The following is a 49,219-nucleotide window of genomic DNA, read 5'->3' as shown; positions in this document are numbered from 1 at the left end:
CCCAGTCGCGTTCATCGCCGGCGCTCCCAAGGGTGCAGACGATCAACCTACAGGCCAAAACACGACATTTTTATTTAGCGGAAACGCGACATCTGAACTTGGGACCTACACACAAACCGCCGATAATTCACGTTATGTCAAGTTGAGTCGCTAGCAAAACCGGTAGTTCTGTCAGGTTGAATGAAACTGTTTGTAAACATACTTACAATCTCTTACACAGTTTCGCATCCCGCAACGCTTATGAATGCCGCCGACCACCGTCACGGCGCGCTGTCCGATTTCCTCGCGCTCACTGACGGTCTGTCCATCGCTCGAATCGCTCAGTCGCTCCGCTGCTGCACTCGCACCGTCCGAAACTACGTCGCCGGTCGTTCGCCGATCCCGTGGCACCGTATCGAGCTTCTTCGCTTGCTCGCGTCCGAAGCCAGCGCGCCGGCCGCCGGTGCTGGCGCCGCGTCGACGGTCGAACAACCCGCCGTCATAGCGAACATCGAGCCCGACCCGGCGTCACCCGACGTTCTTCCCGACGAATTGCTCGCATGGGTCGGCGTCCACGCGTCGCATTTTCTCTCAAGCCAACGCAGCTTCACGCACTACGTGCGAGGCTGGAATATCGTCGACAAGATTCGGCGAGCCAAGCGCGAAGGCACGTTCGCGGCCGTCCTCGCTCAATGGCGCGTCCTGGCGGTCGAGCTTCCGCGCATGTGGCGCAGCGGGCCTTTATGGACGGGTGTCGGTCCGCCTGCTTACCACCGTAGAGAAAGCTAACTGTAACATTGTGTTACGCTGCTGCTTTCATTTCCACAACACAAAAAGGACAATCCATGACCTTTTCCGGGGTACGTCGCACATGCGGTGTGTTTGCTGTCGTCTGCATTTCGGCGTTCGTGACTCAATCCGCGTCAGTGGCTGCGCCGACCGCGTATCACATCAAGGACGGGACGTGGTTCGGTTGCGATACCAAGGACCGTTTCTACAAGATCATGTCTTTCGACAAAGCCGCGTTCAGGAAGGCCGCCGTCAGCGCGATCGAGGCCGGGAATTGCACCCTGTTCCGTACCGGGCAGACGGTCTATCTCGGCGATGTGCCGATCCTTGGCGGTGTGATCCAACTTCGCCGCGAAGGCGAGACAGAGGAATACTGGACGAACCGAGAAGCGATCAGCAGCAAGTAAGCCGCAGGGAAAACACACCACGAAGCCCGCACCAGCGGGCTTTTTCATTTCTGCGCGCCCGCCCGGCGCCGGTCGTTGACACAACGCGGCGACACGCAAATACTGTATATTTATACAGTGCTAGTGCCGACCGTGAACCGCGACGATGACAACGTATGGGAGTTCTTCGTCGAGCGAGCGGCGATCATGGAGTTTGACGCCGGCAAGCGGCGCCACGATGCCGAATTTCACGCCCTCGCCCGCACACGTATGTACTTTGATCCGCGCGGCGTGAACATGCCGCGTATCGGCCTATTCGCGCCATTTTGGAATACTGATTTTGGATGGAGCGACGCAGACGCAAAACCCGTTGTGTTTCCGCATGCGGCAGTGCTCGCGGGAATGGCCGTCGCGGCTTTCGACGAGGCCCGCCGCGTCGGTCGGCCGCATTCGATATTGCACGCGTGGCGGTCGCGTCTCGGGGGGTAGTTACGCGCTACGCTTGCGGAAATGCGTGCGATGCCGATCAGTCGTCGGATCGTCGCGCACTTCCAGTTCGAGCGCAGACGTGAAGCCAGCGTCGCCGGTAATCGTGTGCGTGACTTGCTTCACGAGCCACGGCGTCTCGTCGATATCCGGTTTGAACCCCGCCACGGTCACGGGCATTTCGGGAAACAGGTCGGCACGGCCGAGCGCGAGCGTGTAGGACATAGTCGCCTGACTGCGCTTCACGCGCGCTAGCTCCGCTTGTGCCGCCGCGCGTGCCTCCGTTTCGGTCGCATAGTCTTCGGGTAGCACCTTCACATTCTTGTTGTTCTCTCCGCCGACCACGACAGATTTTCGCTTGCCCTTCGTGTTCGAATGGTAGTGCGCGCGCACGGCTTGATAGCTCTCGCGCTCGGCGATGTGATACCGATGCTGATCGCCTGACGCGCGAGTCAGGTTGAGCACGGCAAGCGCCTTTCCGCTCACGGTCTTTCCCGATCCGATCGGCATGAACAGCAAATTCGAATCCTTGACCGTCATGACCGCGTCGTAACGCTTCGCCAGTCGCGTGAGAAAAGACATATCGCTCTCGTGCGTCTGGTCGATATGCGCGATCCGAATTTGTCCGATCTTCGTCTCGACCTTCGCTTTCAATGCATGGCGGCCGGCGATTGCAGCGACGATGCCCGCGATCGTCACGCCATGCCAACTTTTCTCGCGGCGCTCGTGCATCTTGTTCGTCATCGACGCTGACTTCGCACGGATCGTCAGAATGTCCGGCGCCCCGCTATGCTCGACTTCGTCGACAGTGAACGCCCCTTTGTCGATAAGCGACTCGCCAACCCACCCAATCGACAGTTTGATATCGGCGCCACGCTTCGGAATGGCGAACGTGCCTTTCGTATCGTCCAAGACGAGATCGAGCATATCGGGTTCTTCCGCTCGGGACTCCGACAGCGTCAGACTGATGAGATTCGGCGCGAACAGGCGCGAGATATCGCGCCCGTCGAGCGTGATGCGATAGTCTGCCTGCGGCTGCTTGCGCGCGGGCTGCGTCGTTGCTTCCGTCATGCGTCCCCCGACACCTTGCCAAGCACGAACTGCACGACGCTGCCGATCGAATCGCCGTTCATCGTCGAAATCTGCCGCGCTGCCTTGATTGCCTCGTCGAGTTCAAGCCCGGTTGCCGTCGACAAGCCTTTGACTGCTGCTGCGGCGGCTTGCGGCGCCATGCTGCCGATGACACCGATCGCGGCCGATTTGATCGAATTGATCGACAGGTTCTTGACGTTGTCGACGACGGTCGTCGCAACCTTCACGACCTGGCGCACGTCGTTCAACAGTTCCTTTGCCGAATTCCCTGACTCGCTGCCGTCGCCCTGTGTGGCCGCGAGCGTCTCGTCGGTCACGCGCTTCAACGTCAGGTTGAATTCGATTTTCTTGGCGATGCCGGCCGGCGTGTGATACGTCGCCGTTTCGTTTAGGCTCTCGATGATGTATGCGCCGTAGATCGTTCCCGATCCGTCGACGAGCGCATATGCATCGCCGACATCGCCCATACGGGCCAGCTCGTCGAGCGACGCGATCGCGCCGACGCCATTCTCGGCCGCAACCATACCGTTAAGCGTAATCGTGTCGTCGCCCGCGCCGGTGTACTGACTGGCGTCGCGTGTTCCAACCCGCGAGCTTGTGCGGTGCTTCCAGTTCCGTTGTCGTTGCAGTTCCTTGTACGGCGCAGTCTGCAAGCTGAAAACGAACTGATCGAGTGACAGCATCATGGCCTTCGTTCCCCTATCAATCAGACAGCCGCGCGCCGATGCGCGACTGCTTCGCGCGCTCGTGCCGTTCCAGTTCTGCGCGCACCATGCGGCCTATTTCCGCCGCGTCCATACCCGGCTGCGGATAGATGTTGATGGTGATCGGCCCCGACGCGACAGCACTATCCGCGGTCGATGACGATGCGGCCAGCGGCGGGCGCCGATCGATCGGCACGGTCGGCCGCACGAGCGCGGTGTCGGCCGCGAGTGCCGGCATCCCGAATGACGTTGTCGCAACAGTCGCGAGCGCGACGGCCGCACGCGCTACCTTCCCCTGCCCGCCTTCCATGCCGATCGCTGCGCCTTCGCTGACGAATCCGCCCAGCTCCCCGAAAACGCGGCTTGGGCTATGAATCCCGAGCTTTTCTTTGAACCACGACACGGTCGAATCCGCGACGCCCGTAATGGCGTCTTTCACCGAGCCGAGCCCGTTTTTGATGCCATTGACGAGGCCCGACATGATGTTTGCGCCGAATTCGACGAAGCGGCCGGCAGCTTCGGCCGCAACGACGACGATGTTCGCGAGCCATGCGCCGAAGCCCTTGCCTGCGTTGGTCGCGGCGTCGAGGCTTTCCTTACTGGTATCGACCGGCCCCAACAGACGTTTGATCCAGCCCCACACATTCCCGATTGCGTCCACGAGCCAATCGAACACGGGTTTCAACGGAGCGAACATGCTGCCGAGGACACCGAACACGCGACCGAAAAGCGGCGCGAGCGGCCTAAGCCCTTCCGTCAGCCCTTGCCAGAAGCCAGAGAAAAACGCCTTGATCGGCTCCCAATATCGGACGATCAGCAGCGCGGCGACCGCGATCGCGGTAATGACGAGCCCAATAGGGTTCATCAGTGCGAGTCGACCGACAAACATCAGCGTTTGCCCGAGCCCCGCGAATGCGGCTGCTACGCCGCTGATCGCGCTGGCGGCGCCGCCCTTGATGAGACTGACGCCGCCCTTTGCAGCATCGGCCGCGACGCCTGACGCGCCGCGCCGCGCGACGTACTGCCGCGCCATCGTCCAACGTGACGCGGCCGCCGCGCGCGTGGCGGCCATCTGCGCTGCTACTGCGCGCCAGAGTTGAACCGTGTACTGTCGCGCGGCGCCGATGCCATCCTTGAGCGCCGTCCCGGCGGATACGCCCCACTTTTTTACAGATTCCTTCGCTGCTTGGCACGCGGCCGGCACGCGCTGACCGACGGATTTCACATAGTCGCGAACGGTTGTCCAGGCGCCGCGCGGTGACGATGCCTGCCACGCCCTCGACAGTGCGCCGCGAATGCGCGTCGCGCCGGCTTGCGCCGAATTGCCGGCGCCCGACGCGGCGCCCGACATGCGACGGAACGCGCCGGCGCTGTTGTCGAGCACGCGCGACAGGATGCCGCCGCGCATGCCGAGCGTCGTCATGCTGAAACGCAGCACGGCCAACGGCCCCAGCACGCCGGCGAGCACGATCACGAGCGACCCGGCCACGACGAGCAGCGCACCGAATGCGGCCGCAACCGACAGGATGATTTTCGCGGCGGTCTGATGCCGCTTGATCGCGCCGAGCAGCCGCTCGAGAATTGCCCGCGTCTTGTCCAATGCCGCGTTGTACATCGGTGCGATGCTCTCGCCGATTTCGGTTCGAACGTTTCTCAACTGCGATAGGACGTCGATTTCCTTGCCATTAATTTGCTCTTTTGCAAGTCGGTGCGCATCGTCGATGCCGTAGGCGCCTTTGTTCAGGCGTTCATTTTTATGAATCTGGTCACGCTGCATGTACATGGTCGTGAACAGATTCGATGCCGTCCGGTTGGTGAAGATCGTCGAAATCATGTCTTTCACCTTGTCCGGATCAGTGATCCCCTTCGCGGCCAGCTTCGGCAGGAACACTTTTTCGAGCCATTCGAGCGGCGACGCCTTGAACAGATCGCCGCCGGTCAGCGCTCCCGGCTTGATTTCCTTGATCGTCCCGATTTTCGTATCGACAACCTTTTTCCGATCGAGCAGCCCGAGCGCGATCATCTGGTTCGCGGCCCGCTTCGTCGTCTTACCTTGGTACGCGTTACTGTAGGCCGACATAAGGCCCGTGCCGACGCCATGGCCGCCCATTTCCTGAATGAGCGGTTCCATCTGGTAATAGAACGCGTCCTGCCGCATCTGCTTCGCTGCAACGCCGCCGGTCTGGATGAAGTTGCGCCACTCGTCGCCGCCGACGCGGCCGCCGGTCGCCGACAGGACTTTTTGCACCATGTTCGCTTCGTTCTTGAACGTCGCTTCGTCTTTCGTGCCGCCGCGCAGCTCGATCACTTTCAGCATGTTCATGAACTTCTCTTCGTTCGCATGCGCGTCTTCCGCACCGAACAATGTGTCGTTCGCAAACTTCATTTTCGACAGCGTCGGCATCACCATTTGCGCGTGATGCTCGTCGGCGAAGATGGAAAGCGCGTCACGCATCAACGTCATGTTGTCGGACGTGCTGACGCCCATCGTGTTCATAGCGCGAACGTATTTTTCAGCATCCTTCGTCGCTTGATCGCCAAGCCCGAACGCCGTGATGCGCGCGCGCTCGTTCTGCATTTTCTTCGCTTCGTCGAGGGTGCCGACCAGATCGCCGAGGATATGCCCGCCGGCTGACTTCGCCGCGTAGCCGCCGACGGCCATCCCTGCCGCGACGCCCTGCATGGCCTGCATTTTCGACCGTGCTGCGCCTACGCGTCTTTCGCGGTCAGCCAGCTCGCCGAGTCTGCGCATTTGGTCGCTGATCGTCGCGTTTGTCGACGCCATGCTCGCGCGCAAATCGCGCTCGTGCTGCGATAGGTTTCTGGTGTTGATGCCGGCACCGGCAAGCTGATCGCGCAACGCCTTCACGCGTGCGGATTGCTTCTCGTGTTCGGCCGACAGCCGCGCGGCGGCTTGCTTCGCCTTGTCGAAGTCCGCGATCATCTGCCGCGACGGCGGGCCGAACGCACGCAGCGACCCAGCCAGCTCCGAGACTCGACCACGCGCCGCGCCTAGCTGCGACGCGGTCGCGGCGAGCCCCGTGCGCATCTGCCGAAACTCGCCGACGCTCTTTTGCGTCTTCCCCATTTCGGCCAGCTCGCGGCGCGTCTCTTTCAGCGAACTGGCAAGCCCCTTGTTACCGGCCAGCATATTTTTAAGGGGCTTCGTCATGTTGTCGATCATGTCGAACACGACGCGAAGTTTCAGGGCGTTGTCCATCGTTACTCGCTTCCGTTGCGAACACGCGCGCGCTCGCGCCAGTCCATCAGTTCAGTCAGCGTGAATGCGTCCATCATCGGCGGTGTCCAACCGCCGAACACGGTCGCGATATCCGCCATCGCGTCTTCTATTCGGTCTGGTAGCCCAGTTTCGATTTCACGGCCTTCGGCATCAAAAAACCAGCGAAGATACCTCCCAATTGAACGAGGTCGGCCGGGTCGATATTGGCCACATCGGCTTCCGTCAGCGTCGGTGCGCTGATGCGCGGCAGCACCTTCGAAAGCGCGACAACGTCGAGGTTCACGAGGTCGGACAGCGACACGCCGCGCAGCTCGCCCGACTTCGGCTTGCGCAGTGTGATGCGGTCGATCGTCTGGCTTCCGCGCACGAGCGGCGTGTCGAGCGTGAGCGTGTTCGGGTCATCCTGGCTTTGCGCTTCCGGCAGTACGGTTTCCGTGTTTGCGGCTTGGTTCGTTTTCATGGTGTTCCTCTCGAATGATCGATAGATGACTGCCTCGCCGGTAGCTCCGGCCGAGGCAAAAAGTTACAGCCCGATTGCCGTGCGCAGCGTCGCGAGCAGGTCGCTACCGTTGATCCGCTCGATCATGTTGACGAAGTCGATTTCGATGATTTCCTCGCCGTTGATCGACAGCTTGTAGTAGCTCGCGACCGTCGTCACCTTGAACGAGGTGTCTTCCTTCGCCTTCGCCGATCCCGGATCGATTTCGCTATGCCGGCCCTTGATAACGATCTCGATCGAATCGACACTCGCCGAGTCTTCGGCCTGATAGCCGCCGGCGAAGCGCAGCAGCACGCCGTCGTGCTGCGTGATGCCGTACTGCTGCAACACGCTCTTCATGAAGCCGCCGGCAGTCCATTCCATCTGAATGCCTTCGTTGCCGAAATCGACCTTGATCGGGCCGCCCATGCCGCCGCCCTGCCAGTCTTCCATCTTGCGCGTCAGCTTCGGTAGCGTGACTTCCGCAACCTGCCCGACGAAGTTCTCGCCGTTCTGGAACAGGTTGAATCCCTTGAGTTTTCGCGGCAATGCCATATTCGTTTACTCCTGTATGTGCGGTTTCGCGCGCCGGTTAGGCGTTGACCTTCGATGCGAAGTCGGCGAGATAGCGGTCGGTAATGCGTTGGCGCAGTGTGAGGTTTTCGAGCGGGGGAACCGGCGTGTAGTCGTAATCGATGTACGCCTGACCGGCCTTGAGCACGTCGGTCGTGTTCGGCTCCGGGTCGAACCACGACGAGCCGCCGATCAGGTAGCCGAGCGAAACCCACTGCCGAAACTTCCCGTTGATGCTCTCGATAATGTCGCGCGGCAGCGACGGATTCAGCGGCCCGTCGACGTTCACCATCTGCGCGAGCGCGATCGAATCGCCGACGACCTGCGCGGTGCGCGTGTAGTTCTCGAACGCGAACAGCGGGTCGTCTGAGCACGTGCGCGAGCCCCAGAATCGATAGCCGTTCTGATTGATCAGCGTCGTAACGTCCTGTTCGTTGAGGTAGCCGGCATCGGTCGACGGGTCTTGCAAATCCCACGACACATCCGCGCTGATGCCAGTCACGCCGTTGACGGCAACGTTGGACAGGGTCTTGTGCCAGCCGATATCGTTGTCGATCTTCGCGCGCAGACCCATCGCTACCGCGACGGCCGACAGTTCGGCGGTCGCGTTGGCGGTATCGTCCCACGCAAGGAAGTTCGGCCACAGGATCATCAGTTCGCGCGCGGCGAACTGCTTGCGGTACGCGGTCGCCTCTTCCTTCGTTTTCGCGCCAGCGGCGTACGCGTAGGCGAACCCCTTCAACGCCTTCGCGGTGGTCACGAGCGCATTCGCGACAGGCAGCGTGTCGAGGAACGGCGCGCCGAGAATCCGCGGCTTCACGCCGAGTTTCGATTGCGCCGTCAACAGCGCTTTCAGGCCCGTGTATTTGCCTTCGGCCGTCACCGTGCCGACAACGTTCGACGTGGTCGCCGCATCGTCGGCGCCTTCGGCGACGCGGACGATAATGGTCATCGGCTTGGTTTGCGCGCCGATGGCCGTCAGCACCTTACGAAGTGTGCCCTGCTTTCCGGCCTTCCCGAGCGCGGCGATAACGTTGGTGATGAGCACGGGCGTATCGAGCGGGAACGTCGCCGGGTCGGCATCCTTCGCCGTACACACGAGGCCGAGGATTGCCGTCGAAATGGAACGGATCGGCCGCGATCCCTGATTGATTTCGACGAGGGTAACGCCGTGGTGATAGCTGTCGAGCGCCATATTGCAGACTCCAATTGAAAAGGTGGAAATGACGCGATCAGGCGATCGCAGTCAGGAAATCCGGCGCCGCCGGCAGGTCAATATCAGGCCACTGTTTGGCATCGCTGATATCACGCAATGCCTGACGGTATTTGATGACGGCGGCGTACTGCGCCGCTGTCAGCGTCGTCCCTTCGCCGATCACCAACTCGTCTTGGTGTCGCGCGACAAGCCAGTCCGTCGCGGTCAGCGCCGCGTCTCGTTGCATGCGTTTCGTTTCGGCCGATTGCTCGCGCGTTGGCGGCAGAGGGGCCAGCGCGACGGCCGCGCCTTCCGCGTCGACGCACAGGCGCTTTCCGGCGCCCTGCGCATTGACGAGTGCGAGCCATTGCTCGTCCGTGATATCAATCACGACGGCGCCCGCCGGCGCGGGGCTGTCAACCGTGTCGTAGAACGCGACGATTTGGCGATTCGCGTCCATTTCAGCTTGCTTCTGTCCCATAGCACTAGCCTCAATTCAACCTTGTCAGAATCCGATTGCGATCCACGAACCGGAGATAGTCCCGTTCCAGTTATTGGCCGCCACGAACGTGGTTTTCGACTTACCGCCGACCGTCCATCGGTAAAGCGTGCCATTCGCGACGGCGTCGTCGGAAGCGCATGCGAGCGACAGGCATGCATTGGGGAACGCCACCGGAAACGCAATCATCGGGTTCGAATTTGCGGGCACGGAGACATTTCCCCACTGGATAATCAGCCCGCTCGGCAGCTTTTGGTAGCCGTTGCCGCCGAGCGATGCGTTGAACGATCCGGTGTATTTCAACTGCGCCGAACCTCCGTACACCAGCCATGTGCTGCCCGACCCCGACGACACGATGTAGATATTGTCGTTGATGCCTACCGGCAGAGACGACGTGCCGGACGTGCCGGCGAACGTGTCTGAGCCGTTCGAAGCCACGGTGAGCAGCGCGGCGCCCGTGTTGGTGATCCAAAACCCCTGCCCGGCCGGGATGGAGGCCACAGGCGGCAGGGATACGGTTCCGTCCGCCGCTCCGAAGTAATTCACCTGCTTGCCGAGGTCGGCAACGGTCAAGGCTCGAACTGGCGAAAGGTTAACAACACCCGAGAAGTTGCCCAACGCGCGCTGGACGAACTGCGTCGTCGCAAGCTTCGTCGAGTTGTCGAACTGCGATGCCGTGACGCCCCGACTCTGCGCAAACTGAATTGCCGCGCTACCGCCAGTGACATCCCATTCGGAAACGCCCCGAGAAACGAGCACGAGCGAGTCACCGACCTGCAACGTCACCGGCTGAACCTTCCCAGCGGACCAGATGAAGTCGTCGCCCTGCGTTGTGACCGTGATCGGCCCCGTTCCGAAATTCATGAACGTCAGTACGCCGCCATTCGGCATGGATGAACCCGCAGGAAGCGTAAGCACTCCGCCACCGGCCCCATACCACTGGATAGCCTGCCCGGCCTGTGCGGCCGTAAGTGTCGTGTTGGCGTTCAGCGCCGCAAATCCGGAGATATTCCCGAGCGCGCGTTGAACGAACTGCGTCGTAGCGAGCTTCGACGAGTTGTCGAACTGTACTGGCGTCTGGGCTACCGGGCTACGCGTGTAGTGGCTGATAACCGTCCAATTGGATGCATCCGACGTAAGTTCGACAGTTGCGCCGACATCGAGCAAGAACGTCGATGCCGCCGACGCTTGGTTATAGATGCTCGCGGAAGGCGTCAATATTGTCACGGCAGTGCCGTTTGAGGTCACATTTGTAATCGTGAACGAAATATTGTTCGTCGTCGGAGCGGGCAGCGTGATCGCAGACGGCCCGGTGCCGCCCGCTTCAACCCACGATCCAGAGTCGGAATTCGCGAGTGTGGCCGAGCCGTTGATGTATTTGCGAGTCTGGAAATTCCCCGACGCCTGCTGAACAAAGGCCGTCGTCGCGAGCTTATTCGAGCTGTCGAATTGTGGTGCGGTTCTCCAGTTTGCACCGGACATTACCGAGGAATACGGCAGCGATACCGAACCGCCGACCAATTCCCAATGGTCGATTCCGTTCGATTGCAGCGCCATCGTGTCGCCGCTGTTCATCACAATCTTCGAACCGGCCGCCGGGATCGTGTCCGTACCTTGCGCGGCAAACGTAACGGCTCCGACGCACATGCTATAGGCTTCGATGCGAGCACCGCCCGGTACGCCCCCGGCCGGGGGTAGCGTCAGCGTGAATGCCGCCGGGCCGCCGGTATAGATCACGGCGCCACAGACGGAACTCGGTAATGTCGCGGTCGCCGTGTACACCTCGAAGCCGGTCGCCTTCAAGCCTTGGCGTTGCACAAAGGCTGTCGTCGCGAGCTTTGTGCTGTTGTCAAACTGGGGTGCCGTCGTGAAATTCGCACCCGACAGTGCCGTCGAGTACTTCAATTGAGCACTGCCGCCAGTCGCAATCCACTGATTCGACGGAATGGCGACCAACAGCAAATTGTCGTTCGGGCTGACGACGACGTTACTATTGTTGCCGTTGCACAGAATCGTATCCGAGCCCGCGCGCGCCACCGTTACCGGCGCACTGCCGGAATTGTTGAACAGAAATGCCCCACCTGGAGGCATGGCGGAACACGCCGGCAGCGTGAAGGTAGACGCCGCGCCACCCCAGAAGTTGACCACCGTCCCGGATTGCTCTGCTTTCAGCGTCTGGCTTGACGTGTAGGCGCTGAACGCTTGGAAGTTGCCGAGTGCGCGCTGCACAAACGCTGTCGTCGCGAGCTTGTCTCCGCTGTCAAACTGCGGCTGTGTCACACTGGATTGCTTCCCGTTGAAAGCGATCGCTTCGTTCGTGAGCACCCATGTTCCGCCCATAACGTCCCATTCGGCCCCGCTACGGTTCACGAGGATGACGGCGTCATTAGGCCCGAGCGTGATTGAAGTGTTCGATGTGCCGAATCCCGCGCCGGGCGCATAGATGAATCCGCCGGCGGGTGCCTTGATCGTGAACGTCTGTCCGACCCCGCCTTGCGCGTAGAAATGGATCGCGCTGCCCGCATTGGCCCCGTTACCCGATGGCAACGTCGCGGTGCACGACGTGCCGCCAAACTGGACCGCACAACCGAACGCGCTCGCGTTGAGCACGGTGTCAACGCCATTCACGACCTGTACGTTCGCAAAGTTGCCGAGCGCGCGCTGCACGAACGAGGTCGACGCGACCTTCGTCGTGTTGTCGAACTGCGGGGCCTGCGGCGTCTGAGGCGAACCCGTGAAGGCCGGCGAATCGCTCTTTGCATATTGCGGATGCGGATTCGCCGCCGCTGCGTGCGCCTCTTGCTGATCCTTCAGGTAACGCGTGCGGTTCGCGAGCTGGCGCGGCTGTACGTTGTCTATACCATCGGGGCCGCCAACGACCGGGTCGGACGTTTCGAGCTGGTAAATCCCCTCTTCCCACTTCGAATTTTCCGCGAGATTTGCCATTACGTCGCACTCCCTCTGTTGTACTGGCCGTTGCGCTTCGCAATGCCGTTGTGTCGAATAGGCGCCGCACGGTAGTCGAGCGCGGCCAGCATCGAGCGTTGCGGTGCATAGCGCTCGAGGACGGCTTTCAGGTTTTCTGCTTGATCGCGGGTAATCGGCTGCGTCAGCTTTACGATGTATTGCGCCCACGCCGTCGGGTCGCCGTGGATGTAATCGCCGTTGCGCCGTACCGATCCGTCTCGACGACGAATTCCGCGCCCCTCGATCAACGTCACTTCGCCGAATCCGAGGCGGCGAATTACCTCGCGAATGGCCCACGGCGTGCCGCGCTTCTGGTGCAACTGGATCGCGGACTTGATCAGCGCGCGCCGGGCGTCGTCCGATTCAGCCAGCTCCCAACCGTCGACCGACACTTCGGCCGCCAGATACGGCAGGAACGATGCCGGACATTTGTCCGGGTTCCAGTAGTCGCGAATCGGTATCGGCAACGTGTCGACCGCCGCGAGCGCGTTCGCGGTACGCACTTCGAGCGTCGTCGCATTGGGCGGCAGGAGCTTAGGCATACAGTCCGCCGTATTCGATGACGACCTCGACGCAATACGACGCTTGCGTGCGGTCGATCGCGATATCGCCGACGGGTTCGATCAATTCGGTTCGCGAAAGCCCGGCGGCCTGACATACGCCTTTGATCGCCGACTCTGCGACGCCGATCCCGATTCGATGCACCTTGTCCGCGTATGCCTGCGCGTTTTTCCTTGCCTGCGCGATCAGAACATCGGCACCGACCCCTGTCCGGGTGTAGCACTTCGCGCGAATGCGATAGCGCACGATTTCGGCCGATTTCACCAGTACCGTATCGTTCAAGGGCCGTTGATCTTCCGCACTCAGCGCGGTTTGAACCGCCTGACACAGGGCATCCGATGCCGTCCCGTCGCCCTCGCTCGACAGCAACGACACGAGCACGTCGCCCGGTCGCGGCCGCGAGGTCTGCGCGTCGATGATGCGACCGTCGACCGCGCGCGCCTTCGTGACATACGCTGCCGAAGGGCCTGCGACGCTGAATCCCTGCGGCGCGAGCTGGATTCGCTCGCGCAAGCTGTCGTCGGTTTCCATGACCGCGTCGACGTTGTTCGCCGGATCGGCGGGCGTGACTACGAGGCGCATGAGGCCGAACAGCGCCGCGCGCTGTTCCAGATCGTTCCCCATCGCGAACGCGAGCATCACCGCGCGCACGGCATCATTTACGCGCTGACGCCACACAAGCTCGCGATAGCTGTTTTCCTGCAGGAGCCGCGCGAGCGGCTCTGATTCCAGTTCCAGGGTCGCGGCAATCTCGGCCTGTTCGTCGGCCGGCCAGAGCGAAACCATGGCCGCCTTACGCGTGGCGTAGATCGTTTCGAAGTCGAGCACTTCGAGCGCGTCCGGTAGCGGCAGGCTCGCGAGGTCGATCAATGCTGACGTGGTCATGCAACATTCCCTCTGTCCAGCGGAATACGCGCGCGCACGGCGTCGCCGGAAACGGTCGTGTACCCCTCGATATCGACGAACTGCTTTCCGGCATAGGCTTCGCCGACGGTGTCATCCTCGATCGTGAGTTGCACGCGGGTCAGCACGAGCCGCGGCTCCCAGCGCATCAGTGCGGTCGCGATCGCCGCATAGAGGCGCGTTCGCTCGGCGCCGTTGTTCGGCGCGTCAACCTGCCCGAACAGATCGGAACCGAACGTCCGGCGCTTCACGCACGCGGCGAGCGGCGTCGAAATGATCTTCCCGACCGATTGGTACAGGTGATCGAGGTCGGCGATAGCGCGGCCGGTTGTCGCGTTCATCCCTTTCATTTCGGTTCGCTCACGTCGTTGCCGTCGCCCTGTTCGCGGTGGGTGTGATGCGGCAGGCTGATCCCCTGCGACTTCACTTCGCCGGTGAAATCCGCCGCGCCGTCGATTCGCATCGTCTGGCCGCCGTCAGCGCCGCCCCGGCCGGTCATGCCGGATTCAAACGTGAACGGGCCTTCGACGGTCATTGACCGCGTTACGGTCACGTCGGCGTCGAGCATGACTCGGTCAGCCTTGACGGTTGCGGTTTGAGTGTTGACGTTGACCGCGCCCGGCGCCGTCACGTTGATGGTCGCCCCGGCCGGCAGGTCGACGCCGAGCACGTGCGCGGCATCGTCATATGCGACGACGGCGCCATCGCGGTATGTGCGCACGTCGGTATTCGGGCTATGGTCGGGTGCGGGATATGCGTCGGAGTAGAACCCGCAGAGCGCGACGCCCTGCGCGGGGTCGCCCATTGGGCATAGGAGCATGACCTGTTCGCCCTTGGTCGGCGCGCGCCAGTCGCGCGTGTTGCCGGCCGCAAGTGCGAACCAAGGAATCCAGTTCGTTTGGAGCGAGCCGATTTCGTCGTCCGGATCGCCGACCGACACACGGCAAAGCGCCGCGCCGTGGTCTACGTCGAGAATTGAGCCCTTGCGAACGGCGTTGCGCGCCTGTCGCTGAATTTCGTTAGCGTCCATGCCGGCCATGTTGCCGGCCGCACGCGCGCGAGGCGAGCGTCGCCCCGTGTGAGCGTCGCGGGTACAAAAAAGCCCCGGCGGTTGGGGCTATTTCGTGATGTGCTTGAGCAACATGTCGCGTATCAGCTCGCGATCGACGTCGGTCACGCCGAGCAGCACGCGCGCCGGGTACTTGTATTCCGGGCCGCCCGGCGCGACGCGACTGCGCTCGCCGAACTGGTGGATACGTGCAAGCCGCGCCACGCGGCCGTCGAATCCGATCGCGAGGCCGGTCGCATCCGTCTCGACTTTCAAGAATCGTCCCGTGCGCATCTTGACGAACATCGCCGACCGCTTGACGCGGCCGCGCTTGTCGCGTTGCCGGCCGCCGGGCTTCGCGCGTGCCTTACGGGCGTCGTATGCCGTTCCGTCTGGGTTCTTCTGGCCGGCGATGCGCTGCTGCTGGCTGCGACGCAGCGTCCGCGCAATGTCGCGCATGGCTGCAACCCTGCCGGCGGGTTCCAGGCGCGTGAGCAGGCCGGACAGGAACGATTCGACGACGCTCAGTTCGTCCACGGCTGCCCCGTCCACGTGATTTCGTCCGGATGCTGCGAATCGTCGACGTGCTCGATTGTGCGCGAGCCGTTGTCGTTGACCTTTACGACGACGCTTTCGGTAAGTTGGAGCTTGATCGACACATCAGACGTTTCATTGTCGAGAATGTCGATCTCGTATGTGATGCCGTGTGCGCGCTCGTCGGGGTTCAGCACCAGATCGGGCTGGTTCGCTCGTACCCATTCGATGATCGCGAGAAACAGTGCATCGGCATCGCCCGAGAAGTCGAGCAGCAGTGCATGACACACGTACCGATATTCGAACGACAAGCCCTTCGCGCCGGTTGCCACGAGCGAGCCGTTATCGATGAACACCGTCAACCGCTCCGGGCTTTCCACGAGCCGAGGGATTGCCGCCTCGATCGCAGCGCGGAGGCTCCCCGGCTTATTCATGCTTCGCCGTCCCGATATCGGCGTCGATTCTCGCCTGCGCCTTCGCCTGGCAGTCGACCACCATGTCGACCTTGGCCGCGCACACGCCCCACGCGCCCTTAGCCGCTTCGAATGCGTCGTGCAGCTCGCCGTTAGTGCGCGGCGCCATCGCCGGCAACGTGCATCGGCTGATCGGCTGGCATTGCAGCACTGAAAGCGTCGGCGCCGGTGTAAGCGGGGCTTGCTGACAGGCGGACAACGTCAGCAGGCAAAGGAGTATCAGCCCACGAGCGGACAGTCGGGTTTTCATGGATCACCTTGCGGATTTCTTCGCGTGCGGCCGCGAGCTTCGTTGCGACCTTGTCAGTCGACACGTCGAGTTGTTGCTGTTGGTGCGCCTTGTCGCTGGCATCCTGCCGCAACGTGCCGATTACGCTGTCGCGCGCTGCGACCGCCTGACCGGCACACACAACCTGAGCACGCGCGACCGCCAACTCGGCGCGTAGCGCGCGAACGTAGAGCGCACCGCCCGCGAGCAGCGCGAGCGCGGCCGCGCAGGCGACGAGCTTCACGGCGAGCGGATTCATGCGACCGCCTTCGCCGCGTCGGCGTACTTGTCATATGCCCGCGCGAGCTTCACGTCGTACAGGTTCCGTGCGTAGCCGGGGCCGTTGTAGCCGCGCGCGAACACCGCCCACTTGCGCCCCTTGAGCGCCGCGACGAGCGCCGGATCGGCCGCGACATAGCGCACGAACGCGTCGAGTTGATCGCCTTCGCCGTTTTCCATCCGCGCGACGAAGTCGTCGACGCTGGAATAGCCGAGCCGTTCCCAGTGGTAGCCCATCACCTGAAAGGCGCCCCAGCTCGCCGATTCGTATGCGGCGCCGGCGTCGATCAGCTCGGCGGCCGCGAGTCGCGTGTATTCGGCGGCGCCGCCCTGATAGCCGCCGGTCGCCTGCGAGCAGATATTCGGGTACTTCGCCGCGATGGGCGCCGGATCGATGCCGCGCGCTTCGAGGCGCTTCCAGAAAATATGGCGTTCAAACAGGATTTTCGGTCGTCCGCCGGACAAGAAGCCCAAACCGGTCGACTCGACTTCGTTCACCGCTCGCACGCATGCGACCGGCACGCCGAGCCGGTCGGCCGCGCTCACGATATCGGCGTCGGCGAGGTGCTTCGGATCGCGCCGGCCGGTCGCAATCGCGGCGAGCGTCTTCGGCCCGGCGATACCATCGTCGACGAGGCCGGTTTGCTTCTGGATGGCCCTGACTGCCGCTTCGGTCGCGTCATCGTAGACGTGCGTCACGTCGACCGGGTAACCCGCACGGGTAAGACGCCGTTGCAGCAGCCCGACATCGTCGCCGTAATCGCCGAGGCGATGCGTTTTCATGATTGTTCACTCCGCAAAAGCCGCGCGACATTGCCACGCGACGCAAACACAAACAGCGCGATCAGCGCGGCGGTCGCCGCATCGAAGAAATCGACTTGCTCGACGTGCAGGGTCAGATTGATCGATGCACCGCCGGAAACGACGACGATCGCCCATGCAACCCAAGACACGTGATATCGATGGCGCGCACCGTTTCGCCGGTAGGTCAGCACACGCACGAGCGAGGCGAAGTGCGCAGCGAGCGCAACGACGGCAAATGAAATGTGCATGACTGTCACTCCCCTTTTTTGAGGAACGCGAGCAGGTCGGCCGATTTCAGCCGGTCGATAAGCTGCAACGTGACCGTGATGACGAGTGCGGCCGCGAAGAAGCCTGCGACGCCGGTCGAGTGGATCGGCGTCACGTTGACGATTTCCGGCGCCGCGATATAGCCCATCACCAGCGAAATCAGCATGTACGCGATCCGGGTGAACACGCCGATTTCCTTCGATGTGACGACGACGAGCGCCGCGCCGGTGAATGCGCCGATCAGCGCGTTACCGTCGATGCCCGGCGCGAGGCCCGCGACCCCGATCGCGGCCGAAAGCGCTGCGGCGGTAGTGGTATTCGGTTCGGCCATTTCGCCAGCTCTCCCAAGGTCAATCAAACAATTGCACGAGCGGCGCCGTGCTCGCGACGGTTTCGATTTCGGGCAAGTAGACGATCGTCCCCATTGGGATGACGACGCCGTAATCGGCTAGGCCCGCATTTGCTTCGAGCACTGCCTCGACCGTTCCATCCGTTCGGCCGTAGTAGCGCCAGCAGATCAGATCGACCGTGTCGCCCTGCTGCGCGGCGACGTTCATCGCTGAAGGATCGCGATGACGGCGGCCAGCAAGAACGACGAGGCGGCCGGCATCAGCACATCAAGCACTTTCCATCCGTCCCACTGCCACGGGAACAGACCGACGTTCCACACCGTGACCGTCGACGCCGCGCCCTTCGCAGCAAACTGCACTTCTGCGGTTTTGCGTGACCAGTACCAGACGACGACCGACGCCGCGCCAAACCATACGTTGCCGGTCGCGAGCGTCATCGGAACCTGAATCGCGAGCCCTTCGAGGCAATGCGACAGCGAGCGGCGCCAGCGTGCGCCCTGAATCCATGCGAGAAGTTGCGTCAGCATCGTGAGTCCTCCGCCGTTCAGATCAGATCGATCGTGCTGCGGCGAATGCCGCGAATGTCGTTCATCGCCCATCGCGCGTTTCGTCGCGATTGGCAAACCGTTTCGTCGAGGTTTTCGGCCTTCTGGCCGCCCGACTTCGTCGAGTCGTAACCGCTGTATTTCTCCGTGATATCCGCATGCGTCAGGCTGTAGACCGCGCGCTCGTAGCGGGATACCTGGATGCTGACGCCGTCGACCGTCGGCGCCGGCACCGACGCGAGGCCGGCATGACCGGCCGCAACCTGTACAGACCGCCACTGCGCAAGGTCGGCGTTCACGGTCGATATCGCCTCGATCACGGCGCGTCGTAGGCGCTCGGCCGTCACGGTTCCGTCGAGCTTCGTCGACTCGCGCAGATCGCCAATGTCGATGTCAGGAAACCATCCATCGTTCGCGACCGTCGCGACGGCGCCCGGTGCGCCTTCCGTGGTCGTTCGTGCGGGGGCGATAAAGCTACTCATGACCGTGACTCAAATATAGGAGGCGGTGGGCCGGCGTTCGTGTCCCGTTGCCGTCAGGTGTAGGGATCAGGAACGCCGGCGCCGCCTTGCCGGGTGGGCTCTTTACGTGCGGGCGGCCTTGCGGCGGCCGTCCGCATCGCTCAACAGGGCTTCCAGTCGAGCAATGTTCTGTTTCACGCCGGCGCGGTCGTCGAGCGACAGCGCGGCTTTGAAGTTCTGTACGGCTTGACTCGCGCGCCCCCAATCTTCGGCGCCGTCGAGCTTGTCGTCGCCGATGAGGTTCATCGCCGTCATGCCGATCGCCTTGAGCAGCTTCGCGCGAATCTGGTCGTGCATGTCGAGGTCGGCCGTCAGGTCGAGAATTTCGACAAGGTGCTCGATGACGAACGGCTCGCCGTTCTTCGCCGCGACCAATGCAGCCGTCGCGAATTCTTCTGCAACCGCTGCGCCGACCGAGCGCTCGTATTGATCCGGCAGCGTCAAGCCGTGATGCAGCGCATAGCGAGCGATATCGAGTGCGCCGACGTAGTCGCCAGCATCGATGCGCCAGATCATGACCGTCATCAGCACATCGTCTTGACCGCCCCGCCCGCCGGCGAGCGCGCCCGACACGTATGCGTCGTACTCGGGCAGCACTTCGCGCTTCACTTCGACCTTTCGAGCGACGGACTGAATCGACTTCAACCGGCGCTTGTCGGTCACGAGCTTGACGAGCATCAGCTCGTACTGGCTCGCGCCGGCGAGCGATTGGCCGGGCGCCACCGAGGCGGCCGCCTGCGCTGCGCGAATGCGCTGTTGGTGTCGGCGTGCGGGGCTGGTCATGGTCAGGCTACCGGCTCGATTTCGATGTTTTCCACGATCGCGCCACAGCCGTAGTCCTCGACGACATACGCTTCGTTGCTCGACTCGTAGTTTTCGATTTGATCGCGCTTCGGGTTGTCGATCAGCGAGCGGCGGCGGCCGCCGTTCTGGAAATAGATAGACAGGTTGTCCAGGCGCGTGACCATCAGCGTGTTTTGCGGCACGAACGGGGCGGTAACCGCCTGCTTTCCGCCCACGCGCTTGCCGCTGATGACGAGGTCGAGCGCAGCCTGTTCGGTCGCGACGTTCGCGCCGTTCACGAGCGGGAAATACTTGTCATGCAGCAGGCCGCTACCCATCACGACGACGACGGACGGATCGTCGCGATACCACTCGTCGAGCAGTTGAAGCGCGTCGATCACGAGCGCGTCGAGGTTCTTGTAATCGGCGCCGGCGACGTTGCCGACCTTGACCTTTTTCGAGTCTTTGACCGCTTCGTGCATCACGCGATCGGGCGCATTGAGGCGATATTTCTGCAGCCAACCGACATTCACGTCTTGCAGCAGCGGGTTTGCCGCACGATCGGACGTGGCCGACCGCGAAGCGCCATTGAAACCGACGCAGATGCGATCGAGCGCCGTGCGTTGCACGATCGCGTCACGAATGCGGGTCTGGAAATCCGGCAGGTGCGCCCACGCGTCGAGGCGCGAATAACGAATCGCCGTATCGAAATTCGTCTGCGTGCAGACGTAACCGTTGCTGTCGAGGCTGGTCGGATCGATCGGCGCGCGATCCTGCTTGCTCGTGTCCGTCGTGCTCGCGATCGGCTGGCCGATGCCGAGGCCGACTTTCTCGCCGCTTTGCGGGTCGACGCCGATCATGTTGATCCGCTGAAGGAACGCGCTCGACTGCTGAATGCGGCTCTCGAGCTTTTGCTGTACGGACGGGCTGACCGTGAATTTGGTGTTCGCGTCGGGAACGCCGTTCAGGTCGGCGATCGCCTTCACGTAAGCGTTGTACGCGAGCCGGGTTTCGTTGCGCATGGGTGATTCTCCGAATCGATGAGGGGTGAAGCCGTTCAGGTGTCGACGCGACCGCTTAACAGTCGGTCTTGTGCTCGGCGCTCGTGCCGGTTGCCGGCGGTCGTTGGTTGCCGCCGGGCTGCGTCGACAGATTGGCGTTCAGCTCGGCCAGCACGCGGGCCGTTTCGGCGTGTGCTGCCTTCTCGGCCGTCAGGGCAGTATCGAGCGACGAAACCTTCGTCGTGAGTTCGTCGACACGGGTCGACTGATCCTTCGAGAACGTCGCGAGTGCTTCGACGGCCTGCGTCATGTCGGAAAAGCGCTTGTCGTCGCTCGCGCCCTTCTCTTTCACGAGGCCGAGAATTTCGCCGACGCGTTTGAACACGGCGAGGCCGACGCCGGGCGCCTGCGCGGCTTCGAATTCGATCACCGTTTCTTCGGCCGCCGAAAACAGGTTTTCGGGGCGTTGCTTCCGGGCGTTGAACGGGTTTTCCGCGCCTCGACCGGCCGCGAACGTCAGGATTTCGGTGCCGAGGCTTGCCGGACTGTCGGTCACGGCGAGGCCGACGAGATATGCCTGCTTCGTGTCAGCGAACGAGAAATCGATCTCGACCGACGTGTAGACCTTCTGCTTCGCGTTCACCATGTCGATGAGCGCTTGCGTCGGTTTCAGTTGCGCGTACAGCGCGAGTTTGCCTTTCAGCGGACCATCGGCGATTTCTTCCGACTTGAGCCCGGTAACGTCGCCATACGCGCCGAACGGCTGATTCGCCGACATAGGTGCGTAGCCGCGAATGTGCTCGCAATTCATGCGAGCGCCGTACAGTGCGGGGTCGTACTGCGCCGCCATCTGCTGAATCCATTCGCGCTCGATGGTACGGCCGTCGGTCGTCGCACCTTCGACTGCGACGCGAAACCATTTCGTCGTCGCATGCGTGCCGCTGACACCTGCCACCGAACCGATGCCGAACGCGGCGGCGCCAGCCGCACCGATGCCGCCGAGCACGTCGGCATGTTGAATGCCTGCGCCGACCGCCGTCGCTGCTGCATGCGCGTCGATCGCGAAAAGCGATGCCATCGAGCCGACAGCGATCGCGAGAAGCGACAACTTACGTTTGAACATCGTGTGTACTCCGACAGGTGATTGGGTGAGCGTTTCGTGTGATGCCATGTTCGCGGTTTGCCCGCCGACGCTCAACGACTAGCCCCTGTCGTCTCCCTGTATACAAATGCCGGCCATGCGCGCGCGCGCGAACGACCGTTACGCTTTCGGCATGCTCAATACCGCCGACAATCCGATTATCGAAATCGACCCGCGTAAGTCTGCGCGCGCCCTGTTTTTCCAGGGTTGGCGTGTGTCGTCGATCGCGCGTCACATGGGAATCAAGCGCGCGACGGTCGAGGCATGGAAGCAGCGTGATGGATGGGCCAAGGCAAACCCGCTCGATACCGTCGAGTCGACAATCGAGATGCGCGTCAATTCGCTGATCGCCAAGGATCAAAAGAACGGCGGCGACTACAAAGAAATCGATCTTTTGATGCGTCAGCTCGAACGCGCGGCACGCATCCGTCGATACGGCGAGACTGGAAAAGAAGGCGACCTAAACCCGAATATCGCCGCACGCAATGAAGCGCCTAAGCGCAAGCCGGCGAAAAACGAGTTCAGCGACGAGCAGCGCGACCGGTTGCTCGAAGCGTTCCGCGACTCGCTTTTCGACTACCAGAAAGTCTGGTTCCGGAACGGGCATCAGCGCACGCGGAACATTCTCAAATCGCGGCAGATCGGCGCAACGTGGTACTTCGCTCGCGAAGCGCTGGCCGACGCGATCGATACCGGCCGCAATCAGATTTTTCTGTCGGCCAGTCGTGCACAGGCGCACGTGTTCCGCCAGTACATCACGCAGTTTGCGCGCGAGGCGGCCGACGTTGAATTGACCGGCGATCCGATCGTGTTGCCGAACGAGGCAATTCTGTACTTTCTCGGCACGAACGCACGCACCGCGCAGAGCTATCACGGCAACTTCTATTTCGATGAGTATTTCTGGGTTCCGCGATTCAAGGAACTGAACAAGGTCGCGTCGGGCATGGCCATGCACAAGCAATGGCGCAAGACGTATTTCTCGACGCCGTCGAGCATCGGACACGAAGCGTTCCCATTCTGGAGTGGCGCGCACATCAATCGCGGCCGTGCGAAGGCCGATCACATCCATTTCGAGGTCACGCACAAGGCATTGTCGCTCGGCCGACTCTGCGAGGATCGGCAGTGGCGCCAGATCGTCACGGTCGAGGATGCCGCGCGCGCCGGTTGCACGCTGTTCGACCTCGACGAACTGCGGCACGAGTACAGCGCCGAGGAATACGCGAATCTGTTGATGTGCCAGTTCATCGACGATACCGCGTCAATTTTCACGCTCGCAAACCTACAGCGCTGCATGGTCGATTCCTGGGAGTTGTGGGAGGACTTCAAGCCGCTGACAGCACCTTCTCGCCCGTTCGGCTACCAACCTGTCTGGATTGGCTATGACCCGGCGCTGTCGGGCGATAGCGCCGGCTGCGTTGTCGTTGCGCCGCCGATCGTCGACGGCGGCCCGTTCCGCGTGCTCGAAAAGCACCAATGGCGCGGCATGGATTTCGAGGCGCAAGCCGAGTCCATCAAGAAAATCACCGATCGATACCGCGTCGACTACATGGCGATCGATACGACCGGCATCGGTCAGGGTGTGTATCAGCTCGTGAAGCAGTTCTATCCGCGCGCCGTCGCGTTCAACTATTCGCCAGAGGTAAAGGGCCGGCTCGTGCTCAAAGGGCTGTCCGTCGTCGGCAATGCACGGCTGCAATTTGACGCCGGATGGACGGATATGGCCGCCGCGTTCATGGCGATCAAAAAGACCGTCACGCCGAGCGGGCGAAACGTCACATACGAGGCATCGCGCAGCGAGGAAACCGGCCATGCTGACCTTGCATGGGCCGTCCTGCACGCGATTTCGAACGAGCCGTTAGAAGGCACTGCGGCACGCAAAAAAGGAAAGGTGGAGATTTACTCATGAAGAAACACACGACGCGCGCGCAGCACGCTAACACTACCCCGAGCGCGGCTGATACGTCGCGGCCGGCGCAGTCGACCGCTTTCACGTTCGGCGATCCTATGCCGATCATGAGCCGGGCCGAACTGCTGGACTATGCCGAGCTTGTGACGATCAACGGATGGTATGAGCCGCCCGTGAGCTTCGCGGGCCTGTCAAAGATTTTCCGATCCGGTACACATCACGCGTCGGCGATCTACTTCAAACGGAACGTGCTCGCGTCAACGTTCATCCCGCATCCACTTATGAGCCGCGAATCGTTCCGCCGATGGGCGCTCGACTGGCTTATTTTCGGGAACGGCTATCAGGCGCCAGTGCGCAACCGTGTCGGCGGCGTCATGCGATACGAGCCGCCGCCGGCGAAATACATGCGACGACGTACCGACCTGCAAACCTACGTGCAAACGAACGGCTGGCAGGCCGTGCACGAATTCGACCCTGGCGCTGTACATCACCTGATCGAAGCCGACGTGAATCAGGAGATTTACGGCGTGCCGGAATATCTCGGCTCGCTTCACGCGGCCATGCTGAACGAGTCGTCAACGCTGTTCCGCCGCCGCTACTACGAGAACGGGAGTCATGCCGGCTTCATCCTCTACCTGACCGACGACAAGGCCGGGCAGGACGATATCGACGCGCTGCGCGATGCGTTGAAGAGCGCGAAGGGGCCGGGCAATTTCAGAAACCTGTTCTACTACGCGCCGGGCGGGAACAAGGATGGGATGCAGTTGATCCCGGTGTCAGAAGTGGCCGCGAAAGACGAGTTCTTCAACATCAAGAACATCACGCGCGACGACTTGCTCGCCGCACATCGTGTGCCGCCACAATTGCTCGGCATCGTGCCGAGCAATACGGGCGGGTTCGGCGCCGCCGACACGGCGGCCCGCGTGTTCGGTCGTAACGAAATCGCGCCGCTACAGACGCAGTTCACGGCGTTTAACGAGTGGGCAGGCGATGAGATTGTGCGTTTCGTGCCGTACAGCGTCGATGCAGCTACAAACGGAACCGCCGGCAATATGCCGGCGGTGTAGTAGCTTATCCCGATAGGTATGACGACGGGATCGCCGCGATCAGATTTCGTCCGGACTCGTAACGCGCACACTCAGTATCTCGATGTGCAGCGGATTCACTTCGACGGGGAATGTTTCAAGTTCGTCGTATTCGCTGACCTTGATAAACAGGTCGCCACCGCGTTTGTCTGCATCTACCAGTTGCAGGCAGTTTTCGGGCCCGACGACCGGCACGTACTCGCGAAGCGTGAGCCGAGCATCGTACTCGCCCGCCTCAACTACGACACGCTGGCGCTCGCGTTCCGGGACCGACGGGTACCCGGCAAACGCTTGCGAATGCAGAATGCGCACGCGGAAAGTCAGATATTCGAGTCGCGTATACCCATTCGCGTTGACCATCTGCGCGTCAACCTGCAAATCGGTACCGTCTCGAAGCGTAAAGCCATTTTGCTCGATCGCTTCGCGCGTGAGGCGCAAACGGAAACGTGGAATATTGGCGGGATACCCCGCCATGTCGCACTCCCATACCGTAATCTTTGGCATTTCTTTTGGTCCCTCAGTTTATGCCGGCGGGGTGCCGGCGATCTTTTTCATATTTCCCGCTAATCGTTGCCAGTAATTCCCCGTGGCTTGCTTTTTTAGCGTGTCAAGTAAAGGCCGTCCACGCGTCTCTGCACGCGTGATTATCGCGAGGCAGCCGACTATCATCGCGTGATTCCGTTCCTTCGGCATTTCGCGATGGCTCTTGGAGAGCATGTGGAAATTTATGCGGAACGCACGGATGTGCTCGTAGACGTAGGCAACGTCTCTTGCAACATCCGCGCCAAGCAATCCGATCTTCGCGGCGTTCTGTTCAAACAGCGGGCTGGCCGGAATTGGCCACTCGCTCAATGTCAGTCCTTGCTCACTGATGGCCAACGGCATCATCGCCTCAAGACCAGCCTTTAACATCGGGAACGCGTCACCGTGCGATTCGAGTTCGCCGGCAAGCGCACCGGCCAATGCCTGCCCGTCTCGAAAGCGTCGATAGTCTTCCGCAAGGAAATTATTGAAGTACCCGCCGGCCATAACGCCAAGAAAGCCAATCAACGCCCCATTGAGATCAGACATCTGTCCTGGCCCTCCTCAATTATCCCCGTTTAAGCATGTGTAACGCGGTCGAGCACTTCACGCGCCGCACGCCCGAGCACCTCTTCCGACCACTGATTGATGCTTTCGTTTGCCATCGCCGCCGCGACGCCTACCGCCGCATGCGTCTCCGGATTGATGCGCAACATCAGCTTTCCAGACGCCGGCTTTTGCGGCGCCCGATCCATGCGTGCGCACTCATCGAGATAGTGATCGACGGCGGAATGGAAATCTTCCGTCAGCTCGGCGACCGTCTCACCGTGGAAGCTGATTTTGTCGTCGACGCCGAGCACATGCCCGACAAAAATATTGTCGCGGCCGTCGAAATCGACGCGGGCGTAATAACCCTTGTACGTCATTGCGTTGGTCATGGCTTAATCCCCATTTCGTTGAACCAGTCGCGCACATCCTCAACCTGATAGCGCTTTGCCTCTTTGCCCGGATGCGGGCGATGCAGGTATCGGCGCGTTCCGTTCAGCTCGAAGGCGATGCGCGACCCGGCGCCTTCGTGAATGCTGCCGCCCAACGCGACAACCAAAGCTTCGATATCCGCGAACACGATCCCACCCAAGGTCGGTTTCGTGTAGATCGCGGTCAGCGTGCGGGCGTGTTTCGTTTTCATGGGTTCATGATAGCACAATTTGATATCATCTGATATCGAATGATAGCAAAAATCGCTATCGTTGCCTAAGTCTCGTGGACGCGATAGCGGGCTGCTAGCGCCCCCGGGTGTTGCGGGGCGCCGTCGGCATTGCCGATGCGTCCCGAGCCCGGCCAACGGGCTGAAATCGTGCGGGCGGCCGAGGTTTGGCGCCGGGGCCGCCGCGCGGACATCTGACCCCGCGCCCGGAAAATCGCAGTCCCCTCCCCGCCTGCCCGCCTCTCTAAATGGGTCGTTTTTGATGCGCCGGCCGGGAACTGCGGAACCGCCCGCCGGCGCGGGATTCCAGCGATTTCGCATGGTGGGAAATTGATGCGCTTTGGTGCGTAAACCTGACGAAATAACGCGCCGGCCTGTGACCCCGGCCGGCGCAGCCAGATTTAGCCGGCCCGGCGTGCCGTCCGGCTCTCGAAATCGTCGATCAGTCGCGCCGCGCCGAGCGCGAGCGCGGCATTCCGTGACACGCCCGACGCCTTCGCGACCTGATCGACGCGGGCGAGCAAGTCAGGATCGATATCGACGCTGATTTTTACCTTCGACCGCCGCGCGGCCGGCTTTTCGCTCGGCACGGCCGGCGTTTCGGCGCGCGCGTCGGGCGCGCCGGCGATGAATGCACCAATCGCCGCGTCGTCGCGTGCGGCCGGCTTTCTCGAAATCGACATTTGAACCCCTATCTAATTGATATCGCGTCGATACCATGTCGATATCTGTTCGATATCGACATGATCCCGTTTAGCTGGCGTCGGCCGTCAGCACGCCGAACACCGCATCTTGCAGACGTTCGATTTCCGCGCATGCGACCGGATCGCGACGCGGCATTTCCTCGACGTGCAGGCCGGCCGCGCTCGCGTTGGCGAACGCCTTGCGGCGGTGGATACGGTACGGCAGCAATTCCAGGCTGTCATAGCTGGCGATCACCGATTCGGCGTCGCGGTTGTCCGCGCCCTGCACGTCGGCGCAATTCAGGAACGCGCATGCGCGCAGCGCGCGCACCTTGCGCGCCTCGTCGAGCAGCTTCGCCATGTCGTCGAGCGCCCACACGTCAAACGAGCGCGGCATGACCGGCACGAGCACCACGTCGGCGGCCATCATGGCCGCGCGAAACGCGCTCGAATCCCGGCCGCCCGCGTCGACGACGACATGATCGAACTGCCCCGCGTGCTTCGTCAGCTCCGCATGCAGCGTTGCGCCGACCTCATAAGCGGAGGCCGCGATCGCGGGCCGTTGTCCATACGAGCGAGCGGCCATCGCCGACGCGCTCGACTTCTGGCGATCGCCGTCGACGAGCCACACGCGCGCGCCGGCGGCCGAAACGCCGGTTGCAAGCTGTACCGCGATCGTCGATTTTCCGACGCCGCCTTTCGGATTTCCCACGACAACAATCATTGCTCACCCCTATATAGAAACGATATCTACTCGATATCGACGCGATATCACCCCGGTATCGCGTCGATACCGCCTCATTGCGCGGCCGCTATACGTCGAGCCGCATCTGTCCGCCCGCTCGTGTCCGCGGTTGCGGCGGTTCGGCGGGCGTCATTTCGAGTCGCGCGCGGTAGGTATGCCCGCACACGACGTTGTCGCACTGGTAGTCGATTTCCCACACGAGCTGCTCTTTCTGTTCCAGAGAACGCGCGATGCCGCGTGCGCTGCAATGCGGACAGGCGATCGTGAACCTCATCGCGCGCACTCCATCAGGCCGAGCGACGTGCGCGAATCGACGTAGCCGTGCAGCCGTGTCGACGGCCGCACGTCGAGCGTCACGTCGTCGCGCGGGCATGACGCCGGCGACAGCGAATACAAAATCTCGAGCCCGGCCGGCGATCGGAATTCGCATGCGTCGCACACGAAATAGAGGCGGCGCATCGTCGCCGACATGCCTTCCGTATGGCGTGCTTCGATCTCGTCGCCGCAGCACGGGCAATCGATGGTCATTCGTGACATGGTTTTCCTCGCTCTACAGGTTCCGTTGACCCCGTTTCGCGTCGCTCACGTCCCCGCTGACGCTGTTTCCAGTTCCGCGCGCTGCGCGGGCGCCCGGATCGGCCACCCCTGACCGATCCGACCGCGTACAGTTATTGACACCAGTCCAAGGGCGGGCGGCTTCGCCGCCGCGCCGAACTACCCGCCATTCGTACCGCGTCGACGGTACGAAAATCTTCGTCTCGCGCGTGTACGCGCAAAGCCCGTCGACGATGTGTGCGACGCCGATCGCCTCGACGCCGTGCGGCACGCGCACGGGCGCAATGCCGTACCGGCCTTCGCGATGCTCGACGGTATGGCGCACGTAGACCATGCGCGCTTCGCCGGCGATGCCGCCCATCGCGCGCGAGTATTCCGCCCAATCGGCCGCATGCTCGTCGGTTTTCTGAGCGGCCAGCCACGCAGCGCGAATGCACGGCGCCTCCTCTTCGCTCGGCAAGTCCTGTTCCTTGACCCGGCGCAGCTCGCGCCACACGCCGACAGGTGCCCCGCCGAACTGCTGGAACTGCCGGATGCCCCACAACGCCGCCCACGCCTCGACGCGCTGCGACGGCGTGATTTCGTCGCCATCCCACATATCCGTCTGGATCACATAGCCGTCCTGCGTCTTGTGCTCGCCGACCGCATACCCGTCGATGTTCTTGCTGATGTACTTCGCGACGTAGCCGACGGCCGATCCTTTCGTGCGGTCGATCATTTCGAAGCGCACGCGGTGCAGTTGCGCGCCGGGCTCGTTTCCAGAATCCCGCAGCCCGTGTTTGCGCATCACCGCGCAAAACCGCTCGACCTTGTCGGCGAACACGAGCCCGTGCCAGTGCGGGCAGCCGTCGTGATGCGGCTCGGCGACGCGCATACCGAAATAGAGGACGCCCTCGCGTTTCAGCTCGGCCCGGATGCGTTGCCACACCTTGCGCAGATACGCCTGAGCGTCGCGCGGCGACAGCTCGGTATAGACGGGATTCGGCTCGACAACGCCGCCTGTCGTGCGAACGGCATGAAAGCGGCTCGGGCAAGTCAGCGTGAACATGACGCCTCGCAGCTTCGCATCGTCGGCCAGTTCTTCGAGCCCGCGCAGTCGCGTGAACAGCTCGCCGCGCTTGAGCGCCTTATTCGACATGCCCTTTGCGGCCAGTTCGGCCAACGTGAACTGTTGGCCGTTCTCGTTCTCGACTGTGACGGATTCGAGCGTGCGCGTATTGCGGCGGTTCTGCGCGATCCTCCGGCGAACCGCTTCATCGCTTGCGTAGGGCTCTGCCCGGCGGTGGACGTAGTGCAGGCGGATATTGCTATGTTCGAGCGTGCGGATATGCTTCTTGCGCAATTGCCGGCGCCACCACAGCTCGCAACGAACTCGCGCTATCTGACCGGACGGCAGGTCACAATCTGGCATCGCGACCGCGTATGTCGCGCACGCGGTGCGCGCCACGACGAGCGCATCGGCGACAGTCAGGCCATGTGATCGCATCCCGATATCGTTCGCGATGCGCCGAGCCTTGAGGCAGATTTCCTGATCGTTCGCATCGGGGCGCACCGGCAAATGCTCGGGTGCGTGCTGGTCGAGGAATTCGCGAATGGCGCACGCGGCCGCGCTCACATCAAAGAGACGATCCGCGATCGGCTGACCCGGAACCGGATGCCTTGCCGCGCTGGCGTGGCCGGCCCGCTCGGCCTGCCGCAGTGCGCGGCGCAGCCACTTCGGGGGCAACCGCTTCACTGCCGCCTGGGCTTCGGGGATATCAGCTAGAACGCTGGATGCGTCGCGCGCGTAGACCCACATGCTCTATTGCGGTCCGATGCTCTTACGCGCGATGCGTGTTCGACGAAATCGGCCACGCCGGTTCCGTACCGTCTTCAGGATGCACGCCGCACCAAGCGATCACGCCCACGATGATGATGATCCAGATCGCCCACAGCGGCAGCGGCTTTTCGTTTCTCGGTTGCTTCATCACTCCCCCTATCAGATCACCCGGCGGCGCCGCGCCATCTGCGACAGCAGCGGCCGCAGCTCGTGCATCGCGGCAGCGGCGGCCTGATCGGTGCGCGCCGTGCGCGGCGGGTTGTAAACGACGAACGGGGGCACCAATACCCCCGCTCCGATACCAAACTCGGCAAGGTCAGCGGCCAGAAAGTCGCGCGAGCCTTCGCCTGCACGTTCCTCGCTCGCCGCGTGCGTCATGCGGCGAGCCGTTCGTCGACAGCGTGCGGCGTGTCGACCGCGTCGAGCGCCTTGTCGAATGCCTCGTCGCGCGTCATCGGGTACGACACACCCGTGCCTTCCGTGTACCAGTGGATTTCGCGACGCCCTTCGATGCCCTTGGCGACGAAGTAACCGCCGCTTCCCAGCCGATCGAAGAACGGGCCGACCTCAATCACGCCAGCAGTGACTACGCGCGGCAGTGCCATTTCGATATCTGCGTCGGTCATGCGGCCCTCGCGATGGAAAGGTAAAGCCGGCCTTGCTCGCGAGCGAGGCGCACGCGATCCGCGATTGCGCGACTGCGATACTTCGCGCGCTGCAATTCGTTGTGTGCGTGCAGTTCACGGCGAATCGCTTCGGATTCGTCGTTCGTTACATTAGGACTACGATTGATATTCAGCATGAAAACCCCGTTGAAGTTGACATGAGTTGACGTTAGCCGGGCGCCTTACGGAAGGCGTCGGGACTGCACGAATGCAACAACCGCGTTAGCGATCGTCCCACGCGCATCGCCGACTAGCTCGTGCGCTGCGTCGACCGCCGCCGACAACGCTGCCGTCCGCGCGCCTTGCCGTGTAGGATCGGCTGTAACGACACCGTCCTGCCAATTTGCGGTCGCCCACAGGGCGTGTTGGTGGAGTGACTGGATTCCCCACGCGTTCGCGATAATGCGATCAGCGCGGCGCAGTTCGACGTACATGGCGAGCGGCGATCCGCCGTCAATCACTTCCTGTCGCTCCGTTGCGCGCGTAACGCCGTCCACGCCATCGAGTCTGTTTTCGCAGCCCCACGCGCATTTCTGCCCCATCGTCATAACGCCGAGCCCGTTTCGGACGATCGTGTGCGCTGCGCGCAGCTCGTCGCGAAGTTGTTGCGCGATAGTCGTCATGCCGCGCCCCCTGCCCGGTCATCTGCCACGGCCGCGAGAATTGCTCCCCGCTGTTTCATGCACCCTTCGAACGTATCGGCCAGAGTTTTGCGCCGAATCGCACTCCGAATGCGCTTGCGTGCGCAGTCGATCGCCGCCTCTTGGGTCACACCTTTGCCGGTCGCCATCCCTGTTTCGATGTTCGTCACGACGAAGCGCTCGTCGTCGGCCGCCCGGTCGTCGCAGTGGACACCGAAGGTCATGCCGACCGAGTTTTTGATGGTGACCGGTTCGCCCCGTTTCATCACGAGTCCGGCCAGCGACAGGATTCCGTAGGCGATCGTGCTCATGCCATCACCCCGCCAGCGAGCGACGGGTGAATCGTCCAGATTCGGACGATGCATTGCATCGAGTCCATCAGCGCACGCCATGCGGCGTCAGCGGTTTGGCGAGCCAGCACGAGCGGGCTGTAACGCGTCTGTGAAAATTGCAACGAAATGTGCTGCATTTGACTTCCCCTTGTTCAACCCCTTGAACGGTGTACTGCGTGAAAGTCGCCCGGCGGCTGGGTAGCTATTCCAACACCGGCGGGGTTGTGAACCGGTTGCCGGGGCGACGGTTCGGATCATATTTCAAGAACCTTGCATATGCAAGATGCTTGCAATTGCAGGATTCATGCATATTGCACACGCAAGGCACTTGCAGTACCGTTGCAGCGGGTTGAATCAAAAGGGGTTTTCTATGAAGAACTGCGATCACTACCTTGATCTTGCGAAGATCAAGCGGGACTTGCCGTCCGACTATGCGCTCGCGAAGTTGCTCGGCGTGAGCCCTTCCGGCATCACGAACTACCGAAAAGGCCGCAGCCACTTCGACGACGCGACAGCGATCAAGATCGCTCACATCTGCGAAATCGAGCCGGCCGAAGTGCTCTTTGCGATGCAAGTTGAGCGCGCAAAAAATGACGAAGCACGCGCTGTTTGGTCTGGGCTTCTGGAAAAATTTTCCAAGGGTTTTCGGTGGCTGGCGCTACCCGCTAACGCTTGTGGGGCCTTGGTCCCGCAGGTGTAACGCCAGCTTTAGTTAGCGACCCTTCTTCACGTTATGTCAAATAAAAAATAAACCAAATTGATCGACCAGATTCGTCTCTGTTTGCCGCGCGCCGTCGTCCTCGGCGCGCGGCCTACCCGATTACGACTGCGAGATCCGGCGCAAGCGATCAATCACCGATTCCGAGCCAGCGGCCGCTCCACCCGCAGCGATCCGACGCGCTTCCTCGACCGCAGCCTGTTGATCGAGCGGCTTTTGCCCGATGGCAGCCACCGTCTGCGCGGCGTCGGCCGTAACACGCGCCTGCGCGGCAGCCGCCTGCAACGCGCCGAGTCCGGTTGACGCGGAGCCGGTGCCCGCGCGCAAGCGGTTCAGTTCGTCCTGCTGCTGCTGCATCAATTGAGCGCGCTCGCGATCAGCCTGTGCCTGCGCGAGGTCCGCCATTGCGGCGCGTGCTTTCGCATCGAATTCGTTCAACTGGGTTTCGATGGTCCCCAGGATTTCCTGCAGCGTCTCGACAAGTTGCCGAGCGCTATCGGCTTCGGCCTCACGCTGCGGAAGATCCCGCTTGCGGCGCTCGAGATCGTCGGTGAACTGCGTCAGCGTGGCTTCGTTGATCTCCTGCTTTTCGAACTTGTCGATCAGCACGACCGACGCTTTCACGTCCCCGTCGATGCTTGCCTTCAGTTCCGCCGCGGCGGTTTGCGCCGCGTGGCTCTTCTGCTTGGCCTCGGCGAGCTTTACCGCCACTTCATGCAGCTTCGACTGCAGGTTGTCGCGGTCGACTTGTGTAGCCGTTTCGGGATCGAATGCGGCGATCTGTTGTGCGAGACGGTCGCCGACGGTTCCCACGTGTTTCGCAAGCAGTGACGAAACGAGTTTCCAGCCAGACATGGTGTTCTCCTTGGTGAACCTTGTATTGCGGATGGATCGAGGCGGCGTCGCGCCTCAGAAAATCTTGACGTGCAGCGGATCGAGGGCAAGGCCGGCGAAATAGTCGACCCAGACGGCCGGCGCCGGGCGTCCGTCCATCGTCTCGACGTGCTCGAAATCGATCCACAGGCGCTCGATCGGGCCGCTGTCCTGCGCCGGGCCGGCCGGCAGGCGCCGCACGTACTGCATGAACGAATGCGTCTTCTCGACGCCCTTCTCGCCGACGCTATCGTCCAGGCGACGTTCCCGAGCACGCCACGGCCGGATGTAGTCGCCGCCGGGCGCGTCACGTTCGAATCCGATTGCGTCGCTGCCGCCGAGCAGCGCATCGACGCGCGCCGGACTCCTGGCGAGATGGGCGATCTGGTCAAGCTCATCGCGATCCATGTCGTAATGGTCCTGCCCGAGGCCGTAACCGTTGCCGAGGAATGCATCCTGTTCCTCGGCCGTCACCGGATATTCACGGTAAAGGAACTGGTAGTAGGCGATTTCCCGAAGATCCTGGGGATCATCCCTGCCCGTCATGACCTGCAGGAATGCGCCCTGCCCGTTCCTGTCAGGACCCGTGTTCGTGTACATCCGGAAAATCGACAGATCTGCGTCGGCGTCGATATGCAGGCGGCTGACCGCAACGATCGGCATCTGGGCGTCCGGCGGCACGACGAGGAGCGTGCCGTCCAGTAAAGCGAAGTCGGCCAGCACAAGCTTGATCATGCCGCCAATGCATGCGCCGAGCGGCAGGCCGGTGTCGACCCGATCCGGTTGAGCGGTGCGCGCTCGCGCAAGGTCGTCGAGGCGCTTTTCGCCGATGCGGCGAACAAGTTCAAGGATTCCCATGTTCGTTCTCAGAGACGATAGTTGGTGTGCGACGCATAGCGCGCCTTTCTGAGTAGCCACGCGCGGCGCGCACGCTGGAACAGCCCGATGACGAGACAAATGGAGAGAAAGAGCATTCCGCCCAACAGGAGCGCATTCATGATCGGATGCTTGCTTTTCCCGGCCGGTTGTTTTTCCGTCGTTGCCGGCGACTGAGCGAGTGTTTCCGGCTGGGCGTCGGATGCGGTGTCCGGCGTGGCATCGTCGCTGGTTGAACTTCGATATCTTGATGCCGAGGTCGAGTCGACCGAACGTGTCATCGGTTGCTGGACCACGACGGTTTCGCGCGGCGAACTGCTGCGGCCGAGCAGGTAGCCCAGCAGGAGCTTGTCATTGCCGCTGGATTGCTGTCCAGCCACCGGCGGCGCTGCGCCATGACCGGGTGCGCCGTACGACGGAGATGTCGAGGCGTTGCTTTGCGTCCCGTACGACGAGGTATCGCCGGATGCACTGTGGCTGAACGAGCTGCCGCCACTGGCGCTATCGCTGCCATGCGACGGCTGGTTCGAATTCAGCGTTGCAGCCGCATCGCGGCTCGACTGGGCCGCATACAGTGCGCCGCCGAGCGCAGTTGCGGCGATTACTTTCCTGGAGCCGGAGCTGCTGAACCCCGACTTCGGGGACGTGCTGGACGGACTGGCCGACGAACGAACCGATGAATCATCGGAAGCGCTTTTCGAACTCGACGAACCGTATGAGCGGCCGTAACCGGAACTGGATGAGCTCGTCGACGAACGAGCCGACGAGTCGTAGGACGCGCCTTTCGAGTTCGACGAACTGTATGAGCCGCCGTAACCGGAACTCGATGGACTCGTCGACGAACGAGCCGATGAGTCGTAGGAGGAGTTTTTCGAGCTCGACGAACTGTATGAGCGGCCGTAACCGGAGCTGGATGAACTCGTCGACGGGCGAGCCGATGAGTCGTAGGACGAGCCTTTCGAATTCGACGAGCTGTATGAGCGGCCGAAACCCGAGCTGGATGGACTCGTCGACGAACGAGCCGATGAGTCGTAGGAGGAGTTTTTCGAGCTCGACGAACCGTATGAGCGACCGAAGCCCGAGCTGGATGACGAACTGCTGGAACTCGAGCTGGATGAGTAGCGACTGGAGCTTGAGCCGGACGACGAGCCGCTGGAACTCGAACTGGACGACGAGCGGCTCGAACTGAAACCGGAGCTCTTTGCAAACGCGACCGGCACCGCGGAACCTGTGGCTAGCGCGAAGGCGACCAAGGTCGCAGTGACCTTGTGGCGTATGGTCCTCATGTTGTTGACGTCCTTGTTGTTCAAATATTGTCTGCCCGGGCCGGCCGGTCTCTCAGTTACCGTTCCAGTCCAGCTTCGTGCGCAGATTCTCGCGCCGTCTCTGCGTGGATCGCGCACTGCTGTCGTGCCGTGCGCGATCCGATTAACCTGCCCCTATTCGACGCGCGCATGATCGTAGCAAGTTTAAAGAAAGCTTGCTCGATCATTTCATTTTCATTTTCCTGGAAATGGACTCGCATGCCTCATTCGCGCCACCATTGCGGCATGCAGTCTGCCCGGTACCTTGCGTCCGGAAATGGATATCCTCGGCGTTGCTCGATTTCGATGACACCGTGGCTCTTGGCTTCCGTCGTCATCCAGTCCGTCCCTATCGGCTGAGTGACGTCGCTCCATCATTCGCCCTCTTCCGCGGCGCCGGCCCTGATCTGAAAATGAACGCGCGCCCACCCCGTTGCAGGGTTGTGGTGGCCGGACGTGCCGCGACGCGTGACGTGAACCTTGGCCGTCGGGCGTACCGACGTTACAACTTGCGGTCGCGCTTGCCTGTCATGCATTCGTGCCGCCCGCCTCGTGTATAGACGTCCACACGCGCAATCTGCGACATCGAACCACCGGAGTACACCGTCAAGCGGCCAATTCCCAGCGGGGCCAACAGCCGGGACAACATCGGTCTGCAGGCAGGCGCGCATGTCGTCCGGTCATTGATCAGGGTGACTTCATCACCGAGCAAGCCTTCTCGATGTCCCAGCAATAACGTGCCCGCTTCGGAATGAAATAGAAATTGAAACGTGTTTCCCTTCGACCCATCAAGGCCGAGGCTTTCTCGCCACGCCCTCGTCATTTGGAAATCCTGGGTCTCCCGCAAAGTGGAATTGATGCCGTACACGCGATCCGAGCCCAAAATCGTGCCGATCGATCCCAACTTGTCTCCCGTCTTGAACCGGCCGTCAGGATTGTTTGGCAGGTCGAGCCCTCTTCTTTCCCGAAATGACCGGATTCTTTGATAGCCCTCAAATGGCGTTTCCTCTCGTTTAAGACCGAGAGGATCTTTCCAGCCAAATACGTTGGGCGCGTATTGGTAAGGGTTGATTCCCCCATCGATTCGAATGGGGTCCTGGCTGACAAAGCTCCCGATCACGGGATCGTAATATCGGTACCGGTTGTAGTGCAGGCCCGTTTCCCAGTCCTCGTACTGCCCCTGGAGCCGCAGTCGCTGATCATGTGCGGCATGCATCCCGTCTGCATCGACATGCCCCCACGCTCCGTAGCGGCCCTCCCAGACGATTGCATTGAATTGATCGGTCAGTCGTGTCGGCGCCCCGCTTGGCTCGGTATGGAAGAACACGTTGCGCGCCGCAGATTCCGACACGGCCGTCGCTTGGTCCGAACTGTTCTTCGGTGCGTATCGCATCGCTGCCAGCGGCCTGAACGTACCCGGGTAATAAACCCACTCGTACAGTTCTCCGCCGCCGCCCGCCGGCGATATGGCAATCGGGTGCTCTCCCCAGCCTGGATTCGGCTCGGTTGCGACATCCGTCAACTGCACGTCGTCAGCTTCGTCCCGGCGCACTGTTTCGCCCACCAACGCGTCGCCGTCCCAAAAGTAATCGTGACGGTGCGACCGGGCGGTCGATCCTGACACCGACCCGGCCGGCGCGTCAGCCTTGTCGAGGATTCGCGTGGTCTTCCGTACGCGTCGCTGGAAGACGTCGTACGCATAGCGGGTATGAATGCGACTAGCCTGGATCGCTGGCTCCGCAGGCGCGCGCACCATCAATGTTTCGATCAGCAGCCCGTCGCCGTCCCAGCGCAACAGCAAATCCTGTTGCGCGTCACGCTTGCGTATCAGGTTGCCGGTACGATCGAACGTATAGCGACAGCCATCGTGCTCGCCTTCGCGTACCCACGCATCGACAGGCGATGCCTGGTCCGACACGCCGGTGCGATGGCCCGGGTTGCTTCTGGTCGTCAACAGGTTGCCCGCAGGATCGTGCAGGAAGCGCTGCAGTTTGCCGTTCGGGTCGAGGTAAGCGGTCAGCCTGCCCATCGGGTCGTAATCGAAACGCTCGATACCACGGCGGGAGTCGCGCCTCTCGGTCAGCTCGCCGTTGGCATCGTATGCGTACTCGGTGGCAAAGATGGTGCCGGTACCGGACGACAACGTTTGCCGCGCCAGTTGCCCCTCCTGCGTGTACACCAGGTCGCGCCGCAGCGCCTCGCTCAGGTATTCCACACAGATCCGGCCAAGCGCATCCCGCTCGAGCGTGACGGGTGCGGCATCGTCGATCTGGATCGAGGCGATAGCGCCGAAAGCGTCGTAACCATAACGCACGGTGTGCGTGATCGTTTCGCGACCGGTCGCGATCCGTGTGCAGCGCTCGATGCGTCGCCCAACCGTGTCGTACCGGTAGGCGATGACGAAATCGTCGCCTTGCCGCTCTTCAACGAGGCGGCCTGCGTCGTCGTAGCAGAGTCCGAGGCAACTGTCCGGATTCTGCGCGCCGACGAGTCTGCCAATGCGGTCGTATTCGAATGTCTCGATGCGAACGCCATCAGCCTGTCTGGAATCCGCTACCTGCTTCTGCACTACACGCCCGAACCTGTCGGTCAGATACAGGGTAGCCCGCCCGGCCGGGTCGACACTCCGTCGCAGTTCGCCGAACGCACCATACTCGTAGCGACGCCGTTGGCCCCAGTAGTCGACTTCTTCGACGATGCGGCCCATCGCATCGCGCTTGAGCTGGTACCGTTCGCCACGCTCGTTGACGACGCCAACGAGCTGACCTTCCGTATCGTACTGATACTCGACGCCGGTTCCGTCCAGCGATAGCCGTTTGGTGATTCGCCCTAGCGCCGAGTACTGAAGTTGCGCCGTAGAGCCGGCCGGATCTCGATAGTGCGCCAGGTTGCCATCGGCATCGTACCCGCACAGAATCTCCTTCCCGCTCGGCTCGATTGCGCGCGTCAGATTGCCATTGCGGTCGTATTCGTACCGACTCGTCTGTCCCAGTGCGTCGACTACCTCGACGAGGTTTCCTCGCGCATCATGCCGATAGAGTGTTCGATGGCCGAGTGGGTCCGTCACCGCAGCCAGATGACCGTCGCGGTCGTATTCGAGTCGGGATAGCTCGCCACACGGCCCGATCTGCGCGACGAGCTGCCCGAACGCGTCGTACTGGTAACGGGAGGTCGCATCCGACGGCGTCGTTTGCGCAAGTAGATTGCCTTGCTCATCCCACTCGTAGCGCCATTGTCGTTCGCCCGGCAACGTCACGCAGACCGGATGATGGTGCGAGTCATACCCGGTTCGAATCGTCCTGCCATCCGGCAGCGTCTGCGACGCGAGATTGCCGTACCGATCGTAGGCCCACAACGTGATACGTCCCGCGGCATCGGTCACGGCGCTCGTGCGTCCCTTTGCTTCGTAGCGGTAACTCGTGACACCGCCGAGCGGATCCAGCTCGAATACGGGCATGCCCTGCGCATTCAGCTGCAGCACTGTCGTATGCCCCAACGAATTGGTGATACATGTCTGCATTCGTGCGGGGTCGTACGCAAATCGGTAATCGAACCAGCCGTCGTCGCCCCATGCGTGGTCGACGCGCCAAACGCCGTCGTCGTCGGCACAGTAATGGTAATGAAACGACACGCCCCGCGCGGTCGTATGACTGACAATCCGATGCCCGTCCGCATAATCGAAGCGATACGGGTATCCCATTGCATCGACCGCGGCACGCAAGTTGCCGTCTCGATCATGCTCGTAGGTGACGAGCGGATGCGCGTGCCCATTCGCGTCGACAAGCGTCAATGCGGTCAGCAACGCGGCAGGCGTGGCGCCGGTCGCATCATGACGTGAGGCGTCTCGGATCTCGCAGGTGATGACGCGCCCGGTTGCACCGTCCCGTCTCCATTCGGCGATACGTTCGAGGCGTCCGCCCTGATCGCGTTCGAACACCCATGCATTTCCGTTCAGGTCGGAGATGCGATGGATGGGCAGCGTCAGACTCGACTCGCTCCTCGGCGGGACAAACGTTTGCCGCCATTGCGGCGGCAACGGGAATCCGTATTCGATGCTTTCGCGCGTGCGTAGTACGAGCCGGTTGCCCAGTCGGTACAACGCATCCGCTTGTTGCCAGTCGCTTTCGCGTGAGAGCCAGCCTTCGGTCACGGGCAGTGCATCGAACGCAGTCGTATGATCCGGAAGATAGGCGACCGCACCGATCGCGTCGCCGTGCGGCAACAGTTCCAGCCGGATATCGGCTGGCGTCTGCCAACCCACCCCAACGGCACCGATGTGCGTATCGTGACTTGAGTAGTATCGATCCCACTCGAGGGGTAATCGCCCCGATACAATGAAATCGCGTTGCTCGACGACCACTTCACCCGTCGTCGCGTCCACCGGCTCCGCGTGCAACACCTTGCAGCGCAAGAACCCCGGTTTCAAATGAAGCTTGTCCGCCAGCGCCTTCGCCCACTTCGATCCGCGGAACGCCTTGAACAACCCCTTCGCCGCCGCCGCCATGTTCATGATCGGCGGCCCGCCCACAAAAACCGGCCTTCCTGCCGGAATCGGCAACATCACCGAACTCGGCATCGACGGATAACTGCGATCGGTATGCGCACTGTTGTGGCCCGGTGGCTCCATGCCGATCGACCAGCAACTCAACGCTGGTAGCGCCATGAACGACATCGGATCATTGTTGGCGAGCACGGTCCGGCTGCCCATGTACGATTCCGCATCGTCCGACGGTATGGGGTCCGGCTCCGGTGGCGGTGCAAACGATTCCCCTAGCGGAAAATGCAGCCCCGGGATGTGATACGAATGTGTTCCGGCCGTCGCCCGCATCATGCCGTTGACGAATATCGGCCTGCCGGCAGCCCCGCCCATTCCTACGTTTGAGCCGAGCGCATTTTGAAGTGCTGCGACTTCCTTTTCGAGCTTCAGCCCCGCCGCAACGATCGGGTTGTCACCGAGGTCCAGTAACTTCCCGGAGGCAAGCGCTGCCGCGTCGTCGAGCTTCCGTGCCACATCGGGATGATCCTCGAGATAGTCGGCCGCCTTCTCCTGCGCAATCGCCATCGCGATGCTTCCAACCACACCCTTCGCGGCTTCGATGTACTCCCGGAGATCGAGCATGAACCCGACATGGGGGTGCGGCAGGAACACGGGTGTCGGACTCGGCGCGACCAGGACCGAGTGAACGTCCACCCCGACAACGGGATCCAGATGTTTGACCGCTAGCAGCCCCAAATCGCCTCCCGCTCAGTGCCGGCCGCGCGACGCAGCGACCGTCATCAGCCGACGCTTCGCAGCCGTACTCGACGTCACTGCGCGCTCATGGCAATACGCCGAGGGCTCATCATCCCTCTGCACCCAATGCGGGCTTGCCTCGCCAAACAGCCCATTCACGACGAGCTTGTGTCCTGCCGGATGCTCAGCGTCGATCGCGTGCACTCTATCCATCGATCCCGCTCGCCAGATGGGCATCTCCATAGAGCCCTACACAATTCAGACATGCCCGTTTAGGCACCCACGTCCCGTTTCCGGTTCGAGTCCATGCAAACGAGGTGTAATGGCCGAGATCCGCCAAAGGCTCATACCCCGGGAGAATATTTGCGTCTGTCGCAAGAAGGACGGCGAAAGCCGGGCTTTCTGCACAGCCCAGGATATTGGTGCCCGCAACCCTTGAGCCATTGGGAAATCTCGTCAGATCTTGCATTCGGTATGTCTGCAAGAAATGAGGCATCCCTGTCCAGCCTCGTTCCCCGAACTCCATTTCTTCCGTTTCACGATTGATTACACCGGCGATCACCGTGCCGCCTTGTTTTCCTTTGAACATCTGGTTTCGTTCCATTTGATCACGCTCCGCATAGAGCCTGAGCACGGCGTCGTCTTTCGTAAGCTGCTGTTTCGCCAGACCTAGCGGATCAATCCAGGTGATTGCATTTGGGGCGTACGTTTCGATGTTTCCCGCTCTCAACCCAATCGGATCAAGACTAATAAACCTTCCCGCATCACAGTCGTAATACCTGTTTCTGTTGTAGTGGAGACCGGTTTCGTCGTCATGCTGCTGCCCCTGAAACCGCAGCGGCTGCTCAAATTCGTCTCGATCTCCGTGTAGGCTGACCCAACCCCAGGCAGAGTAGCTGCCCTCCCAGACAATGCTTCCCCGCGCGCCGATAATCGTCGTCGGTGCTCCATTGGGATCGTTATGGAAAAAGTACGGTTCTGCGGGCTCCGACCTTGAAACAGGCAACCTCGTGGCTTGACCATGGCAGACAACGAATTGCGGCGCGGTCGTGTCCATCGCATACGCGCACCGCATTCCCGCCAGCGGCCGAAACGTTCCTGGGTAATACACCCACTCCCGAGCTTCGCCATAGCTGTCCATGGACACTGTCGCTGCATGGACCGGCGCCGTCGCATGACGACCGGACGAGAGGGGCCGCGTCGTGTTTGCGGCGCCGGCCAGATCGGACAGCAATCGATTCGCTTGTCGATCGCTCCTCAATGCCTCCCCTATCAACGCATCTCCATCCCAGAAGAAACTGCTGTTACGGGACAGCACTGTCGAATCGGACGATCCAATTGCCCATGTGTCGACACCGCACTCGATTCGAGTATCTTTCCTGGTCCGCCGATGAAACACGTCATACGCGTAGCGCGTGTGAATACACAACGTGCCGCTCGCCCCCCCAACTTCAGCCGACGCCCGTCGCTCCATGACCGTCTCGATCAGTAGCCCGTCGCCGTCCCAGCGCAGCCGCAAATCCTGCAGCGCATTCCGCTTGCGCACCAGATTGCCGATACGATCGAATGCATAGTAGTAGCCGCCATGTTCGCCATCACGCACCCAGGTATCGGCTTCGGGCCCATCGGCTGCACCCGCTGAACCGTGCTCGCGGAGGTGTTCCAACTTCGTCACATCTTCGGGGTGGTGTTCGATGTATTCGGTCAGCTTCTCCTGCGCGATCATCGTTGCAATGCAGCCAACCACGGCCTTTGCGGCCTGGATGTACTCGCGCTTGTCCAGCATGAACCCGACATGAGGGTGCGGCAGGAAGACCGGCGGCGTACCGGGTGTGACCAGTACCGAATGAACGTCCACGCCAACAACCGGATCGAGATGCTTGACGGCCAGAAGTGCCACGGTTTCGCCCTCGCTCAGCGCCCGCTGCGCAGCGCAGCGACCTTCTCGCTCAACGCGTTGCGCCGCCGGTCCTTCGCGCCCAATTGCGACACCATCCATTCGACAACCATCGGCAGATTGCTGTTCGCCCGCAGCGGCTCATCGATCATCAACCCCGCATCGAGCGCATTGAACCCGGCCTCCAGCGCATGTTCGCGCTCCCCTGCGCGCTCCCAGCACACGGCGCTCATCCGCCACGCCTCGACCGTCATCAGCCCGTCCTTCGCCGCCGTGGTCGACGCCGCCGCACGCTCGTAGCAATAAGCCGAGTGCGCATAGTCCTTATGCGTCAGATGCACGCTCGCCTCGCCGAACAACCCGTTCGCCACGAGCTTGTGCCCCGCCGGATGCCCTGCCTCGACTGCGCGCATACCGCTGCTGGCGGCGCTCTGGTAAGCCGCGATCGCCTGTTCCCGATCGCGCCATTTCAGATACGCTGCCCCCGCAATCAGGTGCACGACGACGCATTGATCGAACCACTGCTCGCGCTCCGCGACCTTCAGCGCCGCTGCCCGCAGTTCCTCCAGCCGAGAAGGATTACCGCCTTCGATCATCTCGGTCAGCATCACGAAGTGCCGTCTGAATTCACCACTCGGCCCGCGCTCGCCCGATTCCGCCAGCAACTCGCGCGGCACGCTCGCCATCGAATACTTGCCGTGCACGACGCGCACCGCGGCCCGATGCCGTTGCATCAACGCAGCAAACGGCGCGATATCGATACGCGGCACGACGAAGCGCACGCGCTCGGCAAGCTGCGGCGCGACCGCCACGATCGACAGCAAATCGTCCATCCAGCGTACCCATGCCGCGTCATCCCGCACTTTCACCGGTTTCAGCACGAACACCATCGCCGGGAAAATATCCGGATGGTGTCGCATCAGGCTGTCGGTCACCGCGAACAGATACAGCAACGGATTCTTGCCATCGTCGTAAGGCGCTTGCCAGTCCGCACGCACGCCCTGCGCATTGGACGCCTCCCGCCGGCTGTCGTAGAACGCAATGAGCTCATCCGTCAGCGCCTTCGCATAACCCGATTCATTGACGAACGACGCCCGCATCGTCCTGACCGCGCACGACGTTTCATCCTGAACCTGGAAATACAGCCGCACGAGCTCCGCATCCGTCTCGTTGGTCTGCCAGATCATCAATCGCGCGTCCTGCTCTTTCGCGAAACTCATCCAGTCCGTATGCGCATCCATGAACCTGCGCTCCACCGGATTGGTCGGCTGCCAGTTCTGCATTCGTGCGGGCCTCCGTCACGGATTCAGTTTCAGGACGGCGCCTTCGACCGTGTGCTCCGCGGTCGCCGACGACGTCACGGTCTTGCCGTTCACGCTGTGCGTATTCGTGCCGGTCGAGGCGACGTTGACGCCCTGGATCGTGATCGTGCCGTCGCTTTTCATCACGATGCTGGACATCCCGCAGACGAGCGAAAGCTGGTCGCCGGCGTTGACGGTCACCTGATGCTGCACGTTCGTCGTATGGTTCGCCCCGACGTTGACGGTGTGTTCGCCGCCGACCGTGTGCGTATGGGCTTTCGCGATCGTCGAGGTCCGCGCGCCGATTTCTTCGGTATGCGTGGACGCGACCTGCGTCTTCATGTCCTGCGACGTTGTCTGGTACATCTGCCCGACGCTCAGCGTCTTGCCTTCGCCGATCGTTTCGGTCTTGGCATGCGTGACCGATTCCGTGTGGCTGCCGCCGATCGTTGCCTCGCGATCCGACGCAATCGTCACGGTCTCCTTCTTCCCGACCGTTCGCGTCCGGTTCCCCCCCACCCCATGCGTTTCATCCGCTCCAATCTGCGCGACCCGGCTCTGCCCGATATTCACCGTCTCGTTCTGCCCCACACTCCTCTGCCGGTTGTTCTTCACCTGCATCGTTTCGTCGTTCCCGACCGTATGCGTATGGTTGTTCCCGACGGAAAGTGAATGATCGAGCTCCGTCTCTGCATCGAAATTCCTTTCCGCGTGCATCCAGAGTTGTTCGGCGCCCTTCTTGTCCTCGAATCGAAACGCGTTGGCATGGTCAGTCGTTCCGCCCGGTGAAGATCTGGACAGCAACCCGCTCTGCGTCGCACTCCCCGGCAGCCCCCAGGGCGGCATCTTCTCGCCGTTGAACACTCGCCCCGTGACGATCGGCTCATCCGGATCGCCATTCAGAAAATCAACGACAACCTCATCACCCACACGCGGAACCTGCACGCCCCCGAACCCACCCCCAGCCCAGGGACTCGACACCCGCACCCAGCATGACGAATCCTGATTGCTTTGCCCATACCGGTCCCAGCGGAATTGCAGCTTCACGCGCCCATACTGGTCGGTCCAGATTTCCTCCCCCGGCGGCCCGACCACAGTGGCCGTCTGAGGCCCGTTGGTTCGCGGCCGCGGCGTATCACGCGGCGACCGGTAAGGCAGGCTCGACGGCTGCACGAGCATCATCGTCTGATGAACGACAGCCTCCGCACCCTGATCGCTCGCATACGCATTCTCCTGAAAGCGGTACTGGCATCGCACGATCAGGTACTCGCGGTTCTGGTCCGCACGCGGGCAATGTTCGAGCGTGAACAGATAACCTGGCGCGACACCGCGCACATCGGTATCGGCGTTCGCCCGTTCATGTTCGGCCTGCTGCTCCTCGAGCCGCACGCGGCTGTAATGCGCGCCTGGTGCATCGTCGCGATACCCACCCGGCCACTCGAACGACGCAAAACTGTCGTGATCATGCCCACGCGGATCGACCTTCTGCGACGAAAGATCCGCGCGCGGCTTCGTATAGTCGTAGTCGGTGGTCTGGTGCCGCCCGACGCTCACCTCCTGCGCGGGCAGCCAGCCGTCGATGTGCTCCTCGTCGGCGATCGCCGTACGGTCGCGCGCGATGTACGGAATCGTCTCGTAGCCGGGCAGCACGGTGTGCGACGACATCGCGTCGCCGAGCATCAGCGTGTGCGTGTCCTCCGCATGCCGGAACCAGAAGTAAATCCCTTCGAACTCCATCAGCCGCGACACGAACGCGGCATCGGTCTCGTTGTACTGCACGCAGTAGTCGCGCGGCACATACGACTCGGCGAGGTGGTTCTCGATCGGAAACCCATACGTCGACAGCACCTCCTGCACGATCTCGGGCACGGTCTTGTTCTGGAAGATCCGGCAATCGGAGCGGCGCGTCGCGAGCCACAGCCACGGTCGCACGATCAGCTCGTAGCCGTAGTACCGCTCGGCGCGCCGGCCGGAAAGCGATGCGCGCGCAACGATGCCGTTCAGGTAGCGGGTCGACAGGTCCTGCTGTTCGATCCGGACCGTCACGGGCTTGCCGAGCATGTCCTTCAGCGACAGGCTGTGGCTGTCGGCAAGCGCCTCGATCCGGAATTCGAACAGGCGGCCGAGTTCGTCGCTGCCGTCGAGCGTATGGAACTTGAGGTCGTCGCCGTGCGGGCTGTCGAGTGTGAATACGCGATTCAAGTCGTTTCCTCCTCGTCGAACCGGTACACGAATTCGCCGTCTGCGGCGCTCAGCTCGATCGACGACAACGTGCGGCCTTCGAGCGTGGCCTGCAGGATCGCGCGGCCGATGCGCGGCATCACGGTATGCGTGAGGATCGCGTCGACCATCCGGCCGCCGGATTCGATCGTCCGGCAGCGCTCGACGACCAGTGCGGTCGCCGCGTCGGTGCAGCGCAACGGGATGCCGTGGTGCGCGTCGATCCGCTGCTCGATCCGCCGCAACTGCAATGCGACGATTCGCGCGAGCGTCGCGTCGGTGAGCGGGTAGTACGGCACGACGGTCAACCGGCCGAGCAGCGCAGCGGGAAACACATCGAGCAGTGGCGCGCGCAGCGCATCGGCGAGCGTCTGCGTATCGGGCAGGCGCTCGGGATCGCGGCACAGCTGCATCACGCGATCGGCGCCGACGTTCGAGGTCAGCAAGATCACGGTATGCCGGAAATCGATGTCACGGCCTTCGCCGTCCTCCATCCAGCCCTTGTCGAACACCTGGAAGAAAATCTCGTGCACGTCGCGGTGCGCCTTCTCGATCTCGTCGAGCAGCACGACGCTGTACGGGCGGCGGCGCACGGCCTCGGTCAGCACCCCGCCCTGCCCGTAGCCGACATAACCGGGCGGCGCGCCCTTCAGCGTCGACACGGTATGCGCTTCCTGGAACTCGCTCATGTTGATCGTGATCGCGTTGTGTTCGCCGCCGTACAGCGTGTCGGCCAGTGCGAGCGCGGTCTCGGTCTTGCCGACGCCGGACGGCCCGCACAGCAGGAACACGCCATGCGGCTTCTTCGGATCGTCCAGCTTGGCGCGCGCGGTCTGGATGCGTTCGGCGATCAGCTCGACCGCGTGCTTCTGGCCGACGACGCGCTCGCCAAGCGTATCGGCCAGCCTCAGCACGGCCTGCGTTTCGTCGCGCACCATTCGTCCCAGCGGAATGCCGGTCCAGTCGGCCACGACGGCGGCTACCGCGTGCGTGTCGACGGCGGGCAGCACGAGTGGCGCATCGCCCTGCAGGTCGGCCAGCGCCTGCTGCGCGGCCGAGAGACGGATTTGCGCCGCAGTGCGTGCGTCGGCGTCGAGCGCATGCGACGGATCGTCGTCGAGCAGCAACGTGCGGGCATCGACGATCGCGGTCAATGCGTCGCGTTCGGTTTGCCAGCGCGTGTCGAGCCGGTCGAGTTCGGTTCGGGCGGCGGCAATGTCGTGCTCGATTGCATCGCGTCGTGCGGTGTCGCCGGTGCCGAGCGCGCATTCGCGTCCGATCCGCTCCTGTTCGACGCGCAGGCTGTCGATGCGGCGGCGCGCATCCTCGATCGGCGCGGGCACCGCGTGCTGGCTGACGGCGACGCGCGCGCAGGCCGTATCGAGCAGGCTGATCGCCTTGTCGGGCAACTGGCGGGCGGGAATGTAACGGTGCGACAGCGTGACGGCGGCCTGCAGCGCGTCGTCGAGCACGAGCACGCGGTGGTGGGCCTCGAGCTTCCCGGCGAGGCCGCGCAGCATCGTCAGCGCGGCCGCTTCTTCCGGTTCGTGCACGTGCACGAGCTGGAAGCGCCGCGTCAGCGGGGGGTCCTTTTCGATGTGCTGCTTGTACTCGGACCAGGTGGTCGCGCCGATCGTGCGCAGCAGGCCGCGGGCAAGCGCGGGCTTCAGCAGGTTCGCGGCGTCGCCGGTGCCGGCGGCCCCACCCGCGCCGACGAGCGTATGGACTTCGTCGATGAACAGGATCGCCGGCCGCTCGGCGGACATCGCTTCGTCGATCACGCCGCGCAACCGGCTCTCAAACTCGCCCTTCACGCTCGCGCCGGCCTGCAGCAGCCCGATGTCGAGCAGGTACAGCGCAACGTCCTGCAGCGCCGGCGGCACGTCGCCAGCGGCGATCCGCAGCGCGAAACCCTCCGCGACGGCCGTCTTGCCGACGCCGGCCTCGCCGACCAGCAGCGGATTGTTCTGCCGGCGTCGCAGCAGGATGTCGACGATCTGGCGAATCTCCGGATCGCGTCCGATCACCGGATCGATCTCGCCAGCCCGCGCGCGAGCGGTCAGGTCGACGGCGAAACGCGAGAGCGCGGAGCCGTCGGCGGCGGCGGTGGCCGCGCCGCGCATTGCCGTGTCGCCACCGCGCGCAGCCTGCCCGGCCGGCTGCGCCTCCGGCGAACCTTCGACGATCGACCCGAGCTCGTCGGCGAGCACGTCCGGCACGATGCGCTCGAATTCGCGCGTGATCGCCAGCAGCACGTTGCGCAACTGCGGCGTCTTCAGGATCGCGAGCAGCAGCACCGCGCCGCGAATGCGCGTCGCGTCGTACTTCAGCGTCGCGTACACCCATGCGCGCTCGACGGCGTCGTCGATATGCACGGACAGATCCGACACCGAGCCCGCGCCGCGCGGCAGCTTGTCGAGCGCGGCCACGAGCCCGCGGTCGATTGCGGCGTCATCGATCCCGAAGTGGCGCAGCACGCGCTGCAGGTCGCCGTCGGGCCGCTGCAGCATCTGCTTGAACCAGTGCGCAAGTTCGACGTACGGGTTGCCGCGCAGCCGGCAAAAGCCGGTCGCCTGCTCCAGCGTCTCGTAGAGAAACGGATTCAGTTTTCCGAACAGGTTGGCGCGGCCGATATCGGACATGACGGTTCCCGTTTAGGCGGTTTCGCGATGAAGGGGTGCGCCGCCGCGCCGCACGTCGTAGCGGACGACGAGGTCGCGCGCGGGGCCCGGTTCGAGCCGCTGCCCGAGCCATGCGGTGCGGCCGATGC

The 49,219-nt window shown here is 62.4% G+C and carries 56 protein-coding genes and 1 pseudogene; 8 read left to right on the top strand and 49 right to left on the bottom strand.

The window, feature by feature from the left end:
* Nucleotides 1-240: 240 nt before the first annotated feature.
* From G3N99_RS05335 to G3N99_RS05325, 3 genes are all read left to right on the top strand, one after another.
* Complete coding sequence (locus G3N99_RS05335) at nucleotides 241-768, top strand: IS21 family transposase (RefSeq protein WP_206121843.1); 528 nt, start codon at nucleotides 241-243, stop codon at nucleotides 766-768.
* A 56-nt stretch (nucleotides 769-824) separates the two neighbouring features.
* Nucleotides 825-1,175 carry a hypothetical protein gene (locus G3N99_RS05330; protein ID WP_206121842.1) on the top strand — a complete coding sequence of 117 codons (351 nt, stop codon included), beginning with the start codon at nucleotides 825-827 and terminating at the stop codon, nucleotides 1,173-1,175.
* A gap of 132 nt (nucleotides 1,176-1,307) precedes the next feature.
* A complete protein-coding gene (locus G3N99_RS05325) occupies nucleotides 1,308-1,643 on the top strand; it encodes a hypothetical protein (protein ID WP_206121841.1) in 336 nt (111 codons plus the stop codon).
* On the opposite strand, the gene G3N99_RS05320 is transcribed toward G3N99_RS05325, so the two are convergent.
* The 26 genes and pseudogenes from G3N99_RS05320 to G3N99_RS05195 form a co-directional block, all read right to left on the bottom strand.
* Nucleotides 1,644-2,711, bottom strand: coding sequence for a phage late control D family protein (locus G3N99_RS05320; RefSeq protein WP_206121840.1), 1,068 nt, complete (start codon nucleotides 2,709-2,711; stop codon nucleotides 1,644-1,646).
* Nucleotides 2,712-3,031: 320 nt separating this feature from the next.
* Nucleotides 3,032-3,418 (bottom strand): annotated as a pseudogene (locus tag G3N99_RS42515) (phage tail protein); the annotation flags it as partial.
* A 16-nt stretch (nucleotides 3,419-3,434) separates the two neighbouring features.
* Nucleotides 3,435-6,656 (bottom strand): hypothetical protein, encoded by a 3,222-nt coding sequence (locus G3N99_RS05310; RefSeq protein ID WP_206121838.1) that lies wholly within the window; start codon nucleotides 6,654-6,656, stop codon nucleotides 3,435-3,437.
* Between the two features lie 2 nt (nucleotides 6,657-6,658).
* Entirely contained in the window at nucleotides 6,659-6,775 is a 117-nt protein-coding gene (locus G3N99_RS05305) for a GpE family phage tail protein (RefSeq protein ID WP_091919520.1), read from the bottom strand.
* 8 nt (nucleotides 6,776-6,783) lie between these two features.
* Nucleotides 6,784-7,137, bottom strand: a complete 354-nt coding sequence (locus G3N99_RS05300) for a phage tail assembly protein (RefSeq protein ID WP_206121837.1) — start codon at nucleotides 7,135-7,137, stop codon at nucleotides 6,784-6,786.
* A 63-nt stretch (nucleotides 7,138-7,200) separates the two neighbouring features.
* Entirely contained in the window at nucleotides 7,201-7,710 is a 510-nt protein-coding gene (locus G3N99_RS05295; RefSeq protein ID WP_091919524.1) for a phage major tail tube protein, read from the bottom strand.
* Between the two features lie 37 nt (nucleotides 7,711-7,747).
* Nucleotides 7,748-8,923 carry a phage tail sheath protein gene (locus tag G3N99_RS05290; protein WP_206121836.1) on the bottom strand — a complete coding sequence of 392 codons (1,176 nt, stop codon included), beginning with the start codon at nucleotides 8,921-8,923 and terminating at the stop codon, nucleotides 7,748-7,750.
* 37 nt (nucleotides 8,924-8,960) lie between these two features.
* Nucleotides 8,961-9,404 carry a phage tail assembly chaperone gene (locus tag G3N99_RS05285; protein WP_206121835.1) on the bottom strand — a complete coding sequence of 148 codons (444 nt, stop codon included), beginning with the start codon at nucleotides 9,402-9,404 and terminating at the stop codon, nucleotides 8,961-8,963.
* Between the two features lie 24 nt (nucleotides 9,405-9,428).
* On the bottom strand, nucleotides 9,429-12,368 hold the full coding sequence (locus G3N99_RS05280) for a hypothetical protein (RefSeq protein WP_206121851.1): 2,940 nt from the start codon (nucleotides 12,366-12,368) through the stop codon (nucleotides 9,429-9,431).
* Nucleotides 12,368-12,931 (bottom strand): phage tail protein I, encoded by a 564-nt coding sequence (locus G3N99_RS05275; protein ID WP_206121834.1) that lies wholly within the window; start codon nucleotides 12,929-12,931, stop codon nucleotides 12,368-12,370. The genes G3N99_RS05280 and G3N99_RS05275 overlap by 1 nt, the downstream gene beginning before the upstream one ends.
* Nucleotides 12,924-13,835, bottom strand: coding sequence for a baseplate J/gp47 family protein (locus G3N99_RS05270; protein WP_206121833.1), 912 nt, complete (start codon nucleotides 13,833-13,835; stop codon nucleotides 12,924-12,926). The genes G3N99_RS05275 and G3N99_RS05270 overlap by 8 nt, the downstream gene beginning before the upstream one ends.
* Nucleotides 13,832-14,203 (bottom strand): GPW/gp25 family protein, encoded by a 372-nt coding sequence (locus tag G3N99_RS05265; RefSeq protein WP_091919536.1) that lies wholly within the window; start codon nucleotides 14,201-14,203, stop codon nucleotides 13,832-13,834. Before G3N99_RS05265 ends, G3N99_RS05270 begins: the two co-directional genes overlap by 4 nt.
* Nucleotides 14,200-14,883 carry a phage baseplate assembly protein V gene (locus G3N99_RS05260; RefSeq protein ID WP_206121832.1) on the bottom strand — a complete coding sequence of 228 codons (684 nt, stop codon included), beginning with the start codon at nucleotides 14,881-14,883 and terminating at the stop codon, nucleotides 14,200-14,202. Before G3N99_RS05260 ends, G3N99_RS05265 begins: the two co-directional genes overlap by 4 nt.
* Nucleotides 14,884-14,970: 87 nt before the next feature.
* Entirely contained in the window at nucleotides 14,971-15,453 is a 483-nt protein-coding gene (locus G3N99_RS05255) for a phage virion morphogenesis protein (RefSeq protein ID WP_346778471.1), read from the bottom strand.
* Nucleotides 15,426-15,869, bottom strand: coding sequence for a phage tail protein (locus G3N99_RS05250; RefSeq protein WP_206121831.1), 444 nt, complete (start codon nucleotides 15,867-15,869; stop codon nucleotides 15,426-15,428). The genes G3N99_RS05255 and G3N99_RS05250 overlap by 28 nt, the downstream gene beginning before the upstream one ends.
* On the bottom strand, nucleotides 15,862-16,107 hold the full coding sequence (gene lysC / locus G3N99_RS41785; RefSeq protein ID WP_241011484.1) for an Rz1-like lysis system protein LysC: 246 nt from the start codon (nucleotides 16,105-16,107) through the stop codon (nucleotides 15,862-15,864). Before lysC ends, G3N99_RS05250 begins: the two co-directional genes overlap by 8 nt.
* A complete protein-coding gene (lysB, locus tag G3N99_RS05240; protein ID WP_206121829.1) occupies nucleotides 16,001-16,435 on the bottom strand; it encodes an Rz-like lysis system protein LysB in 435 nt (144 codons plus the stop codon). Before lysB ends, lysC begins: the two co-directional genes overlap by 107 nt.
* Nucleotides 16,432-17,238 (bottom strand): N-acetylmuramidase family protein, encoded by an 807-nt coding sequence (locus G3N99_RS05235; RefSeq protein ID WP_206121828.1) that lies wholly within the window; start codon nucleotides 17,236-17,238, stop codon nucleotides 16,432-16,434. Before G3N99_RS05235 ends, lysB begins: the two co-directional genes overlap by 4 nt.
* The gene (locus G3N99_RS05230) at nucleotides 17,235-17,507 is read right to left on the bottom strand and encodes a phage holin family protein (protein ID WP_206121849.1); all 273 of its coding nucleotides are present in this window, start codon (nucleotides 17,505-17,507) and stop codon (nucleotides 17,235-17,237) included. The genes G3N99_RS05235 and G3N99_RS05230 overlap by 4 nt, the downstream gene beginning before the upstream one ends.
* Nucleotides 17,508-17,512: 5 nt before the next feature.
* Complete coding sequence (locus G3N99_RS05225) at nucleotides 17,513-17,857, bottom strand: putative holin (RefSeq protein WP_206121827.1); 345 nt, start codon at nucleotides 17,855-17,857, stop codon at nucleotides 17,513-17,515.
* 19 nt (nucleotides 17,858-17,876) lie between these two features.
* On the bottom strand, nucleotides 17,877-18,083 hold the full coding sequence (locus tag G3N99_RS05220; RefSeq protein ID WP_206121826.1) for a tail protein X: 207 nt from the start codon (nucleotides 18,081-18,083) through the stop codon (nucleotides 17,877-17,879).
* Complete coding sequence (locus G3N99_RS05215) at nucleotides 18,080-18,403, bottom strand: hypothetical protein (protein WP_206121825.1); 324 nt, start codon at nucleotides 18,401-18,403, stop codon at nucleotides 18,080-18,082. Before G3N99_RS05215 ends, G3N99_RS05220 begins: the two co-directional genes overlap by 4 nt.
* A gap of 17 nt (nucleotides 18,404-18,420) precedes the next feature.
* Nucleotides 18,421-18,903: a head completion/stabilization protein gene (locus G3N99_RS05210; protein ID WP_206121824.1), complete on the bottom strand. Its 483-nt coding sequence runs from the start codon at nucleotides 18,901-18,903 to the stop codon at nucleotides 18,421-18,423.
* 102 nt (nucleotides 18,904-19,005) lie between these two features.
* Nucleotides 19,006-19,665: a phage terminase small subunit gene (gpM, locus tag G3N99_RS05205; RefSeq protein ID WP_346778470.1), complete on the bottom strand. Its 660-nt coding sequence runs from the start codon at nucleotides 19,663-19,665 to the stop codon at nucleotides 19,006-19,008.
* Between the two features lie 62 nt (nucleotides 19,666-19,727).
* Nucleotides 19,728-20,747: a phage major capsid protein, P2 family gene (locus tag G3N99_RS05200; RefSeq protein WP_091919560.1), complete on the bottom strand. Its 1,020-nt coding sequence runs from the start codon at nucleotides 20,745-20,747 to the stop codon at nucleotides 19,728-19,730.
* Between the two features lie 55 nt (nucleotides 20,748-20,802).
* Entirely contained in the window at nucleotides 20,803-21,849 is a 1,047-nt protein-coding gene (locus G3N99_RS05195) for a GPO family capsid scaffolding protein (protein ID WP_241011483.1), read from the bottom strand.
* 151 nt (nucleotides 21,850-22,000) lie between these two features.
* On the opposite strand from G3N99_RS05195, the gene G3N99_RS05190 reads away from it, so the two are divergent.
* Together G3N99_RS05190 and G3N99_RS05185 are read left to right on the top strand one after the other, a co-directional pair.
* On the top strand, nucleotides 22,001-23,773 hold the full coding sequence (locus G3N99_RS05190; protein WP_206121846.1) for a terminase ATPase subunit family protein: 1,773 nt from the start codon (nucleotides 22,001-22,003) through the stop codon (nucleotides 23,771-23,773).
* A complete protein-coding gene (locus G3N99_RS05185) occupies nucleotides 23,770-24,840 on the top strand; it encodes a phage portal protein (RefSeq protein ID WP_206121823.1) in 1,071 nt (356 codons plus the stop codon). The genes G3N99_RS05190 and G3N99_RS05185 overlap by 4 nt, the downstream gene beginning before the upstream one ends.
* A gap of 39 nt (nucleotides 24,841-24,879) precedes the next feature.
* Here G3N99_RS05185 and G3N99_RS05180 read toward each other — a convergent pair whose 3' ends face one another.
* The 15 genes from G3N99_RS05180 to G3N99_RS05110 form a co-directional block, all read right to left on the bottom strand.
* Complete coding sequence (locus G3N99_RS05180) at nucleotides 24,880-25,332, bottom strand: hypothetical protein (protein WP_206121822.1); 453 nt, start codon at nucleotides 25,330-25,332, stop codon at nucleotides 24,880-24,882.
* A 48-nt stretch (nucleotides 25,333-25,380) separates the two neighbouring features.
* Complete coding sequence (locus tag G3N99_RS05175; protein ID WP_206121821.1) at nucleotides 25,381-25,929, bottom strand: hypothetical protein; 549 nt, start codon at nucleotides 25,927-25,929, stop codon at nucleotides 25,381-25,383.
* Between the two features lie 29 nt (nucleotides 25,930-25,958).
* On the bottom strand, nucleotides 25,959-26,318 hold the full coding sequence (locus G3N99_RS05170) for a type II toxin-antitoxin system HicB family antitoxin (RefSeq protein ID WP_206121820.1): 360 nt from the start codon (nucleotides 26,316-26,318) through the stop codon (nucleotides 25,959-25,961).
* The gene (locus tag G3N99_RS05165; protein WP_206121819.1) at nucleotides 26,315-26,569 is read right to left on the bottom strand and encodes a type II toxin-antitoxin system HicA family toxin; all 255 of its coding nucleotides are present in this window, start codon (nucleotides 26,567-26,569) and stop codon (nucleotides 26,315-26,317) included. Before G3N99_RS05165 ends, G3N99_RS05170 begins: the two co-directional genes overlap by 4 nt.
* Before the next feature lie 419 nt (nucleotides 26,570-26,988).
* Nucleotides 26,989-27,270, bottom strand: coding sequence for a ribbon-helix-helix protein, CopG family (locus G3N99_RS41780; protein ID WP_241011482.1), 282 nt, complete (start codon nucleotides 27,268-27,270; stop codon nucleotides 26,989-26,991).
* Between the two features lie 70 nt (nucleotides 27,271-27,340).
* Complete coding sequence (locus tag G3N99_RS05155; RefSeq protein ID WP_206121818.1) at nucleotides 27,341-27,994, bottom strand: AAA family ATPase; 654 nt, start codon at nucleotides 27,992-27,994, stop codon at nucleotides 27,341-27,343.
* 88 nt (nucleotides 27,995-28,082) lie between these two features.
* Nucleotides 28,083-28,289: an ogr/Delta-like zinc finger family protein gene (locus G3N99_RS05150; protein ID WP_206121817.1), complete on the bottom strand. Its 207-nt coding sequence runs from the start codon at nucleotides 28,287-28,289 to the stop codon at nucleotides 28,083-28,085.
* Complete coding sequence (locus tag G3N99_RS05145) at nucleotides 28,286-28,552, bottom strand: ogr/Delta-like zinc finger family protein (RefSeq protein ID WP_206121816.1); 267 nt, start codon at nucleotides 28,550-28,552, stop codon at nucleotides 28,286-28,288. The genes G3N99_RS05150 and G3N99_RS05145 overlap by 4 nt, the downstream gene beginning before the upstream one ends.
* 13 nt (nucleotides 28,553-28,565) lie before the next feature.
* Nucleotides 28,566-30,368: a replication endonuclease gene (locus G3N99_RS05140; protein WP_206121815.1), complete on the bottom strand. Its 1,803-nt coding sequence runs from the start codon at nucleotides 30,366-30,368 to the stop codon at nucleotides 28,566-28,568.
* Between the two features lie 22 nt (nucleotides 30,369-30,390).
* On the bottom strand, nucleotides 30,391-30,537 hold the full coding sequence (locus tag G3N99_RS05135) for a hypothetical protein (RefSeq protein ID WP_206121814.1): 147 nt from the start codon (nucleotides 30,535-30,537) through the stop codon (nucleotides 30,391-30,393).
* Between the two features lie 11 nt (nucleotides 30,538-30,548).
* On the bottom strand, nucleotides 30,549-30,767 hold the full coding sequence (locus G3N99_RS05130; protein WP_206121813.1) for a hypothetical protein: 219 nt from the start codon (nucleotides 30,765-30,767) through the stop codon (nucleotides 30,549-30,551).
* Nucleotides 30,764-31,015, bottom strand: a complete 252-nt coding sequence (locus G3N99_RS05125; protein WP_206121812.1) for a hypothetical protein — start codon at nucleotides 31,013-31,015, stop codon at nucleotides 30,764-30,766. The genes G3N99_RS05130 and G3N99_RS05125 overlap by 4 nt, the downstream gene beginning before the upstream one ends.
* Nucleotides 31,012-31,191, bottom strand: coding sequence for a hypothetical protein (locus G3N99_RS05120; RefSeq protein WP_206121811.1), 180 nt, complete (start codon nucleotides 31,189-31,191; stop codon nucleotides 31,012-31,014). Before G3N99_RS05120 ends, G3N99_RS05125 begins: the two co-directional genes overlap by 4 nt.
* A gap of 45 nt (nucleotides 31,192-31,236) precedes the next feature.
* Nucleotides 31,237-31,677 carry a hypothetical protein gene (locus G3N99_RS05115; RefSeq protein WP_206121810.1) on the bottom strand — a complete coding sequence of 147 codons (441 nt, stop codon included), beginning with the start codon at nucleotides 31,675-31,677 and terminating at the stop codon, nucleotides 31,237-31,239.
* On the bottom strand, nucleotides 31,674-32,006 hold the full coding sequence (locus G3N99_RS05110; RefSeq protein ID WP_206121809.1) for a hypothetical protein: 333 nt from the start codon (nucleotides 32,004-32,006) through the stop codon (nucleotides 31,674-31,676). The genes G3N99_RS05115 and G3N99_RS05110 overlap by 4 nt, the downstream gene beginning before the upstream one ends.
* Nucleotides 32,007-32,397: 391 nt before the next feature.
* On the opposite strand from G3N99_RS05110, the gene G3N99_RS05105 reads away from it, so the two are divergent.
* Nucleotides 32,398-32,727 carry a helix-turn-helix domain-containing protein gene (locus tag G3N99_RS05105; protein ID WP_206121808.1) on the top strand — a complete coding sequence of 110 codons (330 nt, stop codon included), beginning with the start codon at nucleotides 32,398-32,400 and terminating at the stop codon, nucleotides 32,725-32,727.
* Between the two features lie 120 nt (nucleotides 32,728-32,847).
* On the opposite strand, the gene G3N99_RS05100 is transcribed toward G3N99_RS05105, so the two are convergent.
* From G3N99_RS05100 to G3N99_RS05090, 3 genes are all read right to left on the bottom strand, one after another.
* The gene (locus G3N99_RS05100; RefSeq protein ID WP_346778469.1) at nucleotides 32,848-33,558 is read right to left on the bottom strand and encodes a hypothetical protein; all 711 of its coding nucleotides are present in this window, start codon (nucleotides 33,556-33,558) and stop codon (nucleotides 32,848-32,850) included.
* A gap of 96 nt (nucleotides 33,559-33,654) precedes the next feature.
* Nucleotides 33,655-34,536 carry a DUF2491 family protein gene (locus G3N99_RS05095; protein WP_346778468.1) on the bottom strand — a complete coding sequence of 294 codons (882 nt, stop codon included), beginning with the start codon at nucleotides 34,534-34,536 and terminating at the stop codon, nucleotides 33,655-33,657.
* Nucleotides 34,485-34,874: a hypothetical protein gene (locus G3N99_RS05090; protein ID WP_174985057.1), complete on the bottom strand. Its 390-nt coding sequence runs from the start codon at nucleotides 34,872-34,874 to the stop codon at nucleotides 34,485-34,487. Before G3N99_RS05090 ends, G3N99_RS05095 begins: the two co-directional genes overlap by 52 nt.
* Nucleotides 34,875-34,926: 52 nt before the next feature.
* Between G3N99_RS05090 and G3N99_RS05085 the strand changes: the two genes are divergently transcribed.
* Together G3N99_RS05085 and G3N99_RS42355 are read left to right on the top strand one after the other, a co-directional pair.
* Nucleotides 34,927-35,223, top strand: a complete 297-nt coding sequence (locus G3N99_RS05085) for a hypothetical protein (RefSeq protein WP_206121806.1) — start codon at nucleotides 34,927-34,929, stop codon at nucleotides 35,221-35,223.
* Nucleotides 35,224-35,557: 334 nt separating this feature from the next.
* Complete coding sequence (locus G3N99_RS42355) at nucleotides 35,558-35,683, top strand: hypothetical protein (RefSeq protein WP_277396331.1); 126 nt, start codon at nucleotides 35,558-35,560, stop codon at nucleotides 35,681-35,683.
* Nucleotides 35,684-36,300: 617 nt separating this feature from the next.
* Here the strand turns inward: G3N99_RS42355 and G3N99_RS05080 are convergent.
* From G3N99_RS05080 to tssH, 5 genes are all read right to left on the bottom strand, one after another.
* Nucleotides 36,301-41,031: an RHS repeat-associated core domain-containing protein gene (locus tag G3N99_RS05080; protein ID WP_206121805.1), complete on the bottom strand. Its 4,731-nt coding sequence runs from the start codon at nucleotides 41,029-41,031 to the stop codon at nucleotides 36,301-36,303.
* Nucleotides 41,032-41,236: 205 nt separating this feature from the next.
* Entirely contained in the window at nucleotides 41,237-43,030 is a 1,794-nt protein-coding gene (locus G3N99_RS05075; RefSeq protein WP_206121804.1) for an RHS repeat-associated core domain-containing protein, read from the bottom strand.
* Nucleotides 42,946-44,211, bottom strand: a complete 1,266-nt coding sequence (locus tag G3N99_RS05070; RefSeq protein WP_206121803.1) for a hypothetical protein — start codon at nucleotides 44,209-44,211, stop codon at nucleotides 42,946-42,948. Before G3N99_RS05070 ends, G3N99_RS05075 begins: the two co-directional genes overlap by 85 nt.
* Before the next feature lie 15 nt (nucleotides 44,212-44,226).
* Complete coding sequence (gene tssI / locus G3N99_RS05065) at nucleotides 44,227-46,431, bottom strand: type VI secretion system tip protein VgrG (RefSeq protein WP_174937807.1); 2,205 nt, start codon at nucleotides 46,429-46,431, stop codon at nucleotides 44,227-44,229.
* Nucleotides 46,428-49,091 carry a type VI secretion system ATPase TssH gene (gene tssH, locus G3N99_RS05060; protein WP_206121802.1) on the bottom strand — a complete coding sequence of 888 codons (2,664 nt, stop codon included), beginning with the start codon at nucleotides 49,089-49,091 and terminating at the stop codon, nucleotides 46,428-46,430. Before tssH ends, tssI begins: the two co-directional genes overlap by 4 nt.
* Nucleotides 49,092-49,219: the final 128 nt, after the last annotated feature.

Origin of the sequence: Burkholderia sp. Ac-20392, from assembly GCF_017104585.1 — a bacterium.
In the GTDB taxonomy this organism is placed as follows: Bacteria; Pseudomonadota; Gammaproteobacteria; order Burkholderiales; family Burkholderiaceae; genus Burkholderia; species Burkholderia lata.
The sequence above is the reverse complement of the archived record's forward strand: the minus strand, read 5'-3'. Positions and strand labels throughout refer to the sequence as shown.

What these genes read in the sequence shown, in the direction of transcription:
- G3N99_RS05280 (WP_206121851.1), bottom strand. Translation starts at nt 12,368, where the DNA reads ATGGCAAATCTCGCGGAAAATTCGAAGTGGGAAGAGGGGATTTACCAG.
- G3N99_RS05310 (WP_206121838.1), bottom strand. Translation starts at nt 6,656, where the DNA reads ATGGACAACGCCCTGAAACTTCGCGTCGTGTTCGACATGATCGACAAC.
- G3N99_RS05075 (WP_206121804.1), bottom strand. Translation starts at nt 43,030, where the DNA reads ATGGATGGTGTCGCAATTGGGCGCGAAGGACCGGCGGCGCAACGCGTT.
- G3N99_RS05195 (WP_241011483.1), bottom strand. Translation starts at nt 21,849, where the DNA reads ATGTTCAAACGTAAGTTGTCGCTTCTCGCGATCGCTGTCGGCTCGATG.
- G3N99_RS05330 (WP_206121842.1), top strand. Translation starts at nt 825, where the DNA reads ATGACCTTTTCCGGGGTACGTCGCACATGCGGTGTGTTTGCTGTCGTC.
- G3N99_RS05335 (WP_206121843.1), top strand. Translation starts at nt 241, where the DNA reads ATGAATGCCGCCGACCACCGTCACGGCGCGCTGTCCGATTTCCTCGCG.
- G3N99_RS05185 (WP_206121823.1), top strand. Translation starts at nt 23,770, where the DNA reads ATGAAGAAACACACGACGCGCGCGCAGCACGCTAACACTACCCCGAGC.
- G3N99_RS05295 (WP_091919524.1), bottom strand. Translation starts at nt 7,710, where the DNA reads ATGGCATTGCCGCGAAAACTCAAGGGATTCAACCTGTTCCAGAACGGC.
- G3N99_RS05145 (WP_206121816.1), bottom strand. Translation starts at nt 28,552, where the DNA reads ATGTCACGAATGACCATCGATTGCCCGTGCTGCGGCGACGAGATCGAA.
- G3N99_RS05175 (WP_206121821.1), bottom strand. Translation starts at nt 25,929, where the DNA reads ATGTCTGATCTCAATGGGGCGTTGATTGGCTTTCTTGGCGTTATGGCC.
- lysB (WP_206121829.1), bottom strand. Translation starts at nt 16,435, where the DNA reads ATGAATCCGCTCGCCGTGAAGCTCGTCGCCTGCGCGGCCGCGCTCGCG.
- G3N99_RS05265 (WP_091919536.1), bottom strand. Translation starts at nt 14,203, where the DNA reads ATGAAAGGGATGAACGCGACAACCGGCCGCGCTATCGCCGACCTCGAT.
- G3N99_RS05165 (WP_206121819.1), bottom strand. Translation starts at nt 26,569, where the DNA reads ATGAAAACGAAACACGCCCGCACGCTGACCGCGATCTACACGAAACCG.
- G3N99_RS05260 (WP_206121832.1), bottom strand. Translation starts at nt 14,883, where the DNA reads ATGGACGCTAACGAAATTCAGCGACAGGCGCGCAACGCCGTTCGCAAG.
- G3N99_RS05215 (WP_206121825.1), bottom strand. Translation starts at nt 18,403, where the DNA reads ATGCTGACGCAACTTCTCGCATGGATTCAGGGCGCACGCTGGCGCCGC.
- G3N99_RS42355 (WP_277396331.1), top strand. Translation starts at nt 35,558, where the DNA reads ATGAGCGACCGAAGCCCGAGCTGGATGACGAACTGCTGGAACTCGAGC.
- G3N99_RS05290 (WP_206121836.1), bottom strand. Translation starts at nt 8,923, where the DNA reads ATGGCGCTCGACAGCTATCACCACGGCGTTACCCTCGTCGAAATCAAT.
- G3N99_RS05070 (WP_206121803.1), bottom strand. Translation starts at nt 44,211, where the DNA reads ATGCAGAACTGGCAGCCGACCAATCCGGTGGAGCGCAGGTTCATGGAT.
- G3N99_RS05180 (WP_206121822.1), bottom strand. Translation starts at nt 25,332, where the DNA reads ATGGCGGGGTATCCCGCCAATATTCCACGTTTCCGTTTGCGCCTCACG.
- G3N99_RS05130 (WP_206121813.1), bottom strand. Translation starts at nt 30,767, where the DNA reads ATGACGCACGCGGCGAGCGAGGAACGTGCAGGCGAAGGCTCGCGCGAC.
- G3N99_RS05285 (WP_206121835.1), bottom strand. Translation starts at nt 9,404, where the DNA reads ATGGGACAGAAGCAAGCTGAAATGGACGCGAATCGCCAAATCGTCGCG.
- G3N99_RS05230 (WP_206121849.1), bottom strand. Translation starts at nt 17,507, where the DNA reads ATGCACATTTCATTTGCCGTCGTTGCGCTCGCTGCGCACTTCGCCTCG.
- G3N99_RS05275 (WP_206121834.1), bottom strand. Translation starts at nt 12,931, where the DNA reads ATGCCTAAGCTCCTGCCGCCCAATGCGACGACGCTCGAAGTGCGTACC.
- G3N99_RS05305 (WP_091919520.1), bottom strand. Translation starts at nt 6,775, where the DNA reads ATGGCGGATATCGCGACCGTGTTCGGCGGTTGGACACCGCCGATGATG.
- G3N99_RS05320 (WP_206121840.1), bottom strand. Translation starts at nt 2,711, where the DNA reads ATGACGGAAGCAACGACGCAGCCCGCGCGCAAGCAGCCGCAGGCAGAC.
- G3N99_RS05125 (WP_206121812.1), bottom strand. Translation starts at nt 31,015, where the DNA reads ATGACCGACGCAGATATCGAAATGGCACTGCCGCGCGTAGTCACTGCT.
- G3N99_RS05225 (WP_206121827.1), bottom strand. Translation starts at nt 17,857, where the DNA reads ATGGCCGAACCGAATACCACTACCGCCGCAGCGCTTTCGGCCGCGATC.
- G3N99_RS05210 (WP_206121824.1), bottom strand. Translation starts at nt 18,903, where the DNA reads ATGAGTAGCTTTATCGCCCCCGCACGAACGACCACGGAAGGCGCACCG.
- G3N99_RS41780 (WP_241011482.1), bottom strand. Translation starts at nt 27,270, where the DNA reads ATGTCGATTTCGAGAAAGCCGGCCGCACGCGACGACGCGGCGATTGGT.
- G3N99_RS05235 (WP_206121828.1), bottom strand. Translation starts at nt 17,238, where the DNA reads ATGAAAACGCATCGCCTCGGCGATTACGGCGACGATGTCGGGCTGCTG.
- G3N99_RS05270 (WP_206121833.1), bottom strand. Translation starts at nt 13,835, where the DNA reads ATGACCACGTCAGCATTGATCGACCTCGCGAGCCTGCCGCTACCGGAC.
- tssH (WP_206121802.1), bottom strand. Translation starts at nt 49,091, where the DNA reads ATGTCCGATATCGGCCGCGCCAACCTGTTCGGAAAACTGAATCCGTTT.
- G3N99_RS05110 (WP_206121809.1), bottom strand. Translation starts at nt 32,006, where the DNA reads ATGAGCACGATCGCCTACGGAATCCTGTCGCTGGCCGGACTCGTGATG.
- G3N99_RS05115 (WP_206121810.1), bottom strand. Translation starts at nt 31,677, where the DNA reads ATGACGACTATCGCGCAACAACTTCGCGACGAGCTGCGCGCAGCGCAC.
- G3N99_RS05220 (WP_206121826.1), bottom strand. Translation starts at nt 18,083, where the DNA reads ATGAACGTCGCCGCGCAGCAGGGCGACACGGTCGATCTGATCTGCTGG.
- G3N99_RS05135 (WP_206121814.1), bottom strand. Translation starts at nt 30,537, where the DNA reads ATGAAGCAACCGAGAAACGAAAAGCCGCTGCCGCTGTGGGCGATCTGG.
- G3N99_RS05140 (WP_206121815.1), bottom strand. Translation starts at nt 30,368, where the DNA reads ATGTGGGTCTACGCGCGCGACGCATCCAGCGTTCTAGCTGATATCCCC.
- G3N99_RS05190 (WP_206121846.1), top strand. Translation starts at nt 22,001, where the DNA reads ATGCTCAATACCGCCGACAATCCGATTATCGAAATCGACCCGCGTAAG.
- G3N99_RS05150 (WP_206121817.1), bottom strand. Translation starts at nt 28,289, where the DNA reads ATGAGGTTCACGATCGCCTGTCCGCATTGCAGCGCACGCGGCATCGCG.
- G3N99_RS05200 (WP_091919560.1), bottom strand. Translation starts at nt 20,747, where the DNA reads ATGCGCAACGAAACCCGGCTCGCGTACAACGCTTACGTGAAGGCGATC.
- G3N99_RS05250 (WP_206121831.1), bottom strand. Translation starts at nt 15,869, where the DNA reads ATGAATAAGCCGGGGAGCCTCCGCGCTGCGATCGAGGCGGCAATCCCT.
- G3N99_RS05155 (WP_206121818.1), bottom strand. Translation starts at nt 27,994, where the DNA reads ATGATTGTTGTCGTGGGAAATCCGAAAGGCGGCGTCGGAAAATCGACG.
- G3N99_RS05170 (WP_206121820.1), bottom strand. Translation starts at nt 26,318, where the DNA reads ATGACCAACGCAATGACGTACAAGGGTTATTACGCCCGCGTCGATTTC.
- G3N99_RS05105 (WP_206121808.1), top strand. Translation starts at nt 32,398, where the DNA reads ATGAAGAACTGCGATCACTACCTTGATCTTGCGAAGATCAAGCGGGAC.
- G3N99_RS05300 (WP_206121837.1), bottom strand. Translation starts at nt 7,137, where the DNA reads ATGAAAACGAACCAAGCCGCAAACACGGAAACCGTACTGCCGGAAGCG.
- G3N99_RS05120 (WP_206121811.1), bottom strand. Translation starts at nt 31,191, where the DNA reads ATGCTGAATATCAATCGTAGTCCTAATGTAACGAACGACGAATCCGAA.